Origin of the sequence: Streptomyces fructofermentans (genome assembly GCF_014651055.1) — a bacterium.
Taxonomy (GTDB): Bacteria; Actinomycetota; Actinomycetes; order Streptomycetales; family Streptomycetaceae; genus Streptomyces; species Streptomyces fructofermentans.
Map to the genome: position 1 here is coordinate 288028 of NZ_BMWD01000002.1, position 57671 is coordinate 345698.

Here is a 57671-nt window from a genome sequence, read left to right on the forward strand (position 1 = left end):
AGCGGTCGGGGCCCCACCCATGTGCCGCCGACGCCTCCCCGCCCCGCCGGGCCCCGGCGCCGCGGCCCGCCCCGGCACCGGCACCGGCGGCGGGCGGGGGCTGCGGCTCCGGCAGCCGGGCTCGGAGGACCGACTGCCGCTGCGGCCCCGGGAACTGGGCGCGGACAGCCGCTGCGACTGCGGCTGCGGCTGCGGCTGCGGAGACCGCGAGGGACCGCGACGCCGTCTCAACCCGCGCCGACGGCAGCCTCGTTGGCGTCCCCGAAGGCCTCGGCCGCGTCGATGGCGACCCACAGCGCCGACGCCCTGGCGAGCAGCGTGCCCTCCTCGGCGTCGAACAGCGCCGTGGTGTTGGTGTTCGTGCGTCCCTCGGAACGCTCCAGCCGGCCGACGACCACGTAGGCGCGCCCGGCCCTCGGAAGTTCCGTCAACTCGGCCGTCATACGCCCCAGTAGCCTCGGCCGGCGCACCGGATCTGCCGTCCAGCCGCCGGGGCAGTCCAGCGCGCTCCACACGATCTCCGCAGGCACCCTCCCGTCGGGTCCCGCCACGGCGGGGGTCGGCGACCAGGTGCAGGCCACCGTGCCGGCCCGGCCCGGCACCTCGCCCGGCCGCAGGTTCAGTCCGTCGTCCGCCCGCGCGGTCCCGCAGACAAAGCAGCCGGGAAAGGGATGCCCCTCGCCGGTGAAGCGCGCCTCCGCCGCCCTCGCAAGCGCCTGGTCCACCGGCGCCAGTACGGGAATCTCCCCACCCGCCGTTGCCACCGAGGCGACGACGTCCTCCCCCTGCCAGGCGTGCCCGCGCCTTCCCGCGACGCGGTACTCGAGTTCGGTGTCCAGCGGCACCGGCAGGTGCAGGGTGACCGCGGCGGGCCCGGTCAGATGCCCGGCCCCCTCGGCCAGCACCGCCAGCCGGCCGCAGGCGTAGCCGCCGTTGGCGCTGGTGGGCGGTCCGTTGAAGCCGGAGTCGACGGTGAAGGTGGTCACGGCGGGCACGGCGTCTCCTGGACGGTCTCGGGGATGTACCGGCGACCCTAGGACCCGGGTGCCCCCGATGGACGGCCCCTGCGGCGCTCCGGACGTCAGGAATGTCCCGGACTACCGGGCGCCGCACGGCGGTTGCCACTCTGTCCGGGTACCCCCGGGTGTGCCTCTCGCCACGCCCCGGGACGTGTCCGACCGCCCCCTCCCGGCGTGCACGGCCGGACACGCCCCCGGAGCGACGGTCGGGCCCCGCCCGGCGTCCGGGCCGACTCCCGGCCGCCGCGCCGCGCGGCACCGGACGCCCTACGCCCCAGACCGCAACGCCTACGTGTGGAGACGGCCGTGCAGACCTCACAACCAACCGTGTTTCCCATGGCCTCCGCCCAGGAACGCCTGTGGATCGTCGAGCAGCTCACCCCGGGAACGACCGCGTACAACATTCCGCTCGCCGTCCGACTCCACGGGCCGCTGGACCGCGAGGCGCTGCGCGGCGCCCTCCAGTACGTCGTCGACCGGCACGAGGCACTGCGCACGCGCTTCACCCAACTCGACGGGCAGGCGGTGCAGGTCGTCGAGCAGGCCGTGGCCGTGGGCCTATCCGTCACCGACGTGGCCGAGGCGGGTGTCGAGGCGGCGCTCGCCGCCGAAGCCGCCCGACCGTTCGACCTGTCGGCGGGTCCCCTGCTGCGGGCCTCCCTGCTGCGGTTGTCCGAGGACGAGCACGTGCTCGCCGTCACCGTCCACCACCTGGTCTCGGACATGTGGTCCTGCGGCATCCTGCTGGACGAGTTGGGCGCCGCCTACGGTTCGCTGGTCTCGGGCGCGACCCCCTCGCTCCCCGAACTAGAGGTGCACTACCCCGACTTCGCCCTCTGGCAGCGGGAACGGCTGTCCGGCGAGCACCTGGAAGGGCTCCTCGCCCACTGGCGCGAGCGGATGGAGGACGCGCCGCGGCTGCTCCAGCTCCCGTTCGACCGGCCGCGTCCCGCCGTACAGTCGCTGCGCGGACGGCAGCTCCCCGTGTCGCTGTCGCCGGAGCTCTCCGCGGCCGTGGAGAAGCTGTCCCGGACGTCCTCCACGACTCCGTTCATGACGCTGCTGGCCGCGTTCCAGCTCCTGCTCGGGCGCTACGGCGGGCAGGAGGACATCGTGGTGAGCACCGGCGTCGCCACCCGCACCCCGGAGACCGAGCAGGTCATCGGCTGCTTCATCAACACCGTGCTGCTGCGCACCTCGCTGGCGGGCGACCCGACCTTCACGGAACTGCTGGGCCGGGTCAGGACCACCACGCTCGACGCGCTCGAACACCAGGAACTCCCCTTCCAGCGGCTGGTGGACGAACTGCGCCCGCAGCGCGACCTCAGCGTCAACCCGCTGGCCCAGGTCATCTTCCTGCTCCAGAACGCGCCCGAGCCCACCCTCTCGCTGCCCGGCCTGGAAGCAGCGGCGACGGGCACCGACCGGGGCGGCGCGCAGTGCGACCTGGACGTGCAACTGCGTTACGTGGACGGCGTCTTCACCGGCTTCGTCGAGTACGCGGAGGACCTCTTCGACGAGGCGACGATCCGCCGGCTGTGGGGGCACTACGAGGTGCTGCTCACCGCCGCCGCCGAGGCCCCCGGCCGACGGCTCAGCGAGCTGCCGTGGCTGACTGCCGCGGAGCTGGAGCGGGCCGTCGGCGAGTGGAACGACACGGCCGCGCCCGCCCCCGACGTCTGCCTGCACGAGCTGTTCGAGCGGCGCGCCGCCGAGCAGCCCGGCGCTCCGGCCCTCGCCTGGACCGGCGGCGGCGTCGGCTACGGCGAACTCGACCGCAGGGCAGAGCGGTTGGCGCGGTCACTGCGCGCCGCGGGAGTCGGACCCGACGTGCCGGTCGCCGTCTGCCTGGACCGCTCGGCGGCCATGGCGACGGCGGTGCTCGGCGTGCTCAAGGCCGGCGGCGCGTACGTGCCGCTGGACGCCTCCTATCCGGGCGAGCGGCTGGCGTTCATGCTCGCGGACGCGCGGCCGGCCGTGCTCCTGACGGACGCGGCCCATCTGGAGCACCTGCCCGTCGACCCCGCCACGGGGCGCGTGCTCGGCGACGGGACCGACCACGTCGTACACGTCATGCCGGTCGACGCAACGGGCGGGACGGACGGGACCAGGGGGGACCACGGAACGGAGGGGATGTCGGACGCCCTCGCGCCCGGCACCTCCGCGGCGGCCGGACCCGACAACCTCGCGTACATCATCTACACCTCCGGTTCCACCGGCCGCCCCAAGGGGGTCGCCGTCACCCACCGCGGCGCGGCGAACAACATCGCCGACCTCAACCGCGGGCAGTCCATCGGTCCCGGCGACTCGGTGCTCGCCCTGTCCTCCCTGAGCTTCGACATGTCGGTGTACGAGCTGCTCGGCATGCTCGCCGCCGGCGGCACCACGGTCCTGCCCGACGCCGGCTCGGCCAAGGACCCCCGCCACTGGGCCGAGCTGATCGAGCGGCACGGCGTCACCGTCTGGAACTCGGCGCCCACCCTTCTGGAGGCACTGGTCGACGCGCTGGGCACGACCGCCCCGGCCCGGCCCACGCTCCGGGTGGCCTTCCTCGGCGGCGACTGGGTGCCGGTGCCCCTGCCGGACCGCGCCAGGGCGCTCTTCCCGGAACTCCGGGTCGTCGTCATGGGCGGCGCCACGGAGGTCTCCATCCACTCCGTCGTCCAGCTCGTCGCGCAGACCGGCGCGGACTGGGTGCACATCCCCTACGGCCGTCCGATGGCCAACCAGCAACTGCTGATCGTCGACGAGAGGTTGGAGGTCGTCCCGGTCGGTGTCCCGGGCGAACTGTGCCTCGCCGGGACCGGACTGGCCCGCGGCTACCTGGGCCGCCCGGGGGCGACCGCGGAACGCTTCGTGCCGCACCCCCGCGCGGGCGCCCACCCGAGCGTGCCCGCCGGGGCACGGCTGTACCGCACCGGCGACCTCGCCCGGTACGCCGACGACGGCACCGTGCACCTGCTCGGACGGCTCGACCACCAGGTCAAGGTGCGCGGGTTCCGCATCGAACTGGGCGAGGTCGAGGCCGCGCTCACCGGGCACCCGGACCTCGCCGAGGCGGTGGCGGCGGTCCGCACGGACGCGTCGGGGCACGGCATCGGCATCACCGCGTACGTCGTGCCGTCCACGGGCGCCGCGCCCGGCGCCGGCGATCTGCGCAAGCACCTGAAGGCCACCCTGCCGGACCACATGGTCCCCGACTCGTTCGTGGTGCTGGACGCCCTTCCGCTGTCGGCCAACGGCAAGGTGGACCGCCGCGCCCTGCCGGCGGCCACCGTGGACGTCCGGCTGGAGCCGGCCACCTCCTACGTCGCCCCCCGCACCCCGCTGGAGCGCGCCGTCGCGGACATCTGGGCGGCCGTGCTGCGGACCGACCGGGTCGGTGTCGACGACGACTTCTTCGAGCTCGGCGGCAACTCACTCGGGGTGACGCAGGTGGCGTACGCGCTGAGCGACAACCTGCGCCTGGACGTGCCGCTGCGCGATGTCTTCGAGACGAGCACGGTGGCCGGGCAGGCGGCCCTCGCCGAGGAGGCGGGCCGCGCCGCGGGCACCGACGCGAACGCGATCGCGGAGATCTACCTCCAGGTCAGCGCCCTGGACGGCACGCAGACCCAGGACCTGCTCGACACCCTTGAGGAGAGCACCCGATGACGGCGGGCATTTTCGACCGGACGCTCGACCACGGCGCGCGGCTGCTCGCCGACCGGGATCCGGAGCTGTACGGGCTGCTGGAACGTGAGCAGGTGCGCCAGCACGAGACGCTCGCCATGGTCGCGGCGGCCAGCACCGCCGACCCCTCGGTGCTGGCCTGCGAGGCCAGCGCCACGGGCAACGTGACCACGGAGGGCTATCCGGGGGCGCGGTACCACGCGGGCTGCGAACTGGTCGACGAGGTCGAACGCCTCGCCGTGCGCCGGGCGAAGGAGGCCTTCGGCGCCCGGCACGCCAACGTGCAGCCGCACTCGGGCTCGACCGCCAACCAGGTCGTGCTCTGCAGCCTGCTCGCCCCCGGCGACGTCGTGCTCGGCATGGGCCTGAAGGCGGGAGGCCATCTCACCCACGGGGCGTCCGCCTCCATGAGCGGCCGGTTCTTCACCCCCGTCCGCTACGGCCTGGACGGCGACGGCCTGGTCGACTACGCGGGAATGGCCGCGCTCGCCCGCGAGCACCGGCCCAAACTCATCTTCTGCGGGGCCAGTTCGTATCCGCGCGCCATCGACTTCGAACGCTTCCGGGAGGTCGCGGACGAGGTCGGCGCCTACCTGGTGGCGGACATCTCGCACATCGCGGGGCTGGTCGCCGCGGGAGTGCACCCCAGCCCCGTCGACGTGGCCCACGTGACGACGACCAGTACGTACAAGCAATTGTACGGGCCCCGGGGCGGTCTGATCCTGCTGGGCCGCGACGCCGGGACGCGCACCGCCTCCGGCCGGACGCTCCAAGCGGCCCTGGAGGACGCGGTCTTCCCCTACCTCCAGGGCACCCCGCGACTCAACACGATCGCGGCCAAGGCGCGGGCACTGGCCGACGTCGCCACCCCGGCGTTCCGCGAGCGCGCCGAGCGGATCGTCACGACCGCCGCCGCGCTGGCCAAGGAACTCGACAGCCGCGGCCACCATGTGCTGACCGGGGGCACCGACACCCACATGGTGCTGCTCGACGTGGCGCGCCGCGGGCTGACCGGCACCATCGCCGAGCGGGCCCTGGAGAGCTGTGGAGTCATCGTCAACAAGAACAGCATCCCGGGCGACCGGCACGGGCCCCGGGTCGCCGGCGGCGTGCGCCTGGGCACCAACGTGCTGGCGCTGCGCGGCATGGGCGTGGCCGAGATGGCCGAGTGCGCGGACCTCTTCGACACCGTGCTCGCGGCCGTGCGCCCGTCCGGCGACCGCGACTACGGGCTGGACGAGGGCGTACGGCGCGCCGCTGCCGCCCGCGCCGCCGAGCTGTGCCGCCGCTTCCCGCTGCCCGACCACCCGCTGCCGGCGGCGGTGCGGCCGGACACCGGCCGGGTCGCAGCGGCCGTCTGAGCACTGCCCGCTGCCGGCCGTCCGGTCGGCAGCGGGCCCATGAGGAGTCGCGATGTCAACGATGTGGGAGATCGCCGGCGCGGATCCGGCGGCGGTGCCGCCGCCGGCGCCCGGCCTGCGCACCGGTGTGGTTCACCTGTGGTACCTGGAACTCGACGAACTGGAACTTCCCGACGGCGGCGACTGCCTGGACGGCGACGAGCGCCGGCGGGCGAGCCGGCTGCAACGCGCCGTCGACCGGCGGCGCTACCGGGCCGCCCACTGCGCGCTGCGGCACATCCTCGCCGGCTACACCGGCGAGGCGCCCGCCGAGCTGCGCTTCCACCGCTTCTGCCCGCGGTGCGGCCCCGCCGTGCACGGGAAGCCCATCTGGGCCGTGGACTCGGGACAGGTCGCCCTCGACGTCAGTCTGAGCCACAGCGACCAGGTCGCCATGGTGGCCGTGTGCCGGCCACCGCTGGCCGTGGGCGTGGACGTCGAACGGGTCAGGGCCGGGGTCAACTGGTCCGCTGTCCTGGTCGACGACGGAACCGGCCCGCATCTGGCGGACCGCGAGGGAACCCAGGTGTGGACGCGTCTGGAGGCCGTGGGCAAGGCGGCGGGCACCGGTGTCGTGGACCTGCCGCGCATCGGCGAACTCCGCCCCGACGGCTGGGCCGACGCGCGCGTGCCCGGAGTGCCCGGCGTCTGGTTCGTACGGGCCGTCGAGGCACCCGAGGGCTTCGCCGCCGCGCTCGCCGTCAACGACCTGCCGGACGGCACGGAGAGCCTGCGCTGGAGCTGCTCCCCCGAGTGCCCGGAGCCACTGTCAGGAACTCACCCGACTGCAACTCCCCGCCACGATCACGAAGCTGGGTACAGCGGTCCGGCACAGGCCCGGGACCGGGGAGGGGAACGCACATGACGTGGCTGCGCGACTGGTCGCAGAGTGAGGACGTCGCCCTGCGCGTGCTCTGTCTGCCGGCCGCCGGCTCCTCGGCCCACACCTACCGGAGCTGGTCGGGGCTGCTGCCTCCGGACGTGGGGCTGGTGGCGGTGGAACTGCCGGGTCACGGCTCGCGGCTCGCGGAGACTCCGCTGCGGACCATGGACGGGATCGTCCGCCCGCTGGCGGCCGAGGTCGCCGGACTCGCCGACCGGCCCCTGGTGGTCTTCGGGCACAGCATGGGAGCCACCGTCGGCGCCGAGCTGTGCCGGACCCTGCGGCGCGAGGCGGGCGTGACGCCGGCGCTGATGGTCGCCGCCGCCTGCGAGGCGCCCCGGGAAGGGCCGCGCAAGGACTACTCGCGGTGGCTCACCGAGGACGGCGTCCTCGACTTCCTGCACCACATGGGCGGCACCCCGCCGGAGCTGCTCGCCCACGACGACTACCTGCGGATGCTGCTTCCCGTCCTGCGGGCCGACCTGACCGCGCTGGCCGGGCCGCAGCCCGGCGACGACAGTCCGCTGGACTGCCCGGTACGGGTCTACCTGGGCGACCGCGACCCCGGGGTGCGGCCCGAACGCGCCGCGGCCTGGAGGCGCGAGAGCAACGGCGACTTCGCGCTCCACACGTTCGCGGCCGGCCACTTCCTCGTCCAGGAGCGCAGGGCCGAGGTCCTCGCGCAGCTGTGCGCGGACGTGCGGCCCCTGCGGCACGCGCGGCGGACCACAGGACGGCAGTCATGACATCCACCGGCACGAACCCGAACGATCAGCCATTGAAGGGTGAGGCGCACATGCGACCGGCCACACTGACAGCAGAACAGCGGGAGCTGCTCGACCGGCTGGTCGCGCGTCGGGTCCCGGCCGCCCCGTCCGGTCGCATCGGACGCCACGGCGGCGACCGCGCGGCGATGCCCCTCTCACCGGCGCAGCAGCGCATCTGGTTCTTCAGCCGGCTGGAGCCCGAGGCCGTGTTCTACAACGTCGCCGGCGCGGCACGGCTGAGGGGGCGGCTCGACACCGCCCTCCTGCACCGGTGCCTCGGCGAGATCGTGGAACGGCACGAGGTGCTCCGCACCACCTACCGCCAGCTCGACGGCGCCCCCGTGCAGACGGTCCGCCCCTTCACCGGACTCGACCTCCCGCTCACCGACCTGACCGACCTGCCGGCCGGTGAACGGGAGGCGGCGGCCCAGCGGTTGTGCAAGGACGAGATCAACCGGCCCTTCGACCTCGAACAGGACCTGATGCTGCGCCCGGCGCTGCTGCGCCTGGCCGACGACGAGCACCTGCTGCTGATCTGCCAGCACCACATCGCCACCGACGGCTGGGCGATGAACGTCCTCATCAGGGAGCTGGGCGAGCGCTACTCGGCCCGTGTGCGCGGACAGGAGCCCGCGCTGCCGGAACTCTCCGTCCAGTACGGGGACTTCGCCGCCTGGCAGAGCGAGCGGATGAACGACGCCGCGGTCGAGAAGCAACTCGACTACTGGCGCGAACGCCTGGCGGACACCCGTCTGGTGGACATCGCCACGGGACTGCCCCGGTCGGCCGAACTCACCTGGCGGGGCGGCACGGTCCCCTACCGGATGGCAGCGGAGACCGTCGCCCGCCTGACCGGACTGGCCGAGACGGAGCGGGCCACCCCGTTCATGGCCCTGCTCGCCGCGCAGTCCGTGGTGCTGTCCCGCTGGAGCGGCCAGGACGACATCGTCATCGGTTCCGCGGTCGCCGGCCGCAGGCGGGCCGAACTCGAGCATCTCGCGGGCTGTTTCGTCAACGAGCTGGCGCTGCGCATGGACACCACGGGCTCGCAGACCTACCGCGACCTCCTGCGCCAGGCGAGGGAGGTGTGCCTCGGGGCGTACGAGCACCAGGACGTGCCCTTCGAGCGCATCGTCGAGGTCATCACTCCCGAGCGCGACAACAGGGCCAGGGTCCCGCTCGTCCGGCACCAGATGGGCTTCGACAACTCGCAGCGCTGGAGCGTGGAGCTTCCCGAACTCACCTTCTCCATCGAACCGCTGAGCACCGACACGGCCCGCTTCGACCTGGAGGTCGACCTGGAGCCCGACGACGACGGCGGTATCCGCGGCACGGTCTACTTCTCCACCGACGTCTTCACCGAGGCCGTCGTCCGCCGCATGATGGACTCGCTGGACACGCTCGTCGACGGCGTGTGCCGGAACCCGGACGTCCCGGTGCGCGAGCTGCCGGTCGTGGCGGCCTCCCGGGCGCAGTCCCCGGACGCGGAGCCCTCCGCTCCTGTCGTGAAGGCGCCCGGCCCGGCCGTCACGGTGGCCTCGCTCCTCGAGGAGCGGGCGCGGCTGAGCCCCGACGCCGTCGCGCTGCGGCACGGGGACACGGCCGTCACCTTCCGCGAGCTGGACGAGGCCGCCAACCGGCTGTCCTGGGAGCTGCGGGAGCTGGGCGTGCTCAAGGGCAGCCCCGTCGCCGTCTGCGTCCCCGCCTCCGCGCACGGCGTGACCGCGCTGCTGGGCGTGGTCAAGGCCGGCGGCGTGGCCGTGCCCCTCGACCCCCGGCATCCCGTCGGGCACCTCAACGACGTCCTGCTCGACTGCTCCACCGACCTGGTGCTGGTCCTGGGCGACGGTCCCGAGGGGCTGGACCCGCTGGTGCGTCCGTTCGACGTCGGCACCGCGCTCGGGCACCGGCCCGCGGACCGTCCCGCCGCGACTCCCGAGGCCGGCCACGACGCGTTCGCCGACTATCCGCCGCCCTCGGACGCCCCGCCGCGCGGCGTGCTGACCACCCACGCCGGGGCCGCCCATCGGCTCGGCCGGGCCGCCGCCGTCCACCTGGAGGGACTGGAACCCCGGGCACGGGAGGGGGGCGTGCTGACCGTCCCTCCGAACGGGGGCGCCTGCCCCTGGGAACTGCTGTGGCCCGCCGCGGCCGGCGCCCGGCTCGTCCTGCCGGCCGGCGGGAGCGCCGCGGACCTGGCCCGCACGGTGCTCTCCGAAGGGGTCGCCGTGCTCGCCTGCCCGGCCTCCACACTGGACGCGGTACTGGACGCGGCGCCCGACCTGCCGTCCCTGCGCCGTGCCGTGTGCACGGACGAACGCCCGTGGCCCGCGCTCGCCGACCGGCTGGCGGCACGTGCCCCCGGGAGCGGGCTGCACGCCCAGGCCGGCCCCGCGCACGCGGCCCTCGACCTGGTGTTCCGGCCCGTGCCCGGGACCGGTGGAGACGGGTGCGCGGAGGGTACGCGGCTGACGGGGGCACCGGAGGGGGGCCTGCGGCTGCGCGTCCTCGACACGGCCGGGCTGCTCGTTCCCGGCGCGGTCCCCGGCGAACTGTGCGTCGGCGGCCTCCCGTCGCCCGGCGGCGTGCTGGGACGCCCGCACGAGAGCGGCCGCCTCCTGGCCGACGACCCGCTGCGGCCCGGCGAGCACCTGGTGCGCACCGGACTGCGCGCCCGCCGGCTGTCCGACGGCACCCTGGAGCTGCTCGGCGAAGGCGTCCGCGTCCGCACCCACCCGGTGGAGCGGACCGACGTGGAGGCCGCGCTGCAGTCGGCGCCGGATGTCGACCGCGCGCTGGTCGCCCCGTACGAGGGCGAGGGCCCGGAACCCGAACTGGTCGCCCACGTCAGGCTCCTCGACCGGGGCCCCGGCGGTGACGGCGAGGCCCGGGCGGTGTTCGAGGAGACCTACGCGAAACGTGCCGCCGAGGACGATCCGGCGCTCAACGTGACCGGCTGGAACAGCCCGCACACCGGCGAGTACCTCACGGCAGCCGAGATGCGCGAGTGGGCCGACACCACGTTCCGCCGCATCCTCGCGCTGCGGCCGGCCGACGTGCTGGAGATCGGCTGCCGCACCGGCGCCCTCCTCTTCCGCCTGGCACCGCGCAGCGACCGGTACACCGGCACGGACCTCTCGGCGCACGCCCTGCACCACATCCGCGACCACCAGGACTGGCTCGCCAACAAGGTCGACGACGTGACGCTCCTGGAGCGCGCGGCCGACGACTTCGACGGGTTCGCCGACGACTCCTTCGACACCGTCGTCCTCAACTCCGTCGTGCAGTACTTCCCGAACCGGGCGTACCTGGAGCGGGTGCTCGCCGGGGCCCTGCGTGTGCTCCGCCCCGGCGGCCACGTCTACCTCGGGGCCGTACGGTCCCTGCCGCTGCTCGGCGCGATGCACCTGCCGGGACAGCTGGAGCTGCTGGAACCTGAGGCGCCGGCCTCGCAGTTGTGGAACTCGGTGGGCGCCCGCAGCGGCCAGGAGGAGGAACTGCTCCTGGACCCCCGCTACTTCGCCTCCCTCGCCGAGAGGCTCCCCGGACTCTCCGAGGCGTACGTGCTGCCGCGGCTGGGCCGGCACCGCAACGAACTCGGCGTCTACCGCTACGACGTGGTGCTGCGCGCCGGCGACCCCGTCGGGCCCGCCGCGGCGGACACCGTCCTCGACTGGGCGGCCGACGGCCTCACCGCGGACGCGGTGACCCGGTACCTGTCCGACCGCGCGCCCGGACGGCTGCTGCTGCGGTCCGTGCCCGACGCCCGTGTGCACGGCCGGCTGCGGGCCCTGTCCGCGCTGGCGGACGGCGGGCTCTCCACCGTCGCCGACGCCAACGCGGCGCTGGCGCCCCGGCCCGCGACGGCGGGCGGCCCCGTCGACCCCGGCGCCCTGGTGGCCGCCGCCGGGCAGGCGGGCTGGACCGCCCTCGTGCAGTACGGCCCCGACGGCGGCGGCAGACTGGACGTCCTGCTCACCCCCGCCGAACGGGAGACGGAGTCGGCCGGCCCGCCGCCGGAGGGCTTCGGGCTGCGCGCGACGGCGCCGGACGCCGGCTCGCCCGCGGGCGTCCCGGACGACGGCGCCCTGGCCAACGACCCGCTGGCGGTCACCCGGGTGCGCGGCGCGGTGGCCCGACTGCGCCGGCGGCTCCAGGAGCGGCTGCCCGCCCACGCCGTGCCGGCCCACATCCTCGTCGTACCGGACTTCCCCCTCGACCGGGCCGGTTCGGCGGACCGCGCCGCCCTCCCCGGGCCGGATCTGGCCGCCGCCGCGGCCGAGGCGCACCGCGAACCGAGCACGGCGACCGAGGCGACGCTGGCCGGGATCTGGTCCGAGGCGCTCGGCGTGGACCGGGTGAGCGTGCACGACGACTTCTTCGCCCTCGGCGGGCACTCGCTGCTCGGCTCCGAGGTGATGGACCGGGTGAGGCAGGAGTACGCCGTCGACGTGCCGCTCGGCCTGCTCTTCGAGTCGCCGACCATCGCCGCGGTGGCCGCCCACGTGGACGAGCGGCTGGCCGCGCCCCGCGGGAGCGCCGCACCCATCCAGCGCATCGACCGGTCCGCGCAGCGCAGGCGGCGCAGCGCAGTTCCGGCCGGCACCGCCCCCTCGAAGGAGAACTCGTGACGTCACCGACCGATTCGCAGCAGCAGGACGCCTCGGGCACGGCGTCCTCGGGCCCCGGGCCGGAGGCCGCTCCCGCGCTCGCCGCGCTCGTCGCCGTGCTGTACCGGCGCTCCCTGCAGGACACGGTGCGCGTGGCGCACCGGGACACCGCCGCCGACTCGGTGCTCACCTTCGAGGTCTGCGCGGACCAGACGTTCGGCGCGCTCGTCGCGGACGCGGAGAAGGCGCTGCTCGCCCTGGCGGAGATCCGGGACGACGACCTCCACGGCCCCCCGGCGGACGCCGCGTTCGTCTGGGGCCCGGCGCCCTCGCGACCGGCGTCCGGGGTCACGCTCACGGGCGGGCCCGCGGGCCTGGCGGTCTCCGTCGGCGCGGACGCGGGCTCCGAATGGGACGCCGCACGCCTGGAGGACCAGGTGGCGACGGTCCTGTCGGCCGCCGCTCCTGACGTCCGGCTGTCCGTGCTGCCGCTCGCCTCCACCGCGGCCAGGGCCGAGGCGGCGGCACTGGCCGGCTCCGGCCGCGCCCCCGCTCCCGCGAGGCCCGTCCACGTCCTCGTCCAGGAGCAGGCCGGGCGGACTCCGGACGCGGTCGCCGTGAGCTGCGCCGGGCGGTCGCTGACCTACCGCGCCCTGACCGCCCACGCCGACCGGCTCGCCGTACGCCTCCAGGAGGCGGGGGCAGGCCCCGGACAGGTGGTCGGGGTGCTCGCCGAGCGGTCCCCCGAGCTCGTCGTCGCGCTGCTCGCCGTCCTGAAGACCGGTGCCGCGTACGCCGCGTTCGAGCCCGACCTGCCGGGCCCCCGCCTGCACCGGCTGCTGGCGGACACCGGGGCCTGCGCGGTGCTGGCCCAGGAGCGGTTCGCCGGTCGCGTGCCCGCCGGCCCCGCGGTGCTGCCGCTGGACACCCCGGCGGGCCCGGCGGGCGGCACCGGGACCGTACTCGCGGACGTCCCGGCGAGCGCCCCGGCGTACATCAGCTTCACCTCCGGTTCGACGGGCGAGCCGAAGGGTGTCCGGGTGCCGCACGCCGCGGTGTCCCGGCTCGTGGTCCGGCCGGACTGGGCCGAGTTCCGCGCGAAGGACGTCTTCCTCCAGCTCGCCCCCGTCGCCTTCGACGCGTCGACGCTGGAGCTGTGGGCCCCGCTCGTCAACGGCGGCCGGCTGGCCGTGCACGCGCCTGGTCCGCTCGCCACCGACCAGCTCGCCGCCACCCTGACCGGGGAGGGGGTGACCGTCGCCTGGCTGACGGCGGGCCTGTTCCACCAGATGGTCAACCAGCACCTCGACGCCTTCGCCGGGCTGCGGCACGTACTGGCCGGCGGCGACGTCGTCTCCGCGAGCCATGTCAAGCGGCTGCTGACCGCCCACCCGCACCTGCTCTTCACCAACGGCTACGGGCCCACGGAGAACACCACCTTCACCACCTGCTGGACCTCCGCCGAGCCGCCCGCCGGGAACTCCGTTCCGCTCGGCAGGCCCGTCAGCGGTACGCGGGCCCTGGTACTCGATCCGGACCTCGAGCCCGTACCGGTCGGCGTGCCCGGCGAACTCCACGCGGGCGGAGAGGGGTTGGCCCACGGCTACCTGAACAGGCCGGCCGCGACGGCGGAGCGCTTCGTGCCGGACCCGTTCGCCAACGAGCCCGGTGCCCGGCTGTACCGGACGGGCGACCTCGTGCGCCTGCTGCCCGACGGCTCGCTGGAGTTCCTCGGCAGGGCCGACCGCCAGATCAAGGTCCAGGGCTACCGGGTGGAGCCGGGCGAGATCGAAGCGGTACTCGGCGGCCACGAGGACGTGCGCCAGGCGGTCGTGGTCGCCCAGAGCGACGGCGTCCGGGGCAGACGGCTGCTCGCCTACGTCACGGCGGAGCGGCCCGAGGACGACGAGCCCGCGGCGCTCGGCCGGCGGCTGCGCGAGTGGCTCCGCGGCGAACTGCCCGGCCACCTGGTCCCCTGGGCCATCCTCCCGCTGCCCGAACTCCCGCTGAACCGCAACGGCAAGGTGGACCGGTCCGCGTTGCCCGCGGCCCGCCGGACCGCGCGTTCGCTGGCCACGGAGTACATCGCGCCGCGTACCGCCACCGAGAGCGCGGTGGCCGAGGAGTGGGCGGACCTGCTCGCCGTCGAACCCGTCGGCGTGGACGACGACTTCTTCGAACTGGGCGGCCACTCGCTGATCGCGGCGGACCTGCTCACCCGCCTCCAGGACCGGTTCCGGGTGGAACTGTCCGCGCGGACCCTCTACCTGCGGCCCACGGTCGCCGAACTGGCCGAAGAACTCGGGGGCCTGCCGGCCGCCGAGTCCGCCCGCTGAGATCAGGAGATCACCCGAGATGAGGCTCAACCAGCCGGTGCCGCCCGACGAGATCGACCTGGAGTCGGTCGACCTGGTCGACTCCGCCCTGTACGGGAACGGCGACCCGCACTCCATCTGGAACGCCATGCGCCACCGCGACCCGGTCCGCTGGCAGCAGGTCGACGACACCCTCGGCTTCTGGTCGGTGACCAAGTTCGAGGACGCCGACCTGGTCCTGCGGGACCACACCCTGTTCACCTCGCAGCGCGGCACGATGCTGTTCCTGCTCGGCAAGGACGACCCGGCGCGGGGCCGCCAGATGGCGGCGACCGACCCGCCGCGCCACACCCGTATGCGGGTCCCGATGCAGCGCGCGCTCACCAACAAGCAGGTGGAGAAGTACCGGGACGCGGTCACCACCGAGGTGCACCGGCTGCTGACCCCCGCGCTGGGCGGTGAGCCCTTCGACTTCGCCGAGGCCATGATGTCGCTGCCGATGGCGACCGCCGGCACGATGATGGGCCTGCCGCGCGAGGACTGGACCCGGCTGACCCGGCTGACGACCATGTCCATCGCCCCCGAGGACCCGGAGTTCGCCGGGCCGGGCGACGCCGCCGACACGCTCCGGACGGCGCACCGGGAGCTGTTCGCGTACTTCCACGACATCCTGCGCGAGCGCCGCGACAACCTCGGCGACGACCTCATCAGCCTGCTGATGGAGATGGAGATCGACGGCCGCAAGCTGGAGACCGGCGCGATCCTGTCGAACTGCTACAGCCTGATCCTCGGCGCCAACGTCACCACGCCGTTCGTGCCGACCGGCGCGATGGCCGAGGTGATCGGCACTCCCGTGCTCGACGAGTGGCGCTCCGACCCCAAGCTGCTGAACACCGGGGTCGACGAGGCCCTTCGCTGGTCCTCCCCGGCCAACCACTTCATGCGCTACGCGCTCCAGGACATCGAGCTGCGCGGCAGGAGGATCAGGGCGGGCGACGCCGTCGTGGTCTGGCTGGGATCGGCCAACCGCGACGAGGAGGCGTTCGCGGACCCGTTCACGTTCGACATCCGCCGCAAGCCCAACCGCCATGTGGCCTTCGGCAGCGGCGCGCACTACTGCGTCGGCCACACCGTGGCGCGGATGAGCCTGAAGATCCTCTTCACCGAACTCTTCGAGAACTTCGACGGGTTCGAGTCCGCGGGCGAGGTCGAGCACCTGCACTCCAACTTCGTGGCCGGCATCAAGCACATGCCGATGGTCGCCAGGGTCCGCGCGGGATCGGCCGCCAGGTACGCGGAGTCGCTCGCATGAGCGCCGCACGCTGGTTCCTGCGCGAGCCCTCCCCGGAGAGCGCCTCCCGGCTGTTCTGCCTGCCGTACTCCGGCTGCGGGGCGAGCATGTACCGCAAGTGGCCCCGCTTCGTGGGGGACACGGAGATCGTCCCGATCCAGCTCCCGGGCCGCGAGAACCGGTTCCGCGAGGAGTCGTACAAGACGTACGAGGCCCTCGCGGACGACCTCGTCGAGGTGCTGCTCCCCCATCTGGACCGGCCGTTCGGCATCTTCGGCCACTGCGGATCGGCTCTGCCGGGGTACGAGACCGCCGTCAGGCTGCTGGAGCGCGGCTACCCGACGCCGGCCCGGCTGTTCGTCTCCTCGCAGATCGCCCCGCACCGCGGACCGCACGGCCGGTTCCTGGAGATGACGGACGCCGAACTGGCCGCGGAGGTGCACACCCTGATCGTCGAACTGGGCGGCACGCCGCGCCCGGACCTGGTCGAGCTGAGCCTGGAGATCCTCCGCTCCGACGTGGAGACCAACAAGCGCTACCACCCGGCCGAGCCGGTGCGGCTGCCCTTCCCGATCACCGCGCTCGGCTGGGACGAGGACGTCGAGGTCGACCACCGGCTGATGGACTCCTGGGCCGACTGCGGCGAGACCACCTTCCGGGTGCTCCACGGCCCGCACTACCGGTTCATGGAAGCCCCCGACGAACTGCTCGACGCGTTCACCGCGGACCTGCGGGCCTGATCCGGCCGGACCCCGCCCCGGGCACGGCCCCGGGCGGGGCCGCCCATCGGGCCGGCTCCCGCACCACACCCACCCGACGAGGGAATCGAGGAACCATGCAGCGTCTCAAGGACCGTGTCGCCGTGATCACCGGGGCGGGCAGCGGCATCGGGCTGGCGAGTGCCCGCAGGCTGGCGGCGGAGGGCGCCCGCGTGGTCGCCGTCGACCTGGACGAGACCGCCGGCAAGGCGGCGGCGCACGAGGTCGGCGGTCTGTTCCTGCGGGCCGACGTGGCCGTGGAGGACGAGGTCCGCGGGGTGTACGAGGAGGTGCACGCCCATTACGGGTCCGTGGACATCGCGTTCAACAACGCGGGGATCTCGCCGCCCGAGGACGACTCCATCCTCACCACGGACCTGGAGGCCTGGCGGCGGGTCCAGGAGGTCAACCTCACGTCGGTCTTCCTGTGCTGCAAGTACGTGATCCCCCACATGCGGCGGCAGGGCAGGGGCGCCATCGTCAACACGGCCTCCTTCGTGGCGCGGATGGGCGCGGCCACCTCGCAGATCTCGTACACCGCCTCCAAGGGCGGGGTGCTGGCGATGACCCGGGAACTGGGCGTCCAGTTCGCCCGCGACGGCATCCGCGTCAACGCGCTGTCCCCGGGCCCGGTCAACACCCCTCTGCTGCGGGAGCTGTTCGCGAAGGACCCGGAGCGGGCCGCCCGGCGGCTGGTGCACATTCCGGCGGGCAGGTTCGCCGAGCCCGAGGAGATCGCGGCGGCCGTCGCCTTCCTCGTCAGCGACGACTCCTCCTTCGTCAACGCCTCCGAGTTCCTCGTCGACGGCGGACTGTCGGCCGCGTACGTGACCCCGAACTGACCGCGAGCCCGCGGCAGACCCCGACCGACCCCGACAGCAACTGACAGCACCCGACTTGAGAGGACGACCGGAACCCGTGAACAGCGAGCGCACCGACACCCCCGGTTCCTGGGACGAGCAGACCACGTTGGCGGCCCTCCTGGACTACACACGGGCGACGGTGCACGCCAAGTGCGCCGGCCTCTCCGACGCGGACGCGCTCGGGGCCCCGCTGCCCGGCTCACCGCTGATGACGGTCGCCGGACTCGTCAGCCATCTGCGCTGGGTCGAGTACTACTGGATCCGGGTGGTGTTCCTGGGCGGCGAGGACATCCTGCCCGGCACCGAGGACGACCCGGACGCGGAGATGCGGATCGCCCCCGGCGTTCCGCTCGGCCGCCTGCTAGCGGAGTACGAGGCGCAGTGCGCCGACTTCCGCGTTCTGGTCGCGGGGCTCGATCCTGACGACCGGGCGAAGCAGCCGATCAGCGGGGACCGGTACCCGACCCTGCGCTGGATCCTGCTGCACCTGGTCGAGGAGACGGCACGCCACAACGGACACCTCGACATCCTGCGCGAGTTGGCGGACGGGGTCACCGGCACCTGACCCCGCACTCCCCCAGGCAGCGCCGGACCCGTAGGAGAATCCGCATGACCACGACCGTCCAGGGCCTCGGGCCGTCCGGCTCCCTGGCCGGGCAGCCGCGGACCCCGCCCCCGCTGTGCGCGGCCCGCTCGGCGGACCGCAAGCAGCGGTTCCGCCGGCGTCTGGAGCGGATGATCGGAGTCGCCGCGACCGAGCACAACACGCTGGTCCCGCTGCGCAACGGCGACGAGATCTTCACGTCGATGCTGGCCTCCATCCGGGCGGCGGAGCACACGGTCGACATGATGACGTTCGTGTACTGGCGGGGCGCGATAGCCAGGTCGTTCGCGGTCGCGCTCGCCGACCGCGCCCGGGCGGGCGTACGGGTCAGGCTGCTGCTCGACGGCTTCGGCAGCCGGCTCATCGAACGGGACCTGGTGACGCTCATGGAGCGGGCCGGCGTGCTCGTGGCCTGGTTCCGCAAGCCCCTGTCCCTGTCGCCCCTCAAGCAGAACCACCGCTGCCACCGCAAGGCGCTGATCGTGGACGAGACGCTCGCCCACACCGGCGGTGTGGGCATCGCGCAGGAGTGGTGCGGCGACGCCCGGTCCGCGGCCGAGTGGCGGGAGACGCACGTGCGGGTCAGCGGGCCCGCCGTCGACGGCATCGCTGCCGCGTTCGCGCAGAACTGGGCCGAGTGCCACCCGGCCCTCTTCGACGACCGGGACCGGTTCGTCGGGCAGCCCGCGCGGGGCACGTCGACCGTCCAGGTGGTGCGGGGTTCCGCCAGCGTGGGCTGGCAGGACATGAAGACCCTGATCCGGGTGATGCTCGAATCGGCGCAGGAGCGCGTCCGGTTGACGACCGCGTACTTCGCCCCCGATCCGTACTTCGTCGGGCTGCTCGGTGCCACCGCGCGCCGAGGGGTCGAGGTGGAAATCCTGCTGCCGGGACCGCACACCGACAAGCGCGTCTGCCAACTGGCGGGCGAGCGGCTGTACTCCACGCTGCTGGACGCGGGGGTGCGGATCTGGGAGTACCAGCCGACGATGATGCACGCGAAGGTGATCACCGTCGACCGGGTGGCCTCCCTGGTCGGTTCGGTGAACTTCAACCGCCGCTCCCTGGACCACGACGAGGAGATCATGCTCGCCGTGCTGGACGAGGCGTTCACCGCGACCCTGGACGGGCACTTCGACGACGACCGGTCCGTCAGCCGGCGCGTCGACGCCGCCCGGTGGAACACGCGCTCCGTCTCCCAGCGGCTCCAGGAGGCCGCGGTCACGCCGATCCGGCGGTTCCTGTAGGCCCCCGCTCCGGGACGCGGCCCCGGCAGGGCACCGTCCGCCACGCACGGAAAGGCCCCCGGGACTCTGCGTAGCCGAGCGGATCGGGACACATCCGCCCCATCCGTCTCCACACCCCCTCCCCTCGGGGGGCTGTTGCGACCACGGCCCGGAATGCATGATGTGCGGGGACACACCCTGCCGAGACGGAGATCCGCACGTGCCCAGCCAGAAAGCGCTCGTCCGCCGCCCCAGCCCCCGCCTGGCCGAGGGCCTGGTCACGCACATCGAGCGCACGGATGTCGACGTCGATCTCGCGGTCGAGCAGTGGGAGGCGTACGGGGAGGCCCTGCGCGCCCACGGCTGGGAGACGGTGGAGGCCGAGGCGTCCGACGACTGCCCGGACTCGGTGTTCGTGGAGGACGCGGTGGTCGTCTACCGCAACGTGGCGCTGATCGCCCGTCCCGGCGCGGAGTCCCGGCGGGGCGAGACGGCGGGTGTCGAGGAGGCCGTGGCGCGGCTCGGCTGCTCGGTGAACTGGGTGTGGGAGCCGGGCACCCTGGAGGGCGGCGACGTCCTCAAGGTCGGCGACACGATCTACGTGGGCCGCGGCGGACGGACCAACGCGGCGGGCATCCAGCAGTTGCGGGCCGCCTTCGAGCCGCTCGGGGCACGCGTGGTCGCCGTGCCGGTGACCAGGGTGCTGCACCTGAAGTCCGCGGTCACCGCGCTGCCCGACGGCACCGTGGTGGGCCACGAGCCGCTGGTGGACACTCCGTCGCTGTTCCCGCGCTTCCTGTCGGTGCCGGAGGAGTCGGGCGCCCACGTGGTGCTGCTGGGCGGCGGGAAGCTGCTCATGGCGGCGAGCGCCCCCAAGACCGCCGAGCTGTACGCGGACCTCGGCCACGAGCCCGTCCTCGTGGACATCGGCGAGTTCGAGAAGCTGGAGGGCTGTGTGACATGCCTCTCGGTGAGGCTGCGCGACCTGTACCTCTGAGCGGGCGCTCCGCGCGGCGTTCCGGCGCCCGGACCCCGGTTCACCCGGAAGGGCGCGGCCCGCTTCGGAATCGTTGCTGATCAGGCACTTTACGCGGCCCTTAACCTACGGCCTCGTAACCTACGGGTACGTAGCCTACGATGCCGTAGGTTGTGTGCACGCTCAGCATTTCACGTCCCCTGGAGCCCCCGTGACGATCACTTCTCCCCACCTCGGCAGCCCGTCCTCCGCCTGGACCGACGCCCGCTTGCTGTACGCGCTGGAAGAAGTGGTGGAGACGGAGCTCAACCGGCACCTCAAGGTCGCCAAGGACTGGATGCCGCACGACTACGTGCCGTGGTCCGACGCCCGCAACTTCCCGGGCTTCTTCGAGGACGGCCAGTCCTGGGACAAGGAGCAGTCCAAGGTCACCGAGATCGGCCGTATCGCGCTGGTCGTGAACCTGCTGACCGAGGACAACCTCCCCAGCTACCACCACGAGATCGCCAGCCTCTTCGGCCGTGACGGCGCCTGGGGCACCTGGGTGCACCGCTGGACCGCCGAGGAGGGCCGCCACGGCATCGTGATGCGCGACTACCTGCTCGCCTCGCGCGCCGTGGACCCGGACAAGCTCGAAGCCTTCCGCATGCAGCACATGAGCGAGGGCTTCGAGTCGGACAACCGCCACTCGATGCTGCACTCGGTCGCCTACGTCGCCTTCCAGGAGCTGGCGACCCGCATCTCGCACCGCAACACCGGCCACCAGTCCGGTGACCCGGTCTGCGACCGGATGCTGGCGCGCATCGCGACCGACGAGAACCTCCACATGGTCTTCTACCGCAACCTCCTGAAGGCGTCCTTCGAGCTGGCGCCCGACCTGACCATGCAGGCCGTCCGAGACGTCGTGGTCAACTTCCGGATGCCCGGTCACGGCATGCCCGGCTTCGAGCGCATGGCCGCGCAGATGGCCATCGGCGAGGTCTACAACATGCGCATCCACCACGACGACGTGCTCCAGCCCGTGCTGCGCCACCTCAAGGTCCTCGAGATGGACGGCCTCGGCCCCGAGGGCCTGCAGGCCCAGGAGGAGCTCGGCCTGTTCATGGGCGGCCTGGACTCCGAGGCCCTGAAGTTCGACGCGAAGCTCGCGGCCCGCAAGGCCCGCATGGAGGCCCGCGCCGCCGGCTGACCTCACGCACGACCACGCGGGGGTGGCGGACCGGCCGGTCCGCCACCCCCGCGTGACGTATGTCACTCCGGGGCGGTCGTGCGTGCCAGCGCCGCGTCACGGACGTCTGCCACCGGATGGCGACGCAGCGCCCGCAGCCGCGACCGCCAGGGCGCGGCCCAGCCCGTCCGCGCACCGAACGCCGCGGTCAACGCGACGGCGAGCAGCCCCTCGGCGTGGCCGCCGTGGTCGGTGAGGCGCCGGGCGGCGTCGAGGAACACCCCGGCGTCGCCCTCGTATGTCCCGCGGCCCAGCCGGTCGCCCAGCCTCCCGGCCACCGAGGCGGCCAGCGCCGGACGCCCCGCCGTCCGCGCGGCCAGCAGGTCGAGCGCGGCGTCCACACCCTCCGGCGCCGCGTCGAGGTCGGCGTGCAGCGCGGTGACCAGGGCGGCCTGCGGAGCGAACGCGTCGTAGCCCGCGAGCAGGTCGCCCGCCCCGAGGGCGGCCTCCCTGACGGGGCCGGCGGCCGTACGGGCCTGCTGTGCGAGCCGCGCGACGAGGTGGTCCACCCGCTGCCGCGCGGGCCTGTCCCGGCGGGGCTCCGCGTCGCCGGGCGCGAGCGGGGAGGGCGGGACGTCCGCGGTCCCGGCCGTCTCGGCCTCCGCCAGTACCCGCAGGGCCTCGCGCAGCCCTCCGGCACCGGCCGCCGAGCCCGCCGCCGCGGCCACCAGCCCCTCGGCCGCCGCCCGCCAGCCCGTACGGTTCGACAGGTCGGCCGTGGCCGCCGCCAGGACGGCCGGCGCGTCCGGCGACCAGGGCGCCCAGCCTCCCAGGGCGCCGAAGGCGCGGGCTGCCGTCTCCGGGTCACCGGTCCTGCACACCTCGCGCACCAGGCGGGCGTAGCCGTCGCGGTGCCGCTCCGGCAGGTCCAGGGGCGTGACGCGCAGCACGGCGGCCCGCAGTACCGGTTCGGCGCCGGCGGCGTCGTTCAGCAGGGAGCGGACGGGTTCCTCGCCGAACAGCGGCCCCGCGAAGGCCACGCACGCGGCGCGGACGTCGGTGTGGGCGCCCGGCTGCCCGTACGCCTCGGCGAGCACGCGCGCGGCCACCGGCACGGGAAGGAGGGCCGCGGCCAGTCGCGCGGCCTCCTTGCGGCTGGCCACCTTGGCGCCCGGTCCGAGCAGTACCCCGCGCAGCAGGTCCGCGAGCACGGACGGGGCCACGTGCCGGGACGCCCGGCCCGCCGCGTGGACGGCGACGCGGGCCCGGTCGGTGCCGGTGTGCGCGAGCAGTTCGGGCAGGGCGTCCCCTGGCCGGTCGGTGCGGACGAGCGCGCCGAGCGCCGCCTCGGCCAGCACGATGTCGTCGGCGTCGGTCCAGCGGCGCACGAGCCCTGCTCCCGCGCCCGGCACGCAGGCGACCGCCTCGACGGCCCGGGCCCTCGCGTACGAAGGGAGTCCGGTGTCGGCGGCCGTCCCGGCGAGCCTGCGCGCCGCGGCCTCCCGCTGGCGCGGCAGCCAGCGCCGTACGTACCCGTCCACGGGCATCGTCCACGGGCTGCCCCGGGTGAGGAACCTCCCGTACGGCGGAGTGTCCGTCAGGAGCACGTCGAGTAGGTCGGTGCGGCGCCGGGCGACCGCGGACAGGACCGGCCGCAGCGCACCCGCGGAGGGGTGGAGCGCGAGGACGCGCGCCACCCGTTCGTCCCGGGTCGCGAGCGGCTCCAGCCACAGTTCGACGGCGTGGCGCACGGTCGTGTCGTTCCCGAACCGGATTGCCTGCCACAGGAGTTCCTGCAACTCGGGCATGCCCTCGGCGCGTCGGCCCACCGCGCGGGCGAGCGCGAAGACGAGGCCGTAGTCGGCCTTCTCGGTGCCCGCCTCGATCCAGGGGCGCAGGGCTTCGAACACCTGGTGCTCCTGCCCGCGCCGCAGCCGGGCGTCGAGCCGGCCGAGGTCCGCGCCGCCGGTGTGCCCGGAGATCCGTACGAGCGTACGCAGCGACCAGCTCACCAACTCCCGTGAGCCGCCCGCCGCGTGCTCGCGGAGCACGGACACGGCGAGGTCGCTGAGGCAGCGCCGGGTCGCGGGCGAGGAGTCCCGGGCGTCGACCGCGTCGGCGACGATCCGGTCGAGATGCGGCTCGGCCTCCTCGGTGAACAGGGCGGGCGCGGTGCGGGACAGCGCGTGCAGGGCGGGCCTGCGCACCGGGTCCTGTTCGTTGCGCAGCCGCGCCGCCTCCGCCAGCACGGAGGTGACCGCCTCGGCGCTGCCGGAGCGGGCGGCGTTGCGGATGAGCAGCGGCCAGGCCATGGCCCGGTCCTCGGCCGCCGGTCGGCGGGTCGCGGCGACCAGCCCCTCGCGCGCCTCGGCGACGGGCAGGAACGACTCCGCGATCAGCGCGTCGGCGCGGTCGGGCCCGCGCTCGCGCGCCGCGGCGGCCACCCGCCGGGCCTCCTCGGCGACCCCGCTGCGCGGCAGTGCCTCGAGGAGGGCCTCGTCGACCGCGCCGGCCCCGGGACCGCGCCCGGCCGTCGCCTGCGCGTGGAACGCGAGCCGTCGCGAGGGCGGCAACTCCTTGAGGAACGCTGCCAGCTCACCCTTCTCCGCCAGCATCCTGCCGTACTCGGGGAGTTCGTCCGCGCCGGAGCGGGCGAGGGTGGTCAGCAGCGAACGGCCGAACGCGCCCCGGTACGACGGGATCCGGCCGTCCAGCAGGAGCCGCAGCACCCGGCCGGGCGCGACGGCGGCGAACGCGCGGAGGCAGTCGTTCAGGGCGTACGGAAGCCGGGCGGGTCCCCGCTCCTCGACCAGGTCCAGCGCCCGCAGCGGCTCGCCGCCGACCGCCCCGGCGACTGCGCGCGAGTACCGCCGCCACCAGTCCTCGCGCAACGGCACCGGCAGCGCGGCCAGTTCACGCTCCGCCGTGTCGAGGACCACCGCGGGGTACCGGCCGCCGATCCGCTTCCATTCCCGTACGGCGTGGAAGAGTTCGGGCAGCAGGCGGGCCGCCGTTCCGGGTGAGCATCCGGGCAGCAGCCGTGCCGCCTCCGCGTCGCCCCACCGGTCGCGCAGCCCGTCGACGAGTCGGTCGGCGAGGGCGGTGCGCCGTCCCGAGGCGATGGCCCTCAGCAGGCGGCGGCGTACGGTCGCGGGGGCGTCCGCGAGCGCCGACTCGTAGACGGAGTCGGGTACCCCCAGGTGGTCGGCGACTCTCAGCGCATGGCCGCGCACGAAGGAGTCCGGGTCGGCGATCCGGTCGGCCACCCACTCCGTGTCCCGGGTGACGGCCGCGACGACCACCGCGAGCCCCCGCTCGTAGGGGCCGCGCGCGTCGAGCTCCCTCAGCAGCGGCCCGACGTCCTCCATGTCCCGGACCCGGGAGACGAGTTCACGCATGCGCAGGGGGTACGGAAGCGGGTCCAGCGCGCTCAACAGGGTCTCGGCCCGCTGCCGTGGGGTGTGGAGCATGAGGTGGATTGTGCATGCCGGAAGCCTCGCGGCGCGCGGGAATTCCCGATGCGCCCGGGACCGGCGGGCGGAGCCCCGCCCGGGGCGGCAGAACCGCCGTCGTGGTTCGGGCGGCGGGAGTTCGGAGGGCGGCGCACGCGCGGGGCCGGGACGTGCGGGTGCCGGCCGGTCGAGTCGTCAGTCGCGGATGCGTCGGGGCGTCACTGCTGGGCGCGGCGCAGGCTGAGGCGCTCCTTCTCGGAGAGGCCGCCCCAGACGCCGAAGCGCTCGTCGTGGGCGAGCGCGTAGTCGAGGCACGCGGGGCGCATCTCGCACAGGCCGCAGATGCGCTTCGCCTCCCTGACCGAGCTGCCCGGCTCGGGGAAGAAGAAGTCTGATCCGGTCTGGGCGCACAGAGCCTGCTCCTGCCAGGAGAGGTCCGGCGCGTCGATGGTGTCGTTGTGCATGGCGCGATCGTTCCCTGTTGGGAAAAACGTTCGATCAACGCCGGATCAACGACACGTTCCGCTGCGGCCCGTCGGGCCCGCTCGGGGTCGCCGCCCCGCGGCGGCGGGGCGGCGACCGGGTCCCGATGATGGCCCCGGCCGCCGCCGGAAGCACAGCGGCGCGCGGGACGGAACTGCGCCGCGCGATCGGATCACCACCGGTCGCGTCGGCCGTCCCTCCGCGCGGCGTCCGCGCCTCCCCACGGCCGGCGGCCGCGATCCCCCGCCGGCGCCCCCGGCGACGCGGCCATGACCCGGCCGTGGCGCGACGGCGGTTGTCAGTGGGCGGTGCGAGACTCGGGACGCAGGCAACGAAACCCCCTCGAAGGAGGGCATCATGCTCACCACTCGTTTCGTCACCGGCGCCCCGAACTGGCTCGATCTCGGCACCACCGACATCGACGGCGCGGCCGCCTTCTACCGCGGACTCTTCGGCTGGGAGCTGCGCTCGGCGGGCTCCGACTCCGGTGGATACGGCTTCTTCCAGCTGGACGGGAGGACCGTCGCCGGCGGCATGCAGACCCCTCCCGAGCAGGGCCCGCCGTCCTGGAGCGTGTACTTCCGGAGTCCGGACGCCGATGCCACCGCCGAGGCGGCCCAGCGGGCGGGCGGCGCCGTGCTGATGGCACCGGACGACGTCATGGACAAGGGTCGGCTGGCCTTTCTCCGCGACTCCACGGGGGGCGTCTTCGGCCTCTGGCAGCCGAAGCGGACCCGGGGCGTGGAGGTGGTGGGCGACCCCGGTTCCCTGTGCTGGATCGAGCTGTACACGCTGGACGTGCCCGCCGCCGCCGCGTTCTACCACTCGATCCTCGGCCTGGAGACCTCCTCCATGCCGTTCCCCGGCGGCGTGTACACCTGCGTCAACCCCGCGGACGGGGGCGAGGAGACCGTGTTCGGCGGGATCGTCCCACTCGCCGACGACCCCGTGGAGCGGGGGGCCGGCGCCTACTGGCTGCCGTACTTCGAGGTCACGGACACCGACGCGGTGGTCGCCAGGGCGGAGGAACTGGGCGGCACGGTCCGGATGCCCGCCACGACGATGGAGGGCGTGGGGCGCATGGCCAAGCTCGCCGACCCGTACGGGGCGCGGTTCGCGGTGATCAGGAGCGAGGCGTCGCCGGAGTGACCCCGGGGCGGGCCCTCGGTTCCGGTCCTCCGGGGCCTCCGGGACCTCCGGGGCCTTCGGTCCTCCGGGTCCGGTGAACGCCCCCGGTCCGGTCGGCGCCCCTAGTCCGGTCGGCGGGCCAGGTCCGGCCACCCCCACCGGTCCGGTCGGCGGTCCGGGCCCGGCCACCCGTGACCGGTCCAGGTCCGGCCACCGGTCCGGGTCCTCCGAGGCCCGTCACCGGGCGAGCGGTACGGGTCCTCCTGGGCCGGTCCACGTCCCGGTCGGGTCCAAGCCCGGGTGCGGCCCGGTCAGGTCTGGTCCTGTCCTGTCCGGTCCTGTCCGGCGAGGGAGCCGTAGCCGTGCGGGACCGGGCCTGCCGGCCCCCGGAGGGACCACGGGCCGAGTCCGGCACCGGGCCGCGGCGACCCGCACGGCCCGGACGCAATCGCCGCACACCACTTCCCGGACGCCCCCGCCCCTGGGAGCAGGGCACCCCCGAGGGGCGGGTGCCTGCATGCCGCGGGGCCGTCGGGCGCCCGTCCTACGGGGTACCCGACGGCCCCACCCCGCTGCTCCACCCCGCTGCTCCACCCCGCCGCCCCAAGCGAAACCTCCTGGACCCGGTCGCCCGCCGGAGGGGACCCTGTCCGCATGGAGTTCTTCTGCTACCACCGCGACCGGCCCGGCTCCCTGGCGCTGCGTGACGAACTGCTGGAGGAGCACTGGTCCTACATGGACCGGTACGCGAAGGAGCTGATCGCCAGGGGCCCGACGTTCACCGCGGACGGCACCGCGCCCAGCGGCAGCGTGCACATCGTCGACCTGCCGGACTCGGCCGCCGCCCGGGCGTTCGCCTTCGACGAGCCCGGCCACCGGGCCGGCGTCTACCGGGACGTCCTGCTGCGGCGGTGGCGCAACGTCCTGGGGCGCACCATGTGGGACTTCCCCGGCGGCCCGACCGAGGGGAACCGCTACCTCGTGCTCGGCTTCGGATCGGGCCTGGCGGCCGACCTCGACGTGCCGTCCGGCACGGACGAACTGATCGCCTACGGCCCCCTGCTGTCCGACGACGGCACCATCTGGCTGGGCACCGCGGCGCTGCTCAGGGCGCCCGACCCGGACACGGCACGCGCCGTCCTCACGGCGGACCGGTACGCGGGGATCGAGGTGCACGACTGGCAGTTCGGCGGACGCCGCTGACGACGCGGGACCGCCCGGACCGCCGTGACGAGCCGGGGTCCGGAACCGGCCGTGCCGCCCCGTCCCGGACCCGGCGGCACGACGGGAGGGTCTGGTCGGCCCTCCCGTCCAGGCCCGAACAGGCGGCTCCGGGCCGTCAACAATTGAACACGGAAAGATTTCGAGAGCGCTCTCAGTCATAACCCTTGACGCTTCAACTCCCCCTGGGGACAGTGGTGCAGCGCAGGGGCCGATCCCCCACACATCGGCCGATCCCTGCCTCCCCCACAGCCCCAGGAGACCTCCGTGATCTCTCGCCGCACGTTTCTGACCGGAGCAGCCGCCGTCACCACCGCCGCCGGGTACCCCCTCTGGGGGAGCGCTCTCGGCCCGCAGGCCCACGCGGCTCCGGCGACCTGTCAACTCGCCCTGAAGAACGTCTCGTTGCCCGGCACGGTACGGGCGTACGTCACCGGACACGAGCAGTCGACGGGCAACTGGCTGCTGCTGCGCGCGGACGGCAGCGTCTACCGTCCCTCGTCCCCGTCCGCCCCGCAGACCCCGCTGCCGGTCGACTGCGCGATACCGCTGGGCGCCGCGGGATCGGCCCCCAAGGTGCTGACGCTTCCCCAGATGTTCGGCGCGAGGATCTACTTCGTCCGGGACAGCACGCTGAACTTCTTCCTCAACCCGGGCCCCGCCCTGGTCGAGCCCGCGTTCGCGACACCCGCCGACTCGAACTACGGCAAGACGTGGTCGTTCTGCGAGTTCACCTTCAACACCACCCAGCTGTTCGCCAACATCAGCTACGTGGACCTGGTCACGGCCCTGCCCATCGGCCTCACGCTGGAGGGCGACGCCACGCACACCGTGGCCCCGCTGCCCAACGGCGCGGTCGACCGCATCGCCTCGGACCTGACGGCCCAGGCGGCCCGTGACGGCCAGCCCTGGGACAAGCTGGTCATCCGCAGCGGCAACGGCTCCGTCCTGCGCGTGGTCTCCCCGCAGAACCTGATGGCGCCGTACTTCGACCGGCCCGACCAGATGCCGTTCCGCAACCTCTGGACCAGTTACATCGACCAGGTGTGGGCGAAGTACCGGACCACCGACCTGCGGATCGACCTCCAGGGCGGCCGGGGCGTGCTCGCCGGCCGGGTCAACGGGGACACGCTCACGTTCGCCGGCGGCCACAGCTTCTCCAAGCCGACGTCGAAGGACATCTTCACCTGCAACCACGGCCCGTTCGCCAACAACCCGGGCGACCCCGACGTCAAGAAGGCCCTCCTGGCCCGTATCGCCGCGGGGTTCAACCGCTCGATCATGCTGAGCCACCCCACCCAGCCCAACGGCACGAGCACCGCCGACTACTACAAGGGCGGCGTCACCAACCACTGGGCCCGGGTCGTGCACGCCAACTCGCCCATCGGCTACGCGTTCCCGTACGACGACGTACGCCCGGACGGTCAGCCCGACGTGTCCGGCGCCGCCCACGACGGCAACCCGCGCAGGTTCACGGTGTCCGTGGGGGCCTAGGCTCCCACGCCCTGCTCGACCCGGTCCGGCCCTGCTCGACCCGGTCCGGCCCGGCGGGAGGCTAGGCGGACGCGCGCCGGACCAGGGTCGTCGGAAGGACGACGCTGGACGGCGTGCCCGCCGGGCCGCTCTCCGGACCGGGGGTCCGGCGGTCGAGGCCCCGCAGCAGCAGGCGTGCCATCAACCGCCCCATGTCCTCTATGTCCTGGCGGACCGTGGTGAGCGGCGGGTCGGTCCGCTCGGTCACGGGGAGCATGTCGTCGAAGCCGATCACGGCGACGTCCTCGGGAACCCGCCGCCCCCGCTCGCGCAGCACGCGCAGGGCGCCCGCGGCCGTGATGTCGTTGGCTGCGAACACGGCGTCTAGGTCCGGGCAGCGGTCCAGCAGTTCGCGCATCGCGCGCTCGCCGCCGGCGGGGCTGAAGTCGCTCTCCTCGATCAGCTTCGGATCGGCGTCCACCATGACGTCCCGGTACCCGTCGAGCCGATCGACCGCGGAGGTCTGGTCCAGGGCGCCGGTGATGTGGGCGATGCGCCTGCGGCCGAGTCCCACGAGATGGCGTACGGCCTCACGGGCACCGCCGCGGTTGTCGCAGTCCACGTAGACCGCGCCGCGCGAGCCGTCGCTCCAGCCGGGGCGCCCCCCGTACACGGTCGGCACTCCGCGGATCAGGCCGGGCAGCGGGTCGTCGAGGTGCAGCGAGAAGACGAGCGCCCCGTCGACGTGTCCGCCCGCCAGATAGCGGGCGACCCGCGCGTGGTCGTCCCGCCCTTCCGTGAGGAGAAGCACCAACTGCGAGTCGTGGGCAGTGAGTTCCTTGCTGATGCCGCGGAGCTGCAACGCGAAGAAGGGGTCCGCGAAGACCCGGGTCTCCGGTTCGGCTATGACCACGGCGACGGCGTCGTGCCGTCGGGTGACCAGACTGCGCGCCGCCTGGTTCGGGACGTACCCGAGTTCCTCGACCGCCTGCCTGACCCGCTCGACCAGGGGCTCCCGTACGCCGTCCCCGCCGTTCACCACGCGCGACACCGTGGCCCTGGAGACCCCCGCCCGGGCGGCGACGGCCTCCAGTGTCGGGCGCTCTGTCGACTGCTCGGTCACCTCGGGGCTCCTCAGGGCGGCGGTTGCCGATCAGGATAGCCGCCGTTCGACCCGTCGTTGAGAGCGCTCCCGAAACGTTCGGAACCGGCGCCCCCTCCTCCCCCGGCGTCTCGCCCGTGCGCCTGCCGTGCGCCGGGGATCCGCAGGCCGGAGGAGCCCTCCGGGGACGGAACCGCGCGTGGTCCAGTCCTGTTGCGGGACTCCTCCACTACGTTGCCCGCAGGGCAGGTTCCGTAGGGGTGGCAGGTGCGCGGCCCGGATCGGGCGGAGGGACGAGGACGGCGGCGGATCTGCGGCCGACCGGACACGGCACCCATCCGCCGACCACGGCGTGAGCGGGTTCCGGCCGTGCGCACCGGCCCGGAGCGGCTGCGATCGACCGGGTCCGGTCACGGTCGGTTCTAGCCGACCCCGGCCGGTCCGGACGGAGCCCGGTCGTTCCGAACGGAGCCCGGTCGGCCCGAGCGGAGTCCGGTCGGCCCGAGCGGAGTCCGGTCGTCGTGCTCCGGTGCCGGGCTGTCGAAACAGGACGGCCCGGCCGTCAACCAGCCAGCTCCCGCGGGGCCGTGGCGTTGGCGGCGAGGAACGCGCCTGCCGCCGCCGCGGCTTCCTCACTCGACGCGTAGGACGCCTCGTCGGGAGCCTCGTCGCCCCGGCCGTTGGCCGCGGTGGCGATCCACCACCAACTGCCCTCCTCCTGACGCCAGGTGACCAGCGCCTCGCCGCCGAACGCCCTGAAGTGGCTGGACGCGGGAAGCACCCTCTCCGCGGTCACCACTCCGGGCCAGCGCTTGCGGGCGGCCTGCCGGGAGATCTTCCAGGCGGCCCCCAGGTCCGGGTAGCCCGCTCCCCTCGCCCCCGCGAGCCTCGCCGACCTCGCGGCCAGGCGCTCGATCTCCTCGGACGCGACCCTCCATGCGGCCAGCGTCGCCAGCGGAACCGCCGGGGTGCCGTCGTCCCATCCGGAGCCGTCGCCGGGGCCTCCAGCGGAACCGGGGCCGCCGTCACCGGAGTCGGGGCCGTCGCCGGAGTCGAAGTCGTCACCGGCGCCGTCCGTCATCCGTCCGCGCATCGCACGCGCCAACGGCTGAATCGCGCCGTACAGGGCCCCCATCAACGCGACCATCTCGGTCTCCGTCGGTTCTGTCGTCTCCACGCGATGATCTTAGTCGGCGACAACTCCGCCTGTCACGACAATCCTTGTTGTCAAGGAAGGCCGACCCGGTACCGCACGCGGGCGGCGCCGGCACACCGCCGGGCCGTGCGCGGAGTGCCGGGCGGCGACCCGGCGCCTTTCCGCTTTCAGGAGTTGGTGAGTACGACGAGCTGCCGGGTCGCCCGCGTCATCGCGACATAGCGGTCGACCGCTCCCGCGACGCCGTCACCGAACGCCTCCGGGTCGACCAGGACGACCAGGTCGAACTCGAGCCCCTTCGACAACTCCGGTGGCAGCGAACGGACTCGGGCTGTCGGCCGGAAGGCCGGAGCACCGATCACGCAGGCGATCCCGTCGGGGTTCGCGGCGAGCCAGGTGTCGAGGACCCGGTCCAGCTCCCCGGCGGACCCGTGCACGACGGGAAGACCGCTGGCGCGGACGGAGACGGGGACATTGGCATCCGGGAGCACGGCCCGGACGACCGGTTCGGCCTCCGCCATGACCTCTTCGGGCGTCCGGTAGTTGATGCTCAGCGAGGCCGGCTCGACCCGTTCGAGCCCGATCCGTTCCAGCCGCTCCCTCCACGACTCGGTGAACCCGTGCCTGGCCTGCGCCCGGTCCCCCACGACGGTGAGACTCCGGGACGGGCAGCGGGCCAGGAGCATCTGCCATTCCGCGTCGGTCAGTTCCTGCGCCTCGTCCACCACGATGTGCGCGAACGGGCCGGCGAGCGGGTCCGATCCGGCGCCGGGGTCCGCGGACCCGTCCGCCAGCGCGTCCCGCAGGTCCTGCCCACGCAGCATCGTCACCGCGCCCTCGCCGTCGTCGTCGGCGGCGAGCACGTTGTCGATGACTCCGGCCATCCGCTCGCGTTCGGCTGCGGAGGAGGCCAGTTGCCGCCGCCTGCGCGCCGAGGCCTCCGGGTCGCCGAGCCTGCGGCGCGCCGCGTCCAGCAGGGGCAGGTCGGACACCGTCCAGGCCTGGGCGTCCGCGCGCCGCAACCGCCGTACGTCGTCGGGACCGAGCCAGGGAGCGCACTTGCGCAGGTAGGCGGGCACGGACCACAGGTCGCCCACCAGGTCGGCCGCCCCGATCAGCGGCCACGCCCGGTCGAGGGTCGTACGGAGCTCCCTGTTCCGGGCCAGGGACCCGCGGAGCACGTGGGCCGGCACGTCGTCGCCGTCGTGCCTGTCCACCAGGATCGTGAGCAGTTCCTCCAGGACCTGTTCGCGCGCCTCGTTGTGCGGGGTGCCGGGTTCCACCGCCTCGAACGCGACGGCCCAGTCACGGGGGCCGAGCCGGATGTCGGACCAGGGGGTCGTGATCGTCATGCCCTCCGCGGGCGGTTCCTCGTAGAACCGGACGGCCGCCTCGATCGCGCCCACCAGTTGCGCGGACGCCTTGAGGTGCGCAGCCTCCGGGTCGGCCTCGACCGCCGCCGCGGCACCCTCCTCGACGAGGTCCCGCAGGGTGCAGGTCCGTACACCCTCCTCACCGAGGCTCGGCAGGACGTCCGCGACGTAGTCGAGGTAGGGCCGGTGGGGGCCGACGAACAGCACGCCGCCCCGGCGGTGTCCGAGGCGGGGGTCGGAGTGCAGGAGGTAGGCGGCTCGGTGCAGGGCGACGACCGTCTTGCCGGTGCCGGGACCTCCGTCGACCACGAGCGCGCCGCGGGAGCCCGCGCGGATGATGGCGTCCTGGTCGGCCTGGATCGTGCCGAGCACGTCCCGCATCCGGGCCGAGCGGCTGCCGCCCAGACTGGCGATGAAGGCGGACTGGTCGTCGAGCGCGGCATGCCCCGCGAGCCCGTCGGCTGTGAACACCTCGTCCCAGTAGTCGCTGACACGGCCGCCGGTCCAGCGGTACCGGCGGCGGCTCGCGAGACCCATGGGGTTGCCGTGGGTGGCCCCGAAGAACGGTTCGGCCGCGGGGGAACGCCAGTCGACCAGCAGCCGGCGCCCCGTGCTGTCGGTGAGGCCGAAGCGGCCGATGTGGACGGGTTCGGAGTCGCCCTCGGCGACGATGCGCCCGAGGCACAGGTCGAGGCCGAAGCGGCGCAGCGCGCGCAGACGGGCGCTCAGCCGGTGGACCTCCGCGTCCCGGTCCATGGCTTGGCGGCCCGAACCGCCGGGCGCCCTGCGCTCGGCGTCCAGCCGGTCGGACACCTCGGCGATCGACCGCTCCAAGCACTCCGCGACAGCCGCGAAGTGCCGCTCGTCGGCGGCGATCAGGGCGGGGTCGGCCTTCTGCGAGAGGTGCTCGGGAAGGTCGAACGCGCTGGTCGTCAGGGAGGTCATGGCAGCAGCTCCGATCTGAGGTCGCGTGCGGGCACCGCGCGGGGCGGGTCGCAGGGACCGGCGGTACGGGTCGGCGGTACGGGCGGTCGGGAGGTCCGCCCCCGCCGGGGCGGGAAGGTAGGGGTCGGCGGTCGATCCGGCGGTGCGGGCGTCCCTCGCCGGGGCACGCCCGCGTCCCGGAGGGGCGGTACGGGCCGCAAACGGGCCCCGCACCCCCGAGCCGGCCTCAGGGGGACGGGCGGCCGGCACCGACCCGGCGAACCGGAGCGGCGGGCACGGCAGTTGGGGGTCCGGCACGACCCGGAGCCGCCCGGCACGGCCGCCCGGCACTGCGGCCCGGCACTGCGGCGGCACGGCGGCCCGGGGCGGTTCAGCCGGACGAGGGGGCGATCGAGCCGGGTTCCCGCAGCCGGACCGCGGGACCCGTCCGCGGTCCGACGTCCCCGCGCGATCCGTACGTCGACAACAGCACACGCACTGCCCGGCCCCCGATGCTCGGTTTCTGGTGACGGACGGTGATTCTGCGGCACGACCGGGGCCTTGCCGCAAGCCCCCCGGTGCGCTATAAGTTGAGAGTGGCAAGGGATCCGAACTCCTTGCCTTTCTTCTTTTCCCGGCCTCGCCGGACCCCCGCACAGGACCTGCCCGCCGCCGCATGCGGCGCCCGGGCCGAGGTGCGTGACCCGCTCCCGAGAACCGGACCCGCCCGCCGCCCTGACGCCAGACTGACGCGGCCCGGCGCCCGGCCCGGCGCGGCCCTGACGGCGGCCGTCGGCCGGAGCCCCGGGGCCCGGCGGTCGACACCTGGTGACCGACTCCCCCGGACCCGGCCGGGGCGAGCGCTAGTGCTCGTGGGCCCCCTGCGGCTCAGCCTTCTTCTCCGCCTTCTCCGTCGACTCCCCCGTGCCGGTCTTGCCCGTCTTGCCGGACGCCGAGGCCGAACCCTTGCCTTGCCGTGCCGCATGGCCCCCGTGGGGTTCGTAGCCGGGGATCGTGCCGTCCGCCTTCTTCACCAGGAACAGGCCGGCCATTCCCATGTCGGAGTGGCTCTGGACGTGGCAGTGGTACATCCACGCGCCGGCCCCGACCCCCTCCCCCGCGATCACCTGGAAGCCGAACGAGTCGGCGGGTCCGACGATCTTGTTGTCGATGACCTGGCTGGGGTCGTCGGGACCGGTGAGCAGCCCGGTGCGGTTGTCCGCCCAGCGGTGACCGTGCATGTGGAACGTGTGGTAGTACTCCCCGTGCGTGATCATCACGAACTCGACGCGATCGCCCACCGTGGCCTCGAAGTTCGGGCTCTGGTGGCCGGGCCTGTTGTTGATGGTCATGTCGTTGAAGACGATCGTGTGGGTCCTGTCGGGCAGTACGTCGCCCTTGCGGCGGACGACCACCGGACCGTAGAGCCCCTTGCGGATGCCGCCCGTCCCGTGCTCCGTACCGACCACGTGGTCGTGGTAGTGCCAGTAGCCCGCGCTGCCGGCCCGCCACGTGCCGTCCTTGCGGCGGCCCGGGGCGTGGGTCCGCCACGTGTACGTCCGGGTGCCGCCGGGCTCCACCTCGGAGCGGCTCTGCTTCGTACCGTCGCTGGAGATCTCGTAGTCGAGCCCGTGGACGTGCAGACTCGCCGCCACGTCCGTCGTGTTCTCGACCTCGACGTGCAGCGTGTCGCCCTCGTTCAGCTCGATGAGCGGACCGGGGACCGAGGCCTCGCCCTTCTGCAGGCCGTACCCCATGCCGCCGTCGGCGAGCTTCTCGACGTACAGCTTGAGGTGTCTCACGGCGCCGCCCGCGGGGGCCGTGCGCACCGGGTCGTCGGCCGGTTTCGCCTCCTGCGCGGAGACGAGTGACAACGATGTCGCCACCGTGGCCACCGCCGCGCCGCCCATCAGCATCCGCCGACTGAGGCCGCGCCGGTCCGTGCCGTCCGTGGTGTCCATGCCGAACTCTCCAGACCTGTAAGGGAATTGACGGAGTCGAGTGACAGAGACGAACCCGTGAGACGGTAGTGGCACCGCACCTGTTTTTCCACACTCAGGACAAAGTTCGTGCCATCCCGGTCATAGGTATTGGCGCGTTGCGCGAAAAGGTCTAGCTTCCTTGGCGCTGTTGCTGTGACCGATGAGGGATGGGTGAACACATGCGGCGCACACCGCATCAACAGCCCTTGGCCGTACGAGGGTTGAGCAGAGCACATCGCAGACCGAGACCGAGCGGATGGGCGGCCGCACTGGCCGCCGGAGCCGTTGTGGCGGGCGTGCTGTCGAGTCCGTCCGCGAACGCGCAACCGGCGCCCGATCCGGCGCTGACAACGATGTCCATCACGTCGCCGCCCGGCGGCGCCAACGTACGGGTGCTGATCTTCCACGGCTCCGCGGCGAGCGGCGAGGAGTCGCCCGTCGTCAACGCCGGCATCGAGGCGATCGAGCGGATCGGGCTGTCCGGCCCGGCGGCCCAGCGGTTCGAGGTCGAGGCCACCGACGACGCCTCCGTCTTCACCGACGAAACGAAGCTCGGCCGCTTCAACAGCGTCGTCTTCCTGACCGGCGGCGGGGACGTCCTCGAACCCGAGCAGGAGGCCGGCCTGGAGGCGTACATGGAGGCCGGCGGCGGCTTCCTGGGCGTCCACGACGCGGCCCGGGCCGAGCCGTACTCCGACTGGTTCACCGGACTGGTGGGCGCCCGCCCCGCGGCGTCGAGCCCGACCGCCGTACAGCGGGCGACCGTCGAGGTCGGCGACCGCCGGCATCCCGCGACGAAGGACCTCCCGCTCCAGTGGAAGCACCCGGACCAGTGGCCGAACTGGGTCAAGAACCCGTCGGGTGAGGTGCACACGGTCGCGCGTGTCCGTGAGTCGACGTACCAGCCCGGCACCGGGGGCAACGGGGCGGACCACCCGGTGTCCTGGTGCCGCGACTACGACGGCGGCAGGTCCTTCTACACGGCCATGGGCGGCACGGTCTCCTCGTACGACGAGACCGACTTCCGCGCGCATCTGCGGGGCGCGCTGCTGTGGACGACCCGGCTCGTCCGGGCCGACTGCAAGGCCACGATCAACGCCAACTACAAGGCGCAGCGGCTCACCCGGCCCAACCAGCCGGGCCAGAACGACCAGATCGGCGAGCCGCACGGCCTGGTGACCGCTCCCGACGGCCGTGTCCTGTACATCGGCCGGGGCGGCGCGGACTCCGCGCAGCCCGTGGTGACGGACTGGAACAACCCCGACATCGGCAAGGGCAAGGGCGAGATCCACGTCTACGACCCGGTGACCGGGAAGGTCACCCTGGCCGGCGCGCTCACCGTCTTCGGGAACAAGGGCGGCGGCGACGAGCTGATCAAGGTCGAGGAGGGGCTGCTCGGCATCGAGTTGGACCCGCGGTTCCAGCAGAACGGCTGGGTGTACCTGCACTACACCCCGCACGCCGGCATCAACCGTGACACGCGCATGGCCGAGCGCCGGGTCTCCCGGTTCACGCTGGATCCCGCGACGAACAAGCTGGATACGGCGAGCGAGAAGGTCCTGCTGAAATGGCCGGTTCAGATCCACAGTTGCTGCCACGCGGGCGGCGGGATGGCCTGGGACTCCAAGGGCAACCTGTACATCGCCACGGGTGACAACAACTCCAGTGGATTCAGCGGTGGTTACTCGGGCAACAATCCCCAGCCGAACTACAAGGGCGTCTCGTTCGCGGACGCGCGCCGCACCGCGGGCAACACCAACAACCTCAACGGCAAGATCCTGCGCATCCACCCGGAGCCCGACGGCGGCTACACCCTGCCCGAGGGGAACCTGTTCACCGGCCGGGAGAGCGACGAGGGCGGCGGCAAGACCCGCGGCGAGATCTATGTGATGGGTGTCAGGAACCCGGCCCGGATCTCCGTGGACCGGCAGACCGACACCCTGTACGCGGGATGGGTCGGCCCGGACGCATCCGCGCCCTCGACGACCTGGGGTCCCGCGAAGTACGACACGTTCGCCGCGATCACCAAGGCGGGCAACCACGGCTGGCCGTACTGCATGGGCAACAAGCAGCCCTACCGGGACCGCAACCTGCCGGACCCGTCGCAGCCGCTCGGCTGGTACGACTGCGACCGCCCGAAGAACGAGTCGCCGAACAACGACGGTCTCGTCAACCTCCCGCCGGTCACGTCGAACACGATCTGGTACTCGCCCCAGGGCGGCGGCCCGGACTTCCCGCGCAACGCGGCCGGCGTGCCCTCGTACAAGGCGGAGGAGCAGAAGTTCCTGCTGCCGTGGCTCAAGGGCGGCGGCCAGGCGGCCATGAACGGCCCGGTGTACCGGTACGACGACACGTCCACGAGTGACGTGAAGTGGCCCGCCTACTGGGACGGCAAGTGGTTCGTCGGCGACTTCTACGACGGCGACCAGCCGCGGCACGCGGTGCTGCTCGACCCGAGAACGGCGGGACAGGGCGGCACTCCGGTGCACGCCGAGTCGCTGAAGAAGATCATCCCCGTCGGCAACGACGGCATCAAGAACCTCATGGACTGGAAGTTCGCGCCCGACGGCTCGCTGTACGTCCTCGACTACGGGCGCGGCTTCTTCACCTCGGACGCCAGGTCCGCGCTGTGGCGCGTGACCTACACCGGCGGCGGGCCGACCCCGGCCGCCGGTCAACTGGCCAGGAAGGCGGAGTGATGCGCGTAGGAAGGCGAAGAACTGCCCGACTGTGGACGGCGCTCGTCGCGTCGCTGCTGATGGTGCTGGGACTCTCGGTCACATCGGCCTCCGGAAAGGGCGACGACGCCCCGGCCGGTGCCGCGCCCGCGGCCGCCCAGACACTGACCTGGACGGCCGGCGACGACATCACGAAGTACGCCTCAGCACCCGCCACGGCGGTCGCGGGGCCGACCACGATCGTCTTCGAGAACAGCGCGGCGACCGGCAACACCATGGGGATGCCGCACACGTTGACGTTCGACGTGTCCGACCCGGAGTACAACAACGACGTCCCGCTGAACATCCTGGCCAACCCGAACGACGACCAGGACGGCCGCCACACGGCGGAGGTGACGCTGGCTCCCGGCCGGTACCGCTACTACTGCACCATCCCCGGCCACGGCCAGATGCAGGGCATCCTCGTGGTCACCGAGGGAACGGGCGAGGACACCACCGCGCCGGTGACCTCGGCCGAGGTGACCGGCACCCGCAACGGCGACGGCGCGTACGTCGGCGCGGCGACCGTGGCGTTGAGCGCGACGGACGAGGGTTCCGGCGTGGAGCGCGTTGAGTACGCGATCGGTGACGCGGGCGCCTGGCAGCCCTACACGACGCCCGTCGTGGTCGACCAGGTCGGCGCCCACAAGGTCCGCCACCGCGCGGTCGACAAGGCCGGGAACATGTCGGCCGAGAAGGCGGCCGAGTTCACCGTGGTGGCGCCGCCGACGGACGACACGACGCCTCCGCAGACGTCGGCGTCGGTGAGCGGCGAGCAGAACCCGCAGGGCGAGTACGTGTCCATGGCGACCGTCACGGTGACGGCGTCCGACACCGGCTCCGGGGTCAACACGATCGAGTACGCGCTCGGCGCCTCCGGTGCCTGGCAGCCGTACACGGCTCCGGTCATGGTCCACGAGACGGGCGCCCACACGGTCCGGTTCCGGGCCACGGACAAGGCGGGCAACGCCGCCGCCGAGAAGTCCGTCGCGTTCACCGTCGTCGCGCCGCCCGCCGAGGACACGACTCCCCCGGTGACCGGTGTCGGCGTCGAGGGGGCGCGGAACTCCGCGGGCGCGTACATCAACAGCGCCAAGGTCACGGTGACCGCCACGGACGCGCACGGTTCGGGGGTCGCCGCGATCGAGTACTCGCTCGACGGAGGACCCTATCTGGCGTACACCGCCCCCGTGGTGGTGGACCGCGCGGGCGCGCACACGGTGGCCTACCGGGCGCGCGACAAGGCGGGCAACACCTCGGACGCGCGGTCGGTGAGCTTCACGGTCGCCCCGGGCGGAGGGGTGCCGGCGCCGAACTGCGCCGAGTACGACGAGAGGCTGACGGTCGTCGTCGGCACGGTCGACTCGGGGGTTCCCAACCGGGTCACCAACAGCCGTTGCCGCATCAACGAGTTGATCGAGGACGAGAAGGAGTGGACCTCGCACGCGCTGTTCCTCAAGCATGTGCGGACCGTCCTGGACGCCCTGCTCGACGAGGGTGTCGTCGTCCAGCGCGAGTACAACCTGATCACGAAGGCCGCCAAGCAGTCCGGCATCGGGAAGCCGGGGCAGACCGAGGGGTACCGGACGATCCTCGACGGCACCCAGGAGTCCTTCGCCAAGTGGCAGCAGGTGGGCGGTGGTTCGTTCGGTCTGAACGCCGATGGGTCCATCACCTCGGGCACGTCCAGGGGCGGGCTCGGCATGCTGTGGTTCCCGGAGCGCAAGTACGGCGACTTCTCGCTGAAGCTCCAGTGGCGTGACGACGCCCCGGGCACGGGCAACGCCAACTCCGGTGTGTTCGTGCGGTTCCCATGGGTCCACGAGCACCCCGAGGAGCCGCGGCCCGAGTGGGCCGCCATCAAGTACGGGCACGAGGTGCAGGTCTTCGACCGTCCCGACGGCGACATGTACAAGACGGGCTCGGTGTACGGCTTCGACCGGGTGGGCCTGGCCGGGGCCGGAGTCACCCAGAAGGGCACCTGGAACGACTACGAGATCCGGGTGGTGGACCAGCACTACTCGGTGTACCGCAACGGCGTGCTGATCAACGAGTTCGACAACACCGGCGGCCAGGACTTCACCCCGCCGCGCTCGGACGACCCGGGCACGGACGGGCGCCGGTTCGCGTCGGGCTACGTCGGCCTCCAGGTGCACGGCACGACGGACGTGGTCTCGTTCCGGGACGTCCGGATCAGGGACCTGTAGGCGGACCTTACGCGCTCACGTGAAGGAGGCGGCCCCGGCAGGCGACCGGGGGAACGGGAGGAGGGGCCCGCGCTCAGGAGGGCGCGGGCCCTTCGTCCTTCCTGGCCCTGCTCGGCTGCACCCGCTTCGGCTCGCCCGGCATCTTCGGGTACTCGGGCGGGTACGGCAGGTCGCCCAGGCCGTGGTCGTGCTCGTCACGGCCGGCGAGTTCGAGCAGGGCCTCCAGGGAGAAGGCGTGGTCGTCCATGTCCGCGTGCACGTCGCCGAGGGCGGCGAAGCGCGCGGGCATCGTCGCGAGGTCGAAGTCACGGGGCACCGCGTCACCGACCTCGTCCCAGGTGAGGGGCGCGGACACCGGGGCGTGCGGGCGGGGGCGCACGGAGTAGGCCGAGGCGATCGTACGGTCGCGCGCGGTCTGGTTGTAGTCGACGAAGATCTTCTCGCCCCGCTCCTCCTTCCACCAGGCGGTGGTGACCTGTTCCGGCATCCGGCGCTCCAGTTCGCGTCCGGCGGCGATCGCGGCCCGCCTGACCTGGGTGAAGGTCCAGCGCGGCTCGATGGGCACGAAGACGTGCAGGCCCCGCCCGCCCGAGGTCTTGGGCCAGCCGCGCAGGTCGCCGTACTCGTGGAGGACCTCGCGCAGCTCGTGGGCGGCGCGTACGGCGTCCGCGTAGTCGGTGCCCGGCTGCGGGTCGAGGTCGATGCGGAGTTCGTCGGGCCGGTCCACGTCGGTGCGGCGCACCGGCCAGGGGTGGAAGGTGAGCGTGCCGTACTGGGCGGCCCACAGGACGGCGGCCGCCTCGGTGGGGCACATCTCGTCGGCGCTGCGGCCGCTGGGGAAGGTGATGTGCGCGGTGGGGATCCATTCGGGCATGTTCTTCGGCGCCCGCTTCTGGAAGAACGACTCGCCGGTCACCCCGTCCGGGTAGCGCTCCAGGGTCGTGGGGCGGTCACGCAGCGCACGCAGGATGCCCGGGCCGACCGCGACGTAGTACTGCGCCAGGTCGAGCTTGGTGAAGCCGCGCTCCGGGAAGAAGACCTTGTCCGGGCTGGACAGCCGTACCGTCCTGCCCGCCGCCTCCAGCTGCACCGCGTCTGCCATGCGAGCCACGCTAGGCGCAACCCCCGTACCTCGCACACCGGGCCGATCCGGACCCGGCCGCGCAGGGTCGGAGCATGGATCTGCGAGAAATCACTTATCAGCAGGTCAGACGTCATATCCACACCCCGGCTCACGCGCTTCTCCCACAAGCTCTCACCCAGGCCCGTGCAGACCATCGCGCGCGGTAGCCGCCGACGAGGATCCCTCGCGTCCGGAGCGACGTACTTGGCCTCCGTGAAGGCGGCATTCGTGTGCCCGGCCCACGCCGCGAGGTCGACGTCCGCGACACCGTTGGTCCCTCGTGTCGAGCGGCACGCCCAGCTCGTCGACGAGGACATGGCCCGACAGGGCGTATCCCTCGCCGGCCGCGAGGCACTCCCGGGCCCGCGGCGCCTTGAAGCTCCGGAGCGCGCAGGACCTCGACGCCACCACGCCGGTGCGTGCGCTGGGCACGTGGTTCGGCCGACCGGCCTGAGCACCGCATTAACAGTCGTCTCAGCTTCGCTCGGTACCAAGTAGGCATCCAGACAAGCGATGCAACACGTACGCAGGAGGCTATTGATGGCAGTCGACTCAGCGCCGTCCGGGCAAGCGCCGGCCGGTCGGTTGGCAGGCCGGTGGGTGCCATGGTTGGTGATCGGCCTGTGGCTGGTGCTGGCGGCGGGCATGGTGCCGCTGAGCGGAAAGTTGAGCTCGGTCACCACCGACAGCGCCGTGGACACCCTGCCGGCCAGTGCCGAGTCCACCAAGGTGGCGGTGCTGGACGACAGTCTCCCCGGCGGTGACGACAACACGTTCGTCTTCGTGTACCACCGCGCCGGCGGCATGACCGACGCCGACCGCGCGACGGTCGAGCGCCACTACAACACCCTTGCCAAGCAGTACCCGCCGAAGGCGAGGACGGCGGCCGACGAGGACGACGAGGGCTCACCGGCGAGCCCGTCCACCGACCGCAGAGCGATGATGTTCACCCTCGATGTGAGCACGGCCCACGGCGCACCGGAGGACCTCGTCGGCCCGTTGCGTGACGCCGCGAAGGACCGTCCCTCCGGCCTGGAACTCGACGTGACCGGCCCGGGCGCGATCGACGGCGACATGGATGCCGTCTTCGACGGCATCGACGTGCAGGTACTCCTCACCACCATCGTCGTCGTCACGCTCCTGCTCATCCTCACCTACCGCAGCCCGGTGCTGTGGATCATCCCGCTGGTGACCGTCGGCGCGGCCGCACTGACCTCGATGGGAACCGTCTACCTGCTCGTCAAGGGCTTCGGCATCGTGGTCAACGACCAGAACTCGGCGCTGCTGACGATCCTGGTATTCGGCGTCGGCACGGACTACGCGCTGTTGCTCATCGCTCGATATCGGGAGGCACTGCACCACCATGAGAACGTCAGGGTCGCGATGGTCCACGCGCTGCACGGCGCGGCGCCGGCCATCGTCGCGTCCGCGGCCACCGTGGTCGCCGGACTGCTCTGCCTGCTCGTCGCGGACCTGAACAGCACCAGCGGGTTGGGCCCGATCGGTGCGGCCGGCATCCTGTGCGCGCTGGTGGCCATGCTGACGCTGTTCCCGGCGGTGCTCGTGGTGCTCGGCAGGCGGGTCTTCTGGCCGGCCATCCCGCGGCTCAGCACGGCCGTGGAGGAGAAGCCGGGGCTGTGGGGACGGCTCGGCACCGCCGTCAACCGCCGCCGGTGGGCGGCGACGCTCGGCTCGCTCGGAGTCCTCGGCGTGCTCGCCCTCGGGCTGGCGGGCAACACCGGCGCCCTGCGGGAGCAGGACCAGTTCCTGTCCGCGCCGGAGTCGGTCACCGGCTTCACCGTTCTCCGCGAGCACTTCCCGGAGCTCGGCGGCCAGCCGATGACGATCTTCACGCGGCCGGCGCAGCAGAAGCAGGTGCTCGACATCGTCAAGGGCACTCGCGGTGTGGCCCAGGCCATCCCGGAGCAGACCAGCCGCGGCTGGGCCAACATCTCCGTGTTCCCGAAGGACGCGCCGGACACCGTCGCGGAGTACGACACCATCAAGCGGGTACGCACCGCCGTGCACGCGGTGAGCGGGGCGGAGGCGATCGTCGGCGGGCCGAGTGCGGAGAACCTCGACACCGAGGTGACCACCAAGCGCGACGAGAAGCTGGTGATCCCGCTGGTGCTCACCGTCGTCCTGATCGTCCTCGGGCTGCTGCTGCGCGCGATCGCGGCCCCGCTGATCCTGATGGCCACCGTGATCGTCTCGTTCGCCGCAGCCTACGGCGGCAGCGTGTTCGTCTTCGACACGATCCTCGGGTTCAAGGGGATCGACTATTCGGTGCCGTTGCTGGCATTCCTGTTCCTGGTGGCGCTCGGCGTCGACTACAACATCTTCCTGACCAGCCGGGCCCGGGAGGAGACCGTACGTCTCGGCACCAGAGAGGGCATGCTCAAAGCCCTCTCCGCGACCGGTGGCGTCATCACCTCGGCAGGCCTGGTCCTGGCGGCCACGTTCGCGGTCCTCGCCACACTTCCGCTGGTGATGCTGATCGAGGTCGGGTTCCTGGTCGCCTTCGGCGTGCTGCTCGACGCCCTGCTGGTGCGGTCGGTCCTGGTGCCCGCCCTCACCTTGCTGATCGGCCGGCGGATCTGGTGGCCGAGCCGGCTGTCCCGTCCGGCGGCGGAGCTGCCGGACGGTCAGCAGTCGCTCGCCAACGACGAGGAGCCCGCGCTGCAACGGTGAGCGCGGCGGCACGGACGAGATCCGGGACGGGCCCCCAGGCCCGTCCCGGATCTTTCCGGTGGGAAGAAGGTGTCGGCGCCATCGGCATCCTCGGCATGCCCCTCGGCATCCACCGTGCTGACCGTCGCCCGCGCATCGCCGTGTCCTGCCCCGACGGTGAGCCGCGCGGGGCCATGCCCGAGGGCCGCCGCCCCTGTCCCGCGCCGCGTCGCCGGCGCGGGTCAGCGCACCGCGGTGTCCTCCCCGGCGGGGCGCCGCGGGACGTCGGCGGGCGGGGCCGCGGCCGGAAGGTCGACCCGAAGCAGCGCGCCACCGCGTGCGGAGCGGGCGACGGTGGCCCGGCCGCCGTGGGCGTCGACGACCCGCTGCACGATCGACAGCCCCAGACCGGATCCCGGCAACGCCCGGGCGCTGTCGGCACGGTAGAACCGGTCGAACACCCGCGGTACGTCGGCGGCGTCGATGCCCGGCCCGGCGTCGTCGACCTCGAGCACCGCCGACGCGCCCTCGGCGCGGAGCCGGACCTGGACCGGCTGGTCCGCGGGGGACCACTTGCCGGCGTTGTCGATGAGGTTGAGCACCGCCCGCTCAAGCGCAGCGGGACGCCCGCTCACCCACACAGAGGTCACATCCAGCGCGACCTCGATGTCGGGCACGCGGGAACCCGCCCGGGTCGCGGCGGCCCCCACCACGTCGGCGAGGTCGAGCACCTCGGTGCTCTCGTCGCTGACGTCACCGCGCGCCAGGTCGGTCAGCTCGGCGACAAGGGTGCTCAACTCGGCGACCTGGGCGCCGAGATCGTTGAGCAGCCGGGTCCGGCTCTCCGCCGGCAGCGCGCTGTCCAGGGTGCCGCGGCGATCGAGCCGGATCAGCAGCTCGACGTTGAGGCGCAGGCTGGTGAGCGGGGTCTTCAGCTCGTGGGCGGCGTCCTCGGCGAGCAGCCGCTGGGCCAGCCGGGATTCCCGGAGCGCGGCGAGCATGTCGTTGATCGACCGGATCAGCCGCCGGATCTCCCCACCGCCCTCATCCGGGATGTCGGCGTCGAGATCCCGGGTGCGCGCGACACGTACCGCGGCGGCGGTCAGCCGGTCGATCGGTGCCAGCCCGGTCCGCGCCACGGTCCGCCCGACAAGGGCGCCGCCGACCACGCAGAGCAGCCCGATCAGCAGCATGCCGAACCCGAACTGGTTGATCGGGCTGTCGTCGACGACGCGGGCCACCTGGACCGCGCCGTCGCCCGCCCGCAGCGTGTGGATGACGTAGCCGTCCTCGTCGCTGTCGTTCGACTCCATCAGGTCGGCCGACGCGCCCTGCGCCACGCGCCCGGCGTCCTCGCTGACCGGGGGCAGCGCGGGTTGGCCGGCCGGCGTCCGGATCGATCCGTCGGGCAGGATGACCCGCACCAGCCGACCGGATCCGGGATACGGCGGTAGCCGGACCTCCGCCAGACCGGCGCGCTTCGCGTTCGTCGCCAGGACACGGGCGTCGGCGCGCAGCTGATTCTCGGCGGTGTCCTTCAACTCCCGGTCCAGAAGCTCGCTGGCCACCTGGAAGGCCACGAACACGCTGACCGCGATGGCCGTCGCCGCGATCACCGTCAGCCTGGCCCGCAGGGACCGCCGACGCCACCATCGGGTCAGCCGGCGCGGTTCCCGGCCGGCGTGCCTGCTCACGGAGGAGTCTCCCGCAACGTGTATCCCAGGCCGCGCAGCGTGTAGATCAATCGCGGCTCCCCCTCGGCCTCCATCTTGCGGCGCAGGTAACTCACGTACACCTGAAGGTTGTTGGCGGTGGAGCTCATGCCGAAGCCCCAGATCGCCTCGAACAGCGCGTCGCGGGTCACGACCCGGGTGGCGTTGCTCACGAGGACCTGCAGGAGGGAGAACTCGGTCCGGGTCAGGCGCAGCGGCCGCGCGCCCCGCCACGCCTCGAACCTGTCGGGATCGAGCCGGACGTCGGCGAACGACAGGATCTGCGACTCCTCGTCGGGCGACGTGCGCCGGCGCAGCAGGGCACGCACCCGGGCCAGCAACTCCTCGGTGGCGAACGGCTTGGGCAGGTAGTCGTCGGCGCCCGCGTCCAGCCCCGCGACCCGGTCGGAGACCTGGTCACGGGCGGTCAGCATCAGCACCGGCAGATCCCGGCCCGCGGCGCGCAACCGCCGGCAGGTCTCCAACCCGCCGAGGCGGGGCATCATCACGTCGAGGAGCAGCAGATCCGGCGCGTCGCCACCGACCCCGTCGAGCACGGCGAAACCGTTGGCGACGGTGCTGGTGTCGTAGCCCTCGACCTGGAGCACCCGCTCCAGCGACTCACGGATGGCCGCCTCGTCATCCGCGATCATGATCCGCACGCCGGACCCGCCCCCTCCAGTCGACGCCTTTTCCGCTCATTGTCCCCGATCAACCTGAGGCCAGGATTAGAGCGTCGCCGCTGGGGTGATCCCCGGCCGCACCGTCCATCACGCCTCCGGATCCCACCGGGGCGATGGGAGGACGGACGCGAAGGACGCCTTCGCCATCTGCGGATCAGGCACGCATGCGACGTGGCCTTCAGCCGGTTCACCGCGGCGACGGCATTGCGGTCGACCTTCGGTCTCCCACCCCGCGTCGCCGGCACCTGGCTGCGGACTCCCGCTGGGCCTCGTCGACCGCGCGCAGGTCCGGTCCATGCGGCCGCGTGGACCGGACGGGTCAACACCTCACCGCCCGCGCGGACCGGGTGGACGTCGACGCCTCGCTGATCCGGCCCGACGGCTGTGGTGCCCGGGTCCTGCCCGCCGAGGAGGACCCGGGCGCCACCACGCCCCGGTGCGTGCACTGGGCACCTGGTTCGGCCGACCGGCCTGAGCGGCCGCATTAACGTTCGTCTCAGGTTCGGTCGGTAGGAAGTGGGCGTCCGGATAAGCGACGTAACCCGTCGTGTCCTGCAGACGGATGCCGCACGGACACCACACCACACGAACACCTGAAGAGGGACCGACATGAAGCCCATGGGACGTCGCGGATTTCTAGCCGCTTCCACGGCACTTGGCGCCGGTGCCGGCCTGTCCGCGTACGCCGCTGTTTCGGCAGCGGACGAGGACAGGACGCCGGACAAGAATCCGGACATTGCATTGCGAGACCGGGACCTGCCCTTCATCGGCACGGAGGAGACCTTTACGACTCCCACGCTGTTGAAGCTGAACTCCATCAATCAGGACCACATAGCGTTCCTGGAGGGAATTGGCCTTGCGGACCTGGGCCGACGCCGCATTGGCGACATGGACGCGGGGGGACTCGACGTTCAAATCCTCTCCGCCCATACCCCGTCCGTACAAAATGTCCCTGGGCAAAGGGGTATCGACCTTGCCCATCGCCTCAATCGGCAACTTGCAGACGGGCCGATCGCCAAGTATCCGGACCGCTTCAAGGCTTTCGCCACCTTGCCCCTGCGGAGCCCGGAGGCGGCGGCGGACGAACTGGAACGCTCGGTTCGGGAGGATGGCTTCCTGGGTGCACTGACCAACGGACACATCGCGAAGAAGTATCTCGATCATCCCGACTTCGAGCCTCTGCTGGCACGTGCCGTCGCTCTCGATGTGCCGATCTACCTGCATCCCGGCTATCCGGCCGACGAGGTCTTCGAGATCTACTACAGCACCACACGGTCCAAATACAAGGAGGAGTACCAGGACTACATTTTCAGCGGGTCCGGATACGGCTGGCACCAGGAGGTGCTGACCCAATGCATCCGGATGATCACGTACGGGGTCTTCGACAGATTCCCCGAACTGAAAATCATCATCGGCCACATGGGCGAAGGTCTTCCCTTCTACTACGAGCGGATCGTCAACGACATGGGCGAGCCGACCGAAAACTCGCTCGAGAAGCCCATCGGGCAATACTTCCAGGACAACTTCTGGGTCACGACCAGCGCATTCCCCCAGACCGAACTGCTCAATCTCCTGCTGAAGTACATAAGCGTGGATCGAGTGATGTTCGCAACCGACTACCCGTTCGCGGACATAAAGGAGCAGACCGACTGGTTCCGCGGAGTCGATCTGCCACGCGAAGACAAGGAAAAGATTGCGTTCCGAAATGCGGAGAAACTGTTCGGAATGAAAGTGCCAGTGAAGTGATACGCCGGCGACGGCCGGAGTGAAAGGATCCTCCCGTCTCCCCGCCTGCCGCTCTCCTGGCGGCGCCGGTGGATGAGCAGGGCCGGCCGCGCTTCAGGGAAGGCGATCCGCCCAGGTTCGCCGCGCCGGCCATGGTCCTGACCGAACGGGACTCCCGTCGGCCGCGCCCGATGCCGGAAACGGTGTGCACCACGGGCACCTGCTCCCACGGCAGGGCCTTGAACTGGGCCTGCGCGGTCGGCCGGTTTCCCTTGATCACCGCGATGTGGTGGGCCTTCTTCTCCTGGACCGGCCGGCGCACCTGGCCCTTGACGCCGTGCAGGGCGTCGAAGGTGACTGGCCAAGGGGCTCGGCGTCTCACGTTCGTCCCGCAGTCCGGCTGACCCGCGACGGCAAAACCGCAGGACAGCCGGACCATGCCGGACGAAAACGCGTAGCGAGCGGACACCAAGGACCACTCGTAGAGTCGAAGCATGGATCTGCCGGTGATGCCTCCCGTGAAGCCCATGCTGGCCAAGTCCGCCGCGCGGATTCCACCGGACATGCACTACGAGGCGAAGTGGGACGGATTCCGGGCGATCGTCTTCCGGGACGGCGACGAGGTCGAGATCGGCAGCAGGTCGACCAAGTCGCTGGTCCGGTACTTCCCCGAACTGGTCGAGGCCCTGCGGGAGCGGCTCCCGGAACGCTGCGTCATGGACGGCGAGATCGTGATCGCGCGCGACGGACGGCTGGACTTCGACGCGCTCACGGAACGCATCCACCCGGCCGAGTCGCGGGTGCGGACCCTCTCCGAGCGGAACCCCGCGTCGTTCGTCGCGTTCGACCTGCTGGCGCTCGCCGACGAGTCACTGCTCGACGTGCCGTTGAGCGACCGGAGGAAACTGCTGGTCATGGCCCTGTCGGGGGTGTCGGCACCGGTCCATGTGGCACCGGCGACCACGGACATCGAGGTGGCGCGGCGGTGGTTCGAGCAGTACGAGGGCGCGGGCCTCGACGGGGTCGTCGCCAAGCCGCTCTCGCTCCGCTACCGCCAGGACGAGCGCCTGATGGTCAAGGTGAAGCACGAGCGGACCGCGGACGTCGTCGTCGCGGGCTACCGGCTGCACAAGAGCGGGCCGGTCGTCGGCTCGCTGCTCCTCGGCCTGTACGACGACCTCGGCACGCTCCAGCACGTCGGGGTGTGCGCGTCGTTCACGATGAAGCGGCGCGCCGAACTGATCGGCGAGCTGGAGCCGCTGCGCATGGAGTCGGCCTCGGAGCACCCTTGGGCGGCCTGGACGGACGAGTCGGCGCACGACTCGGCGCGGCTGCCCGGGGCGCCGAGCCGCTGGTCGAAGAAGAAGGACTTCTCCTGGGTGCCCCTGCGTCCCGAGCTGGTCTGCGAGGTGGCGTACGACCACATGGAGAACCGCGAGCGGTTCCGGCACACGGCCCGCTTCCGCCGCTGGCGTCCGGACCGGACGCCGGAGAGCTGCACCTACACCCAGCTCGACGAGCCGGTCGGCTACGACCTGGCGGACATCCTCGGCCCACCGGAGTGACTCGGTGGCCCGGCCGGGAGCGTCGCGGCTCCGCCGTCGCGACCAGGGCGACGGGCCGGGGCCGGTCGCCGGTGGAACGGGCGGCCACAGGCGTTCGGGAGCACTGCCGAGGGGCTCCCGCGAACGGTTTCGGGTGGCCCTGACCCGCACCGCTGGTCGGTCCGACCGATCCGACCGGTCCGACCGGTCCTGACTGATTCCGAATGGCTTCGACCGGCCTCGATCACCCCCGTCCCGCCAGGACCGGGCCGCGGGGCGGCCCAGGGCTCGCCCGACCGGTCGCAGCCGAGCACGAACGGTCATGTCCAGTCCGGAACGGAGGCGACCACGGATGGCGATCGAAGCCCCCGGAGGCCTACTCCCGAGCAGCCCGGTGACCGTCCCGCCGGCCATCTCGTGCGCGAAGGCCGGCGCGAGGGCGGCATCCGGCAGCCCGCCGACCGGAGCCCCCGGGCCCGACTCCGACTCCGGCTCCGGCTCCGGCTCCGGCTCCGACACGCAACCGCCGCACGCCCCGCACCGGACGCCACCCGTCCGCCGGGCCGCCCCGGGCCAGGTCGCACGCCCCGCGGACCCGCCCGCCCGCGGAAGCGGTGGACCGCCCCTCGCCGGGCAGGCGGGCAGTGGGCGGCCGGGAGGGCGGGTGCGGGCAGGGCGGTGGGCACGGGAGCCGGGCACCGGCGGAGGCGGGGGCGAGCGCGCCCGCAGGACCCCGAAGGTATCGATCGATCATCGACTTGGGCTGAACGGCTTATTCCGCGCGCGCGGACAGAACCGAGCGGGTATGGCCATGAACGAACTGATAAGCGCACAATCATTCACACGAGACATGGTGGCAACGGTGGGCATGATGCAGAGCGCGCACAGACGGCGCGGCACGACGGCTGCGGCGCTGCTGGCCGCCACGGTGACGGCCGTCCTGGCCGTCGGTTGCACGACGACACCCCGCGGGCAGGTCGACGACGGACGCGGCAGGACGTCGGACGGCCCCGCACCGACCAGCCCGAGCGCGGACCCGGCCCCGGCGGTCGGCTCACCCCTCGCGGTGAAGATCGACAACGCTCCCGCCGCCCGGCCCCACACCGGCCTGGACGCCGCGGACGTCGTGTACGCCGAGCAGGTGGAAGGCGGGCTCAGCAGGCTGATGGCGGTCTACGCGACCGACCTCCCCAAGACGATCGGCCCGGTACGAAGCGCCCGGGAGTCCGACCTCGAACTGCTGCGCCAGTTCCAGCGTCCGACCCTCGCCTTCTCCGGGGCGCAGGGCAAACTGCTCCCCCTGATCGACGGGGCGCCGCTGCGGGTGGCCTCCCCGAAGGAGGAGTCGAAGGCCTACTTCCGGGGGACGGACAAGGCGACACCGCACAACCTGTACCTGCGCCCGGAGCGCCTGCTGTCGTCCGCGCCGGGCGCCGACGCGCTCACGACGGGGTTCACGTACGGCGCGGCACCCCGGGGCGGGCGCGCCGAGGACAGCCGTACGGTCCGCTTCCCGGCGGCCCGCTTCACCTTCGACTGGTCCGAGGACCGGCGGCGGTGGCTGGTGTCGATGGACGGGTCGCCGTCGGTGGCCACCGACGGGAAGCGGGTGGCCGCGGCGACGGTGGTGGTCCAGTACGTGACGGTCCGCAAGTCCGAGTTCCACGACTTCCTGGGCAACAACACCCCGTTCACGGAGACGGTGGGCTCCGGCACGGCGAAGGTGCTGCGGGACGGCAAGGTCTTCGACGCCGAGTGGAAGCGGCCGGCGGCCGAGGACGGGACCGTGTTCACGACGAAGGCAGGAAAGCCCTTGAACTTCGCGAAGGGCCAGGTCTGGGTGGTGTTCGCCAAGGCGTGAGCGCCCGGCGGGGCGGTCACGGCGGGGCGTCCCAGCGGGGCGGTCCCTGCGGGGCCGTCGCGGGTCCAGGTCCCGGCGCGGTGGCCGCCGGGTCCGGGTCCCGGCGCGGTCGCCGCCGGGTCCGGGTCCGGGGCGCCCGGCCGGCGGGCCCCCGGTACGGCGGACCCGTAGGCCCGGGGCTCAGCTCCGGCCCGCGAGGGACTCCGCCGCGCCGCCGGGGTTGCGCAGCCCCTCCGCGGCGTCCGCCACCCGCCGGATGAGGTCGAGGAACACTGCCTGCTCCGCGCCGGAGAGCGGGCCGAGGAAGACCTGGTTCATCCGTGCCGTCCGCACGGTCAGCTTGCGGTGGACACGGACGCCGTCCTCCGTGAGCCGCAGCAGGAAGCGGCGCCCGTCCTGCGGGTCCCGGACCTTGCCCAGCAGCCCTCGCCGGTCCAGCCGGCTGATGACCTCGGCGATGGTGGACCGGTCGAGCCCCACCCGCTCCCCCACCGTGCGCTGGTCGAGGCCCGGTTCCGCGACGAGCGCGTTCAGGACCGCGAACTGCGGTGAGGTGATCTCCTCGGAGACCATCGTGTTCCACAGCAGGTGGTGCGCCTGCTGGAGCCGCCGGGCCAGGTGCCCGGGGTGGGCGGACAGATCCACCGCGGCCATGTGCGCTCCTCGTTTGTCGGTGCACTGAACAATACCGGGGGCGCCGACTCCCTGTCTCGTCGAGGCAGGAGGTGCCGAACCGCTCTTTCCCTTGAGGTCTTGACGGCCACCGACAGGAATGGCAGCGTGTTGAAACCTCGAAGAAATACTCAGTGCCCTGACTAACTGGGCAGCTCTACGTTCGGGAGAGATGGGGCTTCGCAGATGGACAAGGTGGTCGCCACCGCCGCCGAGGCAGTGGCCGATGTACCGGACGGCGCGACCCTGGCGGTCGGCGGCTTCGGCCTCAGCGGCGTCCCTGACGTACTGATCCGGGCGCTGTACGAGCGCGGGGTGTCCGACCTGGGAGTGGTGTCCAACAACTGCGGGGCCATGGAGTCCGGCCTCGCGGTGCTGCTCGCGGCGGGCCGGATCGCCCGTGTGACGGGGTCCTACATCGGCGCGAACAAGGAGTTCGCCCGGCAGTACCTGGCGGGGGAGCTGGAGGTCGAGATGATCCCGCAGGGCACGCTGGCCGAGCGCCTGCGGGCGGGCAGCGCCGGCATCCCGGCCTTCTACACGCCGGCCGGGGTCGGTACGCAGGTCGCCGACGGCGGTCTGCCCTGGCGCTACGACGGCGAGGGCGGGGTGTCGCTCGCCTCGCCGCCGAAGGAGGTGAGGGAGTTCGACGGCAAGGAGTACGTGCTGGAGCACGGCATCCGCACCGACTTCGCGCTCGTCCGGGCCGCCCGGGGCGACCGGCACGGGAACCTCGTCTTCAACAAGTCCGCGCGGAACTTCAATCCGCTGGCCGCCATGGCCGGCCGGGTGACCGTCGCCGAGGTGGAGGAACTCGTGGAGCCGGGCGGGATCGACCCGGACGCGGTGCACCTGCCGGGCATCTTCGTCCAGCGCGTGGTGGCCCTGACGCCCGAGCAGGCCGGCGACAAGCGGATCGAGAAGCGGACGGTGAGCCGGTAATGGCCTGGAGCAGGGAAGAGATGGCGGCGCGGGCTGCGCGTGAACTGCGCGACGGGCAGTACGTGAACCTCGGCATCGGTCTGCCGACGCTGATCCCCAACTACCTCCCGGCGGGCGTCGAGGTGGTCCTGGAGTCCGAGAACGGCATCCTGGGCACCGGCCCGTACCCCGACGAGGACCAGGTCGACCCGGACCTCATCAACGCCGGGAAGGAGACCGTCACCGTGCTGCCCGGCGCCTCCTACTTCGACTCCTCGCTCTCCTTCGGCATGATCCGCGGCGGGCACATCGACGTGGCCGTGCTCGGCGCGATGCAGGTCTCCGCCGGGGGCGACCTCGCCAACTGGGCCGTACCGGGCAGGATGATCACCGGCATCGGCGGGGCGATGGACCTCGTGCACGGCGCCCGGACCGTCGTCGTGGTGATGACCCACACCGCCAAGGACGGTTCGCCGAAGATTCTCCGGGAGTGCCTCCTGCCCCTGACCGGCAAGGCCTGCGTCGACCGCGTGATCACCGACCTCGGCGTGCTCGACGTCACCGCCGGCGGACTGGTACTGATCGAGACCGCGCCCGGCGTGAGCACGGACGAGATCGTCGCCAGGACAGCAGCCCCACTCCACCTCCCCGAGGAGCACCCGTCGTGAAGGACGTCTACATCGTCGACGCAGTCCGCACCCCGTTCGGCAAGTACAACGGCGGCCTGGCGGGCGTCCGCCCGGACGACCTGGCCGCCCACGCCATCCGTGAACTCCTCGCCCGCACACCGGACCTGGACCCCTCGCGGATCGAGGACGTGTACTTCGGGAACGCCAACGGCGCCGGTGAGGACAACCGCAACGTGGGCCGGATGGCCGCGCTCCTCGCGGGCCTGCCCACCTCGGTGCCCGGGGTGACCGTCAACCGCCTGTGCGCCTCCGGCCTCGAAGCCGTCATCCAGGCGGCCCGGGCCGTCGCGTGCGGCGACGCCTCGATCGCCGTCGCGGGCGGCGTCGAGTCGATGACCCGCGCCCCCTACGTCCTGCCCAAGAGCGACAGGGCCTTCCCCACCGGGCACACCGAGCTGTACTCCACCACCCTCGGCTGGCGCATGGTCAACCCGAGGATGGAACCCCGGTGGACCGTCCCGCTCGGCGAATCGGCCGAACTCATCGCGGACAAGCACAAGATCACCCGCGAGCAGCAGGACGAGTTCGCCCTCGCCAGCCACCGCAAGGCGGCCCGTGCCCGGGCCGGCGGGCTCTTCGACGCCGAGACCGTGCCCGTGTCCGTCCCCCGCCGCAAGGGCGACCCGGTCGTCGTCGACGCCGACGAATGCGTGCGCGCGGACGCGTCCGCGGACGCGATGGCCCGTCTGAAGCCGTCCTTCCGCACCGAGGACGGCACCGTCACGGCCGGCAACGCCTCGCCGCTGAACGACGGCGCCGCCGCGCTGCTCGTGGTGGACGAGGAGGGCCTGCGCGCGACCGGGCGCGAGCCGCTCGCCCGGGTGCGGGCCACCGGTGTCAGCGCGCTGGACCCGCACTACTTCGGGCTGGCCCCCGTCGAGGCGGTGAACCGCGCCCTCGCCAAGGCCGGCCGGACCTTCGACGACGTGTCCACCCTCGAACTGAACGAGGCGTTCGCCGCCCAGGTCCTCGGCTGCGTCGCCGAGTGGCCGGAGTTCGACCCCGCGGTCCTCAACCCGCAGGGCGGCGCCATCGCGCTCGGCCACCCCCTCGGCGCCTCCGGCGCCCGTCTCGCCGGCACCGTCGCCCACCAACTGGCCCGCAAGGGCTCGGGAGTCGGCGTCGCCACCCTCTGCATCGGCGTCGGCCAGGGCCTCGCCCTCGTCCTCGAACGATAGGAACCGCCCCCACCATGGCTCTCACCCAGTCCGACATCGACGTCGAGATCAAGGACCTCCAGGACGCGTACGACAAGGCGGTCGCCGGCGGCGCCCCGGTCGAGCACCACGCCCGGCGCGACTACGCCCCGTACCGCAGCTCCCTGCTGCGGCACCCGAAGCAGCCGCTGGTCGCGGTGGGCGGGGGCGACCCGGAGACGGTCGAGCTGTCGGGGCCGGTCTTCGGGGTCACCGACATCACCGAGCACGACAGCGATCTGACGCTCCAGCACCGCGGCGAGCCGATCGGCGAGCGCATGACCGTCTCGGGCCGGCTGCTGGACCGCGACGGCCGTCCCGTGCGCGGCCAGCTCGTCGAGGTCTGGCAGGCCAACGCCGCAGGCCGGTACGCCCATCTGCGCGAGCAGCACCCGGCACCGCTCGACCCCCATTTCACCGGTGTGGGCCGCACCCTGACGGACGATCATGGACGGTACGCCTTCACCACCGTCAAGCCGGGCCCCTACCCGTGGGGCAACCACGCCAACGCGTGGCGGCCCGCGCACATCCACTTCTCCGTCTTCGGATCCGCGTTCACCCAGCGGCTCGTGACGCAGATGTACTTCCCCGGCGACCCGCTGTTCCGGTACGACCCGATCCTGCGGTCCGTGACGGACGAGGCGGCCCGCGACCGTCTGGTCGCCACCTACCGGCACACGCTCTCCCGGCCCGGGTTCTCCCTGGGCTACGAGTGGGACATCGTCCTCGACGGTCCCTCCGCCACCTGGATCGAGGAAGGCCGCTCCGCATGACCGAGAGGTTGCTCCCCACCCCGTCCCACACCATCGGCCCGTTCTACGGGCACGCGCTGCCCTTCCCGGACGGCGGCCGGGTCGCGCCGCAGGGCCGGCCCGACGCGATCACCCTGCACGGGCACGTGTACGACGGCGAGGGCCGGACCGTCCCCGACGCCCTGCTGGACTTCTGGCAGGCGGCACCCGACGGCTCGGTGACGGGCGCCCCGGGCTCGATGCGCCGCGACCCCTCGACGGGCGGGTTCGCGGGCCGCGACGGCGTCGGCTTCACCGGCTTCGGCAGGGTCCCCACGGACGCCGACGGGCACTACGCGCTGCACACACTGATGCCGGGCAACGCGGGGCTGCCGTACATCAGCGTGTGCGTGTTCGCGCGCGGGCTGACGCACCACCTGTTCACCCGCGCCTACCTCGCCGACGGCACGGACCCGCTGCTGGACGCCCTCCCGGCCGGCCGGCGGGGCACGTTGCTCGCGGCCGGGGGCCCGCACCGGACGTACCGTTTCGACATCCGCCTTCAGGGCGAGGGCGAGACGGTCTTCCTGGAGTTCACGTGACACCTGCCGAACCCGCATGCACCGACGCCGGTCTGCTCGCCCCCGGGCGCGCCGGCTCCCCCGCCGAATCGGCGACCGGCGACCTCGCCTTCCTGCGGGCGCTGCTCGACGCGGAGGCGGCACTCACGCGCGCGCAGGCCTCGCTCGGCCTCGCCCCGGCGGCGGCCGCGGACGCCGTCACCGGGGCGGCCGACGTGTCGCGCTTCGACGTCCGCTCCCTCGCGCTGCGCGCCCGAACGGGCGGCAACCCGGTGATCCCGCTGGTGGCGGACCTGACGGCGGCGGTCGGCGCCGAGCACGCCCCGTACGTCCACCGGGGCGCGACCAGCCAGGACATCATGGACACGGCCGCGATGCTGGTGGCCGTGCGCACCCTGGACCTGGTCCTGGCGGACCTCGCCCGCGTGGAGGCCGCGCTGGAGCGGCACGCCCGCGAGCACCGGGACACGGCCATGCCGGGGCGCACGCTCACCCAGCACGCCGTACCGACCACGTTCGGCCTGAAGGCCGCCGGCTGGCGCGCCCTGGTGCTGGACGCCCGCGACCGCCTCCGGGCGGTACGGGACGCGCTGCCCGCCCAACTCGGGGGCGCCGCGGGAACACTGGCGGCACTCGGCGCGTACGGGGCACCGGACCCGACGGCCGTCGTCGAGGCCTATGCCGCCGAACTCGGGCTGCGAGCACCGGAGTTGCCCTGGCACACGCTGCGTACGCCGGTCGCCGACCTCGCGGGCGCGCTCGCGTTCACCGCGGGTGCCCTCGGCAGGACCGC

At 72.9% G+C, this 57671-nt stretch carries 39 protein-coding genes and 1 pseudogene (1 of these 40 running past the window's edge); 29 read left to right on the forward strand and 11 right to left on the reverse strand.

All coding sequences use genetic code 11. The annotated features are described in order from the left end of the window. Window positions 1-227: 227 nt before the first annotated feature. Window positions 228-995 carry a hypothetical protein gene (locus IE265_RS04240; RefSeq protein WP_190033943.1) on the reverse strand — a complete coding sequence of 256 codons (768 nt, stop codon included), beginning with the start codon at window positions 993-995 and terminating at the stop codon, window positions 228-230. Between the two features lie 360 nt (window positions 996-1355). On the opposite strand from IE265_RS04240, the gene IE265_RS04245 reads away from it, so the two are divergent. The 13 genes from IE265_RS04245 to IE265_RS04305 all read left to right on the forward strand — a co-directional run bounded on the left by IE265_RS04245 (window position 1356) and on the right by IE265_RS04305 (window position 21573). Continuing rightward, window positions 1356-4673, forward strand: coding sequence for a non-ribosomal peptide synthetase (locus IE265_RS04245; RefSeq protein ID WP_190033944.1), 3318 nt, complete (start codon window positions 1356-1358; stop codon window positions 4671-4673). Further along, window positions 4670-6052 carry a serine hydroxymethyltransferase gene (glyA, locus tag IE265_RS04250; protein WP_190033945.1) on the forward strand — a complete coding sequence of 461 codons (1383 nt, stop codon included), beginning with the start codon at window positions 4670-4672 and terminating at the stop codon, window positions 6050-6052. Before IE265_RS04245 ends, glyA begins: the two co-directional genes overlap by 4 nt. A gap of 52 nt (window positions 6053-6104) precedes the next feature. Further along, a complete protein-coding gene (locus IE265_RS04255) occupies window positions 6105-6956 on the forward strand; it encodes a 4'-phosphopantetheinyl transferase family protein (RefSeq protein ID WP_190033946.1) in 852 nt (283 codons plus the stop codon). Next, complete coding sequence (locus IE265_RS04260; RefSeq protein ID WP_190033947.1) at window positions 6953-7720, forward strand: thioesterase II family protein; 768 nt, start codon at window positions 6953-6955, stop codon at window positions 7718-7720. Before IE265_RS04255 ends, IE265_RS04260 begins: the two co-directional genes overlap by 4 nt. Window positions 7721-7770: 50 nt before the next feature. Beyond that, a complete protein-coding gene (locus IE265_RS04265) occupies window positions 7771-12372 on the forward strand; it encodes a condensation domain-containing protein (RefSeq protein WP_190033948.1) in 4602 nt (1533 codons plus the stop codon). Further along, window positions 12369-14687, forward strand: coding sequence for a non-ribosomal peptide synthetase (locus IE265_RS04270; protein ID WP_190033949.1), 2319 nt, complete (start codon window positions 12369-12371; stop codon window positions 14685-14687). Before IE265_RS04265 ends, IE265_RS04270 begins: the two co-directional genes overlap by 4 nt. A gap of 19 nt (window positions 14688-14706) precedes the next feature. After that, a complete protein-coding gene (locus tag IE265_RS04275) occupies window positions 14707-15978 on the forward strand; it encodes a cytochrome P450 (RefSeq protein WP_190033950.1) in 1272 nt (423 codons plus the stop codon). Beyond that, a complete protein-coding gene (locus tag IE265_RS04280) occupies window positions 15975-16697 on the forward strand; it encodes a thioesterase II family protein (RefSeq protein WP_190033951.1) in 723 nt (240 codons plus the stop codon). Before IE265_RS04275 ends, IE265_RS04280 begins: the two co-directional genes overlap by 4 nt. Window positions 16698-16792: 95 nt before the next feature. Continuing rightward, window positions 16793-17557 carry a 3-oxoacyl-ACP reductase gene (locus IE265_RS04285; protein ID WP_190033952.1) on the forward strand — a complete coding sequence of 255 codons (765 nt, stop codon included), beginning with the start codon at window positions 16793-16795 and terminating at the stop codon, window positions 17555-17557. Between the two features lie 76 nt (window positions 17558-17633). After that, complete coding sequence (locus IE265_RS04290; protein ID WP_190033953.1) at window positions 17634-18143, forward strand: DinB family protein; 510 nt, start codon at window positions 17634-17636, stop codon at window positions 18141-18143. Between the two features lie 44 nt (window positions 18144-18187). Beyond that, window positions 18188-19429, forward strand: coding sequence for a phospholipase D-like domain-containing protein (locus tag IE265_RS04295; RefSeq protein ID WP_190033954.1), 1242 nt, complete (start codon window positions 18188-18190; stop codon window positions 19427-19429). A 199-nt stretch (window positions 19430-19628) separates the two neighbouring features. Beyond that, window positions 19629-20405 (forward strand): dimethylargininase, encoded by a 777-nt coding sequence (ddaH, locus tag IE265_RS04300; RefSeq protein WP_190033955.1) that lies wholly within the window; start codon window positions 19629-19631, stop codon window positions 20403-20405. A 190-nt stretch (window positions 20406-20595) separates the two neighbouring features. After that, a complete protein-coding gene (locus tag IE265_RS04305) occupies window positions 20596-21573 on the forward strand; it encodes an acyl-ACP desaturase (protein ID WP_190033956.1) in 978 nt (325 codons plus the stop codon). 62 nt (window positions 21574-21635) lie between these two features. Here the strand turns inward: IE265_RS04305 and IE265_RS04310 are convergent, their stop codons facing one another. Together IE265_RS04310 and IE265_RS04315 are read right to left on the reverse strand one after the other, a co-directional pair. After that, entirely contained in the window at window positions 21636-25022 is a 3387-nt protein-coding gene (locus IE265_RS04310) for a hypothetical protein (RefSeq protein ID WP_190033957.1), read from the reverse strand. Window positions 25023-25222: 200 nt separating this feature from the next. Then, window positions 25223-25468, reverse strand: coding sequence for a WhiB family transcriptional regulator (locus IE265_RS04315; protein ID WP_190033958.1), 246 nt, complete (start codon window positions 25466-25468; stop codon window positions 25223-25225). Window positions 25469-25844: 376 nt separating this feature from the next. Here IE265_RS04315 and IE265_RS04320 point away from each other — a divergent pair, with 376 nt between their 5' ends. The 3 genes from IE265_RS04320 to IE265_RS04330 all read left to right on the forward strand — a co-directional run bounded on the left by IE265_RS04320 (window position 25845) and on the right by IE265_RS04330 (window position 29330). Then, window positions 25845-26636 carry a VOC family protein gene (locus IE265_RS04320; protein ID WP_190033959.1) on the forward strand — a complete coding sequence of 264 codons (792 nt, stop codon included), beginning with the start codon at window positions 25845-25847 and terminating at the stop codon, window positions 26634-26636. Between the two features lie 633 nt (window positions 26637-27269). Continuing rightward, window positions 27270-27818 carry a YciI family protein gene (locus tag IE265_RS04325; protein ID WP_190033960.1) on the forward strand — a complete coding sequence of 183 codons (549 nt, stop codon included), beginning with the start codon at window positions 27270-27272 and terminating at the stop codon, window positions 27816-27818. Between the two features lie 285 nt (window positions 27819-28103). After that, complete coding sequence (locus tag IE265_RS04330) at window positions 28104-29330, forward strand: glycoside hydrolase family 64 protein (protein ID WP_190033961.1); 1227 nt, start codon at window positions 28104-28106, stop codon at window positions 29328-29330. Between the two features lie 61 nt (window positions 29331-29391). Here IE265_RS04330 and IE265_RS04335 read toward each other — a convergent pair whose 3' ends face one another. From IE265_RS04335 to IE265_RS04350, 4 genes are all read right to left on the reverse strand, one after another. Beyond that, window positions 29392-30432 (reverse strand): LacI family DNA-binding transcriptional regulator, encoded by a 1041-nt coding sequence (locus tag IE265_RS04335; protein WP_229916023.1) that lies wholly within the window; start codon window positions 30430-30432, stop codon window positions 29392-29394. 541 nt (window positions 30433-30973) lie between these two features. Continuing rightward, window positions 30974-31588, reverse strand: a complete 615-nt coding sequence (locus IE265_RS04340; protein WP_190033962.1) for a hypothetical protein — start codon at window positions 31586-31588, stop codon at window positions 30974-30976. Between the two features lie 146 nt (window positions 31589-31734). After that, window positions 31735-33885 carry an RNA polymerase recycling motor ATPase HelR gene (gene helR / locus IE265_RS04345; RefSeq protein ID WP_190033963.1) on the reverse strand — a complete coding sequence of 717 codons (2151 nt, stop codon included), beginning with the start codon at window positions 33883-33885 and terminating at the stop codon, window positions 31735-31737. 842 nt (window positions 33886-34727) lie between these two features. Beyond that, the gene (locus IE265_RS04350) at window positions 34728-35825 is read right to left on the reverse strand and encodes a multicopper oxidase domain-containing protein (RefSeq protein ID WP_229916024.1); all 1098 of its coding nucleotides are present in this window, start codon (window positions 35823-35825) and stop codon (window positions 34728-34730) included. A 200-nt stretch (window positions 35826-36025) separates the two neighbouring features. Between IE265_RS04350 and IE265_RS04355 the strand changes: the two genes are divergently transcribed. Continuing rightward, on the forward strand, window positions 36026-38545 hold the full coding sequence (locus IE265_RS04355) for a ThuA domain-containing protein (protein ID WP_190033964.1): 2520 nt from the start codon (window positions 36026-36028) through the stop codon (window positions 38543-38545). Next, the gene (locus IE265_RS04360) at window positions 38545-40770 is read left to right on the forward strand and encodes an OmpL47-type beta-barrel domain-containing protein (protein ID WP_229916025.1); all 2226 of its coding nucleotides are present in this window, start codon (window positions 38545-38547) and stop codon (window positions 40768-40770) included. Before IE265_RS04355 ends, IE265_RS04360 begins: the two co-directional genes overlap by 1 nt. A 73-nt stretch (window positions 40771-40843) precedes the next feature. Here the strand turns inward: IE265_RS04360 and ligD are convergent, their stop codons facing one another. After that, window positions 40844-41872, reverse strand: coding sequence for a non-homologous end-joining DNA ligase (gene ligD / locus IE265_RS04365; RefSeq protein WP_190033965.1), 1029 nt, complete (start codon window positions 41870-41872; stop codon window positions 40844-40846). 561 nt (window positions 41873-42433) lie between these two features. Here ligD and IE265_RS04370 point away from each other — a divergent pair. Continuing rightward, complete coding sequence (locus tag IE265_RS04370; RefSeq protein WP_190033966.1) at window positions 42434-44584, forward strand: MMPL family transporter; 2151 nt, start codon at window positions 42434-42436, stop codon at window positions 44582-44584. A gap of 221 nt (window positions 44585-44805) precedes the next feature. On the opposite strand, the gene IE265_RS04375 is transcribed toward IE265_RS04370, so the two are convergent. Beyond that, the gene (locus tag IE265_RS04375; protein ID WP_190033967.1) at window positions 44806-46257 is read right to left on the reverse strand and encodes a sensor histidine kinase; all 1452 of its coding nucleotides are present in this window, start codon (window positions 46255-46257) and stop codon (window positions 44806-44808) included. Beyond that, window positions 46254-46937, reverse strand: coding sequence for a response regulator transcription factor (locus IE265_RS04380; protein ID WP_308434769.1), 684 nt, complete (start codon window positions 46935-46937; stop codon window positions 46254-46256). Before IE265_RS04380 ends, IE265_RS04375 begins: the two co-directional genes overlap by 4 nt. A 73-nt stretch (window positions 46938-47010) precedes the next feature. On the opposite strand from IE265_RS04380, the pseudogene IE265_RS38160 reads away from it, so the two are divergent. From IE265_RS38160 to IE265_RS04395, 4 genes and pseudogenes are all read left to right on the forward strand, one after another. Continuing rightward, window positions 47011-47215: pseudogene (locus IE265_RS38160) on the forward strand (IS110 family transposase); the annotation flags it as partial. A 352-nt stretch (window positions 47216-47567) separates the two neighbouring features. Beyond that, the gene (locus tag IE265_RS04385; RefSeq protein ID WP_190033969.1) at window positions 47568-48704 is read left to right on the forward strand and encodes an amidohydrolase family protein; all 1137 of its coding nucleotides are present in this window, start codon (window positions 47568-47570) and stop codon (window positions 48702-48704) included. Window positions 48705-49177: 473 nt separating this feature from the next. Further along, entirely contained in the window at window positions 49178-50248 is a 1071-nt protein-coding gene (locus IE265_RS04390) for an ATP-dependent DNA ligase (RefSeq protein WP_190033970.1), read from the forward strand. A gap of 829 nt (window positions 50249-51077) precedes the next feature. Continuing rightward, on the forward strand, window positions 51078-52088 hold the full coding sequence (locus tag IE265_RS04395) for a DUF3048 domain-containing protein (protein ID WP_229916026.1): 1011 nt from the start codon (window positions 51078-51080) through the stop codon (window positions 52086-52088). Between the two features lie 180 nt (window positions 52089-52268). Here IE265_RS04395 and IE265_RS04400 read toward each other — a convergent pair whose 3' ends face one another. Continuing rightward, window positions 52269-52742 (reverse strand): MarR family winged helix-turn-helix transcriptional regulator, encoded by a 474-nt coding sequence (locus IE265_RS04400; protein ID WP_190033971.1) that lies wholly within the window; start codon window positions 52740-52742, stop codon window positions 52269-52271. A gap of 204 nt (window positions 52743-52946) precedes the next feature. On the opposite strand from IE265_RS04400, the gene IE265_RS04405 reads away from it, so the two are divergent. The 6 genes in view from IE265_RS04405 to pcaB are tightly spaced (at most 14 nt apart) and all read left to right on the forward strand, a layout consistent with a single transcriptional unit that may run on beyond the window. After that, window positions 52947-53702, forward strand: coding sequence for a CoA transferase subunit A (locus tag IE265_RS04405; protein WP_190033972.1), 756 nt, complete (start codon window positions 52947-52949; stop codon window positions 53700-53702). Further along, on the forward strand, window positions 53702-54349 hold the full coding sequence (locus IE265_RS04410) for a CoA transferase subunit B (protein ID WP_190033973.1): 648 nt from the start codon (window positions 53702-53704) through the stop codon (window positions 54347-54349). The genes IE265_RS04405 and IE265_RS04410 overlap by 1 nt, the downstream gene beginning before the upstream one ends. Beyond that, entirely contained in the window at window positions 54346-55548 is a 1203-nt protein-coding gene (locus IE265_RS04415) for a thiolase family protein (protein ID WP_190033974.1), read from the forward strand. Before IE265_RS04410 ends, IE265_RS04415 begins: the two co-directional genes overlap by 4 nt. A 14-nt stretch (window positions 55549-55562) precedes the next feature. Continuing rightward, window positions 55563-56339 (forward strand): protocatechuate 3,4-dioxygenase subunit beta, encoded by a 777-nt coding sequence (gene pcaH, locus IE265_RS04420; RefSeq protein WP_190033975.1) that lies wholly within the window; start codon window positions 55563-55565, stop codon window positions 56337-56339. Next, the gene (gene pcaG / locus IE265_RS04425; RefSeq protein WP_190033976.1) at window positions 56336-56899 is read left to right on the forward strand and encodes a protocatechuate 3,4-dioxygenase subunit alpha; all 564 of its coding nucleotides are present in this window, start codon (window positions 56336-56338) and stop codon (window positions 56897-56899) included. Before pcaH ends, pcaG begins: the two co-directional genes overlap by 4 nt. Continuing rightward, window positions 56896-57671, forward strand: partial view of a 3-carboxy-cis,cis-muconate cycloisomerase gene (gene pcaB, locus IE265_RS04430; RefSeq protein WP_190033977.1) — the 5' portion only. Its footprint extends 565 nt past the window's final position; 776 of the gene's 1341 nt are visible here — the first part of the coding sequence; it begins with the start codon at window positions 56896-56898; the stop codon falls past the right edge of the window. Before pcaG ends, pcaB begins: the two co-directional genes overlap by 4 nt.

What these genes read in the sequence shown, in the direction of transcription:
- IE265_RS04245 (WP_190033944.1), top strand. Translation starts at nt 1,356, where the DNA reads ATGGCCTCCGCCCAGGAACGCCTGTGGATCGTCGAGCAGCTCACCCCG.
- glyA (WP_190033945.1), top strand. Translation starts at nt 4,670, where the DNA reads ATGACGGCGGGCATTTTCGACCGGACGCTCGACCACGGCGCGCGGCTG.
- IE265_RS04255 (WP_190033946.1), top strand. Translation starts at nt 6,105, where the DNA reads ATGTCAACGATGTGGGAGATCGCCGGCGCGGATCCGGCGGCGGTGCCG.
- IE265_RS04260 (WP_190033947.1), top strand. Translation starts at nt 6,953, where the DNA reads ATGACGTGGCTGCGCGACTGGTCGCAGAGTGAGGACGTCGCCCTGCGC.
- IE265_RS04265 (WP_190033948.1), top strand. Translation starts at nt 7,771, where the DNA reads ATGCGACCGGCCACACTGACAGCAGAACAGCGGGAGCTGCTCGACCGG.
- IE265_RS04275 (WP_190033950.1), top strand. Translation starts at nt 14,707, where the DNA reads ATGAGGCTCAACCAGCCGGTGCCGCCCGACGAGATCGACCTGGAGTCG.
- IE265_RS04280 (WP_190033951.1), top strand. Translation starts at nt 15,975, where the DNA reads ATGAGCGCCGCACGCTGGTTCCTGCGCGAGCCCTCCCCGGAGAGCGCC.
- IE265_RS04285 (WP_190033952.1), top strand. Translation starts at nt 16,793, where the DNA reads ATGCAGCGTCTCAAGGACCGTGTCGCCGTGATCACCGGGGCGGGCAGC.
- IE265_RS04295 (WP_190033954.1), top strand. Translation starts at nt 18,188, where the DNA reads ATGACCACGACCGTCCAGGGCCTCGGGCCGTCCGGCTCCCTGGCCGGG.
- IE265_RS04310 (WP_190033957.1), bottom strand. Translation starts at nt 25,022, where the DNA reads ATGCTCCACACCCCACGGCAGCGGGCCGAGACCCTGTTGAGCGCGCTG.
- IE265_RS04315 (WP_190033958.1), bottom strand. Translation starts at nt 25,468, where the DNA reads ATGCACAACGACACCATCGACGCGCCGGACCTCTCCTGGCAGGAGCAG.
- IE265_RS04320 (WP_190033959.1), top strand. Translation starts at nt 25,845, where the DNA reads ATGCTCACCACTCGTTTCGTCACCGGCGCCCCGAACTGGCTCGATCTC.
- IE265_RS04325 (WP_190033960.1), top strand. Translation starts at nt 27,270, where the DNA reads ATGGAGTTCTTCTGCTACCACCGCGACCGGCCCGGCTCCCTGGCGCTG.
- helR (WP_190033963.1), bottom strand. Translation starts at nt 33,885, where the DNA reads ATGACCTCCCTGACGACCAGCGCGTTCGACCTTCCCGAGCACCTCTCG.
- IE265_RS04350 (WP_229916024.1), bottom strand. Translation starts at nt 35,825, where the DNA reads ATGGACACCACGGACGGCACGGACCGGCGCGGCCTCAGTCGGCGGATG.
- IE265_RS04355 (WP_190033964.1), top strand. Translation starts at nt 36,026, where the DNA reads ATGCGGCGCACACCGCATCAACAGCCCTTGGCCGTACGAGGGTTGAGC.
- IE265_RS04360 (WP_229916025.1), top strand. Translation starts at nt 38,545, where the DNA reads ATGCGCGTAGGAAGGCGAAGAACTGCCCGACTGTGGACGGCGCTCGTC.
- ligD (WP_190033965.1), bottom strand. Translation starts at nt 41,872, where the DNA reads ATGGCAGACGCGGTGCAGCTGGAGGCGGCGGGCAGGACGGTACGGCTG.
- IE265_RS04370 (WP_190033966.1), top strand. Translation starts at nt 42,434, where the DNA reads ATGGCAGTCGACTCAGCGCCGTCCGGGCAAGCGCCGGCCGGTCGGTTG.
- IE265_RS04385 (WP_190033969.1), top strand. Translation starts at nt 47,568, where the DNA reads ATGAAGCCCATGGGACGTCGCGGATTTCTAGCCGCTTCCACGGCACTT.
- IE265_RS04390 (WP_190033970.1), top strand. Translation starts at nt 49,178, where the DNA reads ATGGATCTGCCGGTGATGCCTCCCGTGAAGCCCATGCTGGCCAAGTCC.
- IE265_RS04395 (WP_229916026.1), top strand. Translation starts at nt 51,078, where the DNA reads ATGGTGGCAACGGTGGGCATGATGCAGAGCGCGCACAGACGGCGCGGC.
- IE265_RS04400 (WP_190033971.1), bottom strand. Translation starts at nt 52,742, where the DNA reads ATGGCCGCGGTGGATCTGTCCGCCCACCCCGGGCACCTGGCCCGGCGG.
- IE265_RS04405 (WP_190033972.1), top strand. Translation starts at nt 52,947, where the DNA reads ATGGACAAGGTGGTCGCCACCGCCGCCGAGGCAGTGGCCGATGTACCG.
- IE265_RS04410 (WP_190033973.1), top strand. Translation starts at nt 53,702, where the DNA reads ATGGCCTGGAGCAGGGAAGAGATGGCGGCGCGGGCTGCGCGTGAACTG.
- pcaH (WP_190033975.1), top strand. Translation starts at nt 55,563, where the DNA reads ATGGCTCTCACCCAGTCCGACATCGACGTCGAGATCAAGGACCTCCAG.
- pcaG (WP_190033976.1), top strand. Translation starts at nt 56,336, where the DNA reads ATGACCGAGAGGTTGCTCCCCACCCCGTCCCACACCATCGGCCCGTTC.